Source organism: Agromyces litoreus (assembly GCF_040496015.1).
GTDB classification, from domain to species: domain Bacteria; phylum Actinomycetota; class Actinomycetes; order Actinomycetales; family Microbacteriaceae; genus Agromyces; species Agromyces litoreus.
The window spans coordinates 113,700-168,411 of record NZ_JBEPKA010000001.1 but is presented as its reverse complement, the minus strand read 5'-3'; the positions used below and the strand labels follow the sequence as shown (position 1 = coordinate 168,411).

Annotated in this window: 56 protein-coding genes (2 of these 56 only partly in view); 29 read left to right on the top strand and 27 right to left on the bottom strand. The window is 73.1% G+C overall.

Features of this window, described 5'->3' with window-relative positions; translation table 11 throughout:
- The 3 genes in view from ABME01_RS00815 to mobA are tightly spaced (each overlapping or abutting the next) and all read right to left on the bottom strand, a layout consistent with a single transcriptional unit that may run on beyond the window.
- Positions 1 to 1,065 carry the 5' portion of a molybdopterin molybdotransferase MoeA gene (locus ABME01_RS00815; protein ID WP_353826441.1) on the bottom strand. The gene continues 108 nt to the left of window position 1, outside the view, so 1,065 of the gene's 1,173 nt are visible here — the first part of the coding sequence; it begins with the start codon at positions 1,063 to 1,065; its stop codon lies off the left edge, out of view.
- On the bottom strand, positions 1,062 to 1,334 hold the full coding sequence (locus tag ABME01_RS00810) for a DUF6457 domain-containing protein (protein ID WP_353826440.1): 273 nt from the start codon (positions 1,332 to 1,334) through the stop codon (positions 1,062 to 1,064). Before ABME01_RS00810 ends, ABME01_RS00815 begins: the two co-directional genes overlap by 4 nt.
- Entirely contained in the window at positions 1,331 to 1,933 is a 603-nt protein-coding gene (gene mobA / locus ABME01_RS00805; protein WP_353826439.1) for a molybdenum cofactor guanylyltransferase, read from the bottom strand. The genes ABME01_RS00810 and mobA overlap by 4 nt, the downstream gene beginning before the upstream one ends.
- A 61-nt stretch (positions 1,934 to 1,994) precedes the next feature.
- Between mobA and fdhD the strand changes: the two genes are divergently transcribed.
- Together fdhD and ABME01_RS00795 are read left to right on the top strand one after the other, a co-directional pair.
- Positions 1,995 to 2,831: a formate dehydrogenase accessory sulfurtransferase FdhD gene (gene fdhD / locus ABME01_RS00800; protein WP_353826438.1), complete on the top strand. Its 837-nt coding sequence runs from the start codon at positions 1,995 to 1,997 to the stop codon at positions 2,829 to 2,831.
- Between the two features lies 1 nt (position 2,832).
- Complete coding sequence (locus tag ABME01_RS00795) at positions 2,833 to 5,166, top strand: FdhF/YdeP family oxidoreductase (RefSeq protein WP_353826437.1); 2,334 nt, start codon at positions 2,833 to 2,835, stop codon at positions 5,164 to 5,166.
- Between the two features lie 22 nt (positions 5,167 to 5,188).
- Here the strand turns inward: ABME01_RS00795 and ABME01_RS00790 are convergent, their stop codons facing one another.
- The 3 genes from ABME01_RS00790 to yczR form a co-directional block, all read right to left on the bottom strand.
- Entirely contained in the window at positions 5,189 to 8,617 is a 3,429-nt protein-coding gene (locus ABME01_RS00790) for an efflux RND transporter permease subunit (protein WP_353826436.1), read from the bottom strand.
- 153 nt (positions 8,618 to 8,770) lie between these two features.
- On the bottom strand, positions 8,771 to 10,474 hold the full coding sequence (locus tag ABME01_RS00785; protein ID WP_353826435.1) for a choice-of-anchor I family protein: 1,704 nt from the start codon (positions 10,472 to 10,474) through the stop codon (positions 8,771 to 8,773).
- 90 nt (positions 10,475 to 10,564) lie between these two features.
- A complete protein-coding gene (gene yczR / locus ABME01_RS00780; RefSeq protein ID WP_353826434.1) occupies positions 10,565 to 12,007 on the bottom strand; it encodes a MocR-like transcription factor YczR in 1,443 nt (480 codons plus the stop codon).
- A gap of 66 nt (positions 12,008 to 12,073) precedes the next feature.
- Here yczR and yczE point away from each other — a divergent pair, with 66 nt between their 5' ends.
- Positions 12,074 to 12,766 (top strand): membrane protein YczE, encoded by a 693-nt coding sequence (gene yczE, locus ABME01_RS00775; RefSeq protein WP_353826433.1) that lies wholly within the window; start codon positions 12,074 to 12,076, stop codon positions 12,764 to 12,766.
- 61 nt (positions 12,767 to 12,827) lie between these two features.
- Here the strand turns inward: yczE and ABME01_RS00770 are convergent, their stop codons facing one another.
- The gene (locus ABME01_RS00770; RefSeq protein ID WP_353826432.1) at positions 12,828 to 13,586 is read right to left on the bottom strand and encodes a MerR family transcriptional regulator; all 759 of its coding nucleotides are present in this window, start codon (positions 13,584 to 13,586) and stop codon (positions 12,828 to 12,830) included.
- Positions 13,587 to 13,837: 251 nt separating this feature from the next.
- Here ABME01_RS00770 and ABME01_RS00765 point away from each other — a divergent pair, with 251 nt between their 5' ends.
- The 5 genes from ABME01_RS00765 to crcB all read left to right on the top strand — a co-directional run bounded on the left by ABME01_RS00765 (position 13,838) and on the right by crcB (position 16,738).
- On the top strand, positions 13,838 to 14,746 hold the full coding sequence (locus ABME01_RS00765) for a DUF4097 family beta strand repeat-containing protein (RefSeq protein WP_353826431.1): 909 nt from the start codon (positions 13,838 to 13,840) through the stop codon (positions 14,744 to 14,746).
- Complete coding sequence (locus ABME01_RS00760) at positions 14,743 to 15,360, top strand: PadR family transcriptional regulator (protein WP_353826430.1); 618 nt, start codon at positions 14,743 to 14,745, stop codon at positions 15,358 to 15,360. Before ABME01_RS00765 ends, ABME01_RS00760 begins: the two co-directional genes overlap by 4 nt.
- A 68-nt stretch (positions 15,361 to 15,428) precedes the next feature.
- The gene (locus ABME01_RS00755) at positions 15,429 to 15,944 is read left to right on the top strand and encodes a GNAT family N-acetyltransferase (protein ID WP_353826429.1); all 516 of its coding nucleotides are present in this window, start codon (positions 15,429 to 15,431) and stop codon (positions 15,942 to 15,944) included.
- A 9-nt stretch (positions 15,945 to 15,953) separates the two neighbouring features.
- Positions 15,954 to 16,373 carry a FluC/FEX family fluoride channel gene (locus ABME01_RS00750; protein ID WP_353826428.1) on the top strand — a complete coding sequence of 140 codons (420 nt, stop codon included), beginning with the start codon at positions 15,954 to 15,956 and terminating at the stop codon, positions 16,371 to 16,373.
- On the top strand, positions 16,370 to 16,738 hold the full coding sequence (gene crcB / locus ABME01_RS00745) for a fluoride efflux transporter CrcB (protein ID WP_353826427.1): 369 nt from the start codon (positions 16,370 to 16,372) through the stop codon (positions 16,736 to 16,738). The genes ABME01_RS00750 and crcB overlap by 4 nt, the downstream gene beginning before the upstream one ends.
- Before the next feature lie 54 nt (positions 16,739 to 16,792).
- Here crcB and ABME01_RS00740 read toward each other — a convergent pair whose 3' ends face one another.
- On the bottom strand, positions 16,793 to 17,953 hold the full coding sequence (locus tag ABME01_RS00740) for an NAD(P)-binding domain-containing protein (RefSeq protein ID WP_353826599.1): 1,161 nt from the start codon (positions 17,951 to 17,953) through the stop codon (positions 16,793 to 16,795).
- A 197-nt stretch (positions 17,954 to 18,150) separates the two neighbouring features.
- On the opposite strand from ABME01_RS00740, the gene ABME01_RS00735 reads away from it, so the two are divergent.
- Positions 18,151 to 18,351 (top strand): DUF3073 domain-containing protein, encoded by a 201-nt coding sequence (locus tag ABME01_RS00735; protein WP_353826426.1) that lies wholly within the window; start codon positions 18,151 to 18,153, stop codon positions 18,349 to 18,351.
- A gap of 141 nt (positions 18,352 to 18,492) precedes the next feature.
- Here ABME01_RS00735 and ABME01_RS00730 read toward each other — a convergent pair whose 3' ends face one another.
- Both ABME01_RS00730 and purM read right to left on the bottom strand, forming a co-directional pair.
- The gene (locus tag ABME01_RS00730; RefSeq protein WP_353826424.1) at positions 18,493 to 19,257 is read right to left on the bottom strand and encodes an LLM class flavin-dependent oxidoreductase; all 765 of its coding nucleotides are present in this window, start codon (positions 19,255 to 19,257) and stop codon (positions 18,493 to 18,495) included.
- Between the two features lie 3 nt (positions 19,258 to 19,260).
- The gene (purM, locus tag ABME01_RS00725; protein WP_353826423.1) at positions 19,261 to 20,373 is read right to left on the bottom strand and encodes a phosphoribosylformylglycinamidine cyclo-ligase; all 1,113 of its coding nucleotides are present in this window, start codon (positions 20,371 to 20,373) and stop codon (positions 19,261 to 19,263) included.
- A 69-nt stretch (positions 20,374 to 20,442) separates the two neighbouring features.
- On the opposite strand from purM, the gene ABME01_RS00720 reads away from it, so the two are divergent.
- From ABME01_RS00720 to ABME01_RS00710, 3 genes are read left to right on the top strand one after another with little or no spacing between them, the layout of a single operon-like run.
- Positions 20,443 to 21,060 carry a zinc-binding alcohol dehydrogenase gene (locus ABME01_RS00720; protein WP_353826422.1) on the top strand — a complete coding sequence of 206 codons (618 nt, stop codon included), beginning with the start codon at positions 20,443 to 20,445 and terminating at the stop codon, positions 21,058 to 21,060.
- Positions 21,061 to 21,107: 47 nt separating this feature from the next.
- Entirely contained in the window at positions 21,108 to 21,542 is a 435-nt protein-coding gene (locus ABME01_RS00715; protein WP_353826421.1) for a hotdog fold thioesterase, read from the top strand.
- A 32-nt stretch (positions 21,543 to 21,574) separates the two neighbouring features.
- The gene (locus ABME01_RS00710) at positions 21,575 to 22,306 is read left to right on the top strand and encodes a glutamine amidotransferase (protein ID WP_353826420.1); all 732 of its coding nucleotides are present in this window, start codon (positions 21,575 to 21,577) and stop codon (positions 22,304 to 22,306) included.
- A 21-nt stretch (positions 22,307 to 22,327) separates the two neighbouring features.
- On the opposite strand, the gene ABME01_RS00705 is transcribed toward ABME01_RS00710, so the two are convergent.
- From ABME01_RS00705 to ABME01_RS00675, 7 genes are all read right to left on the bottom strand, one after another.
- Entirely contained in the window at positions 22,328 to 24,577 is a 2,250-nt protein-coding gene (locus tag ABME01_RS00705; protein WP_353826419.1) for a glycoside hydrolase family 31 protein, read from the bottom strand.
- Entirely contained in the window at positions 24,574 to 25,707 is a 1,134-nt protein-coding gene (locus ABME01_RS00700) for a glycoside hydrolase family 15 protein (RefSeq protein WP_353826418.1), read from the bottom strand. The genes ABME01_RS00705 and ABME01_RS00700 overlap by 4 nt, the downstream gene beginning before the upstream one ends.
- A gap of 80 nt (positions 25,708 to 25,787) precedes the next feature.
- The gene (locus ABME01_RS00695) at positions 25,788 to 27,038 is read right to left on the bottom strand and encodes an ABC transporter substrate-binding protein (RefSeq protein ID WP_353826417.1); all 1,251 of its coding nucleotides are present in this window, start codon (positions 27,036 to 27,038) and stop codon (positions 25,788 to 25,790) included.
- A 91-nt stretch (positions 27,039 to 27,129) separates the two neighbouring features.
- On the bottom strand, positions 27,130 to 28,014 hold the full coding sequence (locus ABME01_RS00690; RefSeq protein ID WP_353826416.1) for a carbohydrate ABC transporter permease: 885 nt from the start codon (positions 28,012 to 28,014) through the stop codon (positions 27,130 to 27,132).
- The gene (locus tag ABME01_RS00685) at positions 28,007 to 28,981 is read right to left on the bottom strand and encodes a carbohydrate ABC transporter permease (RefSeq protein WP_353826415.1); all 975 of its coding nucleotides are present in this window, start codon (positions 28,979 to 28,981) and stop codon (positions 28,007 to 28,009) included. The genes ABME01_RS00690 and ABME01_RS00685 overlap by 8 nt, the downstream gene beginning before the upstream one ends.
- A complete protein-coding gene (locus ABME01_RS00680; RefSeq protein ID WP_353826414.1) occupies positions 28,978 to 30,186 on the bottom strand; it encodes an ROK family transcriptional regulator in 1,209 nt (402 codons plus the stop codon). Before ABME01_RS00680 ends, ABME01_RS00685 begins: the two co-directional genes overlap by 4 nt.
- Before the next feature lie 162 nt (positions 30,187 to 30,348).
- Entirely contained in the window at positions 30,349 to 31,299 is a 951-nt protein-coding gene (locus ABME01_RS00675) for a trypsin-like serine peptidase (protein WP_353826413.1), read from the bottom strand.
- A 369-nt stretch (positions 31,300 to 31,668) separates the two neighbouring features.
- Here ABME01_RS00675 and purF point away from each other — a divergent pair, with 369 nt between their 5' ends.
- Together purF and ABME01_RS00665 are read left to right on the top strand one after the other, a co-directional pair.
- Positions 31,669 to 33,126: an amidophosphoribosyltransferase gene (purF, locus tag ABME01_RS00670; RefSeq protein WP_353826412.1), complete on the top strand. Its 1,458-nt coding sequence runs from the start codon at positions 31,669 to 31,671 to the stop codon at positions 33,124 to 33,126.
- Positions 33,127 to 33,203: 77 nt separating this feature from the next.
- Complete coding sequence (locus ABME01_RS00665; protein ID WP_353826411.1) at positions 33,204 to 33,602, top strand: hypothetical protein; 399 nt, start codon at positions 33,204 to 33,206, stop codon at positions 33,600 to 33,602.
- Positions 33,603 to 33,618: 16 nt separating this feature from the next.
- Here ABME01_RS00665 and ABME01_RS00660 read toward each other — a convergent pair whose 3' ends face one another.
- Both ABME01_RS00660 and ABME01_RS00655 read right to left on the bottom strand, forming a co-directional pair.
- Positions 33,619 to 34,077, bottom strand: coding sequence for a hypothetical protein (locus tag ABME01_RS00660; RefSeq protein ID WP_353826410.1), 459 nt, complete (start codon positions 34,075 to 34,077; stop codon positions 33,619 to 33,621).
- Between the two features lie 65 nt (positions 34,078 to 34,142).
- Complete coding sequence (locus tag ABME01_RS00655; RefSeq protein WP_353826409.1) at positions 34,143 to 34,523, bottom strand: sterol carrier family protein; 381 nt, start codon at positions 34,521 to 34,523, stop codon at positions 34,143 to 34,145.
- Positions 34,524 to 34,596: 73 nt separating this feature from the next.
- Here ABME01_RS00655 and purD point away from each other — a divergent pair, with 73 nt between their 5' ends.
- The 3 genes from purD to ABME01_RS00640 all read left to right on the top strand — a co-directional run bounded on the left by purD (position 34,597) and on the right by ABME01_RS00640 (position 37,840).
- Positions 34,597 to 35,907, top strand: a complete 1,311-nt coding sequence (gene purD, locus ABME01_RS00650) for a phosphoribosylamine--glycine ligase (RefSeq protein WP_353826408.1) — start codon at positions 34,597 to 34,599, stop codon at positions 35,905 to 35,907.
- 57 nt (positions 35,908 to 35,964) lie between these two features.
- On the top strand, positions 35,965 to 36,909 hold the full coding sequence (locus ABME01_RS00645; protein ID WP_353826407.1) for a phosphoribosylaminoimidazolesuccinocarboxamide synthase: 945 nt from the start codon (positions 35,965 to 35,967) through the stop codon (positions 36,907 to 36,909).
- An 88-nt stretch (positions 36,910 to 36,997) separates the two neighbouring features.
- Positions 36,998 to 37,840 carry a VOC family protein gene (locus tag ABME01_RS00640; protein ID WP_353826597.1) on the top strand — a complete coding sequence of 281 codons (843 nt, stop codon included), beginning with the start codon at positions 36,998 to 37,000 and terminating at the stop codon, positions 37,838 to 37,840.
- A 23-nt stretch (positions 37,841 to 37,863) separates the two neighbouring features.
- Here ABME01_RS00640 and ABME01_RS00635 read toward each other — a convergent pair whose 3' ends face one another.
- Both ABME01_RS00635 and ABME01_RS00630 read right to left on the bottom strand, forming a co-directional pair.
- Positions 37,864 to 38,505, bottom strand: a complete 642-nt coding sequence (locus tag ABME01_RS00635; protein WP_353826406.1) for a TetR/AcrR family transcriptional regulator — start codon at positions 38,503 to 38,505, stop codon at positions 37,864 to 37,866.
- Positions 38,506 to 38,537: 32 nt separating this feature from the next.
- Positions 38,538 to 38,834, bottom strand: a complete 297-nt coding sequence (locus ABME01_RS00630) for a DUF1905 domain-containing protein (RefSeq protein ID WP_353826405.1) — start codon at positions 38,832 to 38,834, stop codon at positions 38,538 to 38,540.
- 170 nt (positions 38,835 to 39,004) lie between these two features.
- Between ABME01_RS00630 and kynA the strand changes: the two genes are divergently transcribed.
- The 3 genes from kynA to ABME01_RS00615 are packed head-to-tail and all read left to right on the top strand — an operon-like array spanning position 39,005 to position 42,146.
- Positions 39,005 to 39,853: a tryptophan 2,3-dioxygenase gene (gene kynA, locus ABME01_RS00625; RefSeq protein ID WP_353826596.1), complete on the top strand. Its 849-nt coding sequence runs from the start codon at positions 39,005 to 39,007 to the stop codon at positions 39,851 to 39,853.
- A complete protein-coding gene (locus ABME01_RS00620; RefSeq protein WP_353826404.1) occupies positions 39,850 to 40,890 on the top strand; it encodes an amidohydrolase family protein in 1,041 nt (346 codons plus the stop codon). Before kynA ends, ABME01_RS00620 begins: the two co-directional genes overlap by 4 nt.
- A gap of 2 nt (positions 40,891 to 40,892) precedes the next feature.
- Complete coding sequence (locus ABME01_RS00615; RefSeq protein WP_353826595.1) at positions 40,893 to 42,146, top strand: kynureninase; 1,254 nt, start codon at positions 40,893 to 40,895, stop codon at positions 42,144 to 42,146.
- On the opposite strand, the gene ABME01_RS00610 is transcribed toward ABME01_RS00615, so the two are convergent.
- Positions 42,143 to 42,568, bottom strand: a complete 426-nt coding sequence (locus ABME01_RS00610) for a DUF1304 family protein (RefSeq protein ID WP_353826403.1) — start codon at positions 42,566 to 42,568, stop codon at positions 42,143 to 42,145. The genes ABME01_RS00615 and ABME01_RS00610 overlap by 4 nt on opposite strands.
- A gap of 183 nt (positions 42,569 to 42,751) precedes the next feature.
- Between ABME01_RS00610 and ABME01_RS00605 the strand changes: the two genes are divergently transcribed.
- From ABME01_RS00605 to ABME01_RS00580, 6 genes are all read left to right on the top strand, one after another.
- On the top strand, positions 42,752 to 43,150 hold the full coding sequence (locus ABME01_RS00605) for a hypothetical protein (protein ID WP_353826402.1): 399 nt from the start codon (positions 42,752 to 42,754) through the stop codon (positions 43,148 to 43,150).
- Positions 43,151 to 43,157: 7 nt separating this feature from the next.
- Positions 43,158 to 44,471 carry an MFS transporter gene (locus ABME01_RS00600; protein ID WP_353826401.1) on the top strand — a complete coding sequence of 438 codons (1,314 nt, stop codon included), beginning with the start codon at positions 43,158 to 43,160 and terminating at the stop codon, positions 44,469 to 44,471.
- A 42-nt stretch (positions 44,472 to 44,513) separates the two neighbouring features.
- Entirely contained in the window at positions 44,514 to 44,834 is a 321-nt protein-coding gene (purS, locus tag ABME01_RS00595; RefSeq protein WP_353826400.1) for a phosphoribosylformylglycinamidine synthase subunit PurS, read from the top strand.
- Between the two features lie 11 nt (positions 44,835 to 44,845).
- Entirely contained in the window at positions 44,846 to 45,544 is a 699-nt protein-coding gene (purQ, locus tag ABME01_RS00590) for a phosphoribosylformylglycinamidine synthase subunit PurQ (RefSeq protein ID WP_353826399.1), read from the top strand.
- Between the two features lie 43 nt (positions 45,545 to 45,587).
- Positions 45,588 to 46,928: a DUF2254 domain-containing protein gene (locus ABME01_RS00585; protein ID WP_353826398.1), complete on the top strand. Its 1,341-nt coding sequence runs from the start codon at positions 45,588 to 45,590 to the stop codon at positions 46,926 to 46,928.
- Positions 46,929 to 47,061: 133 nt separating this feature from the next.
- Complete coding sequence (locus ABME01_RS00580; RefSeq protein WP_353826397.1) at positions 47,062 to 47,646, top strand: hypothetical protein; 585 nt, start codon at positions 47,062 to 47,064, stop codon at positions 47,644 to 47,646.
- Positions 47,647 to 47,689: 43 nt separating this feature from the next.
- Here ABME01_RS00580 and ABME01_RS00575 read toward each other — a convergent pair whose 3' ends face one another.
- Complete coding sequence (locus ABME01_RS00575) at positions 47,690 to 49,015, bottom strand: mechanosensitive ion channel family protein (protein WP_353826396.1); 1,326 nt, start codon at positions 49,013 to 49,015, stop codon at positions 47,690 to 47,692.
- 126 nt (positions 49,016 to 49,141) lie between these two features.
- Positions 49,142 to 49,507: a DUF1801 domain-containing protein gene (locus tag ABME01_RS00570; protein WP_353826395.1), complete on the bottom strand. Its 366-nt coding sequence runs from the start codon at positions 49,505 to 49,507 to the stop codon at positions 49,142 to 49,144.
- 87 nt (positions 49,508 to 49,594) lie between these two features.
- Between ABME01_RS00570 and ABME01_RS00565 the strand changes: the two genes are divergently transcribed.
- Positions 49,595 to 50,491, top strand: coding sequence for a formylglycine-generating enzyme family protein (locus ABME01_RS00565; protein ID WP_353826394.1), 897 nt, complete (start codon positions 49,595 to 49,597; stop codon positions 50,489 to 50,491).
- A gap of 13 nt (positions 50,492 to 50,504) precedes the next feature.
- On the opposite strand, the gene ABME01_RS00560 is transcribed toward ABME01_RS00565, so the two are convergent.
- A complete protein-coding gene (locus ABME01_RS00560; protein ID WP_353826393.1) occupies positions 50,505 to 51,236 on the bottom strand; it encodes a flavodoxin family protein in 732 nt (243 codons plus the stop codon).
- Positions 51,237 to 51,352: 116 nt separating this feature from the next.
- Between ABME01_RS00560 and ABME01_RS00555 the strand changes: the two genes are divergently transcribed.
- Positions 51,353 to 52,969 (top strand): AMP-binding protein, encoded by a 1,617-nt coding sequence (locus ABME01_RS00555; RefSeq protein WP_353826392.1) that lies wholly within the window; start codon positions 51,353 to 51,355, stop codon positions 52,967 to 52,969.
- Between the two features lie 7 nt (positions 52,970 to 52,976).
- Here the strand turns inward: ABME01_RS00555 and ABME01_RS00550 are convergent, their stop codons facing one another.
- Entirely contained in the window at positions 52,977 to 53,510 is a 534-nt protein-coding gene (locus tag ABME01_RS00550) for an adenine phosphoribosyltransferase (RefSeq protein ID WP_353826391.1), read from the bottom strand.
- A 136-nt stretch (positions 53,511 to 53,646) separates the two neighbouring features.
- Between ABME01_RS00550 and ABME01_RS00545 the strand changes: the two genes are divergently transcribed.
- The gene (locus ABME01_RS00545) at positions 53,647 to 54,186 is read left to right on the top strand and encodes a DUF3817 domain-containing protein (protein ID WP_353826390.1); all 540 of its coding nucleotides are present in this window, start codon (positions 53,647 to 53,649) and stop codon (positions 54,184 to 54,186) included.
- 80 nt (positions 54,187 to 54,266) lie between these two features.
- Here the strand turns inward: ABME01_RS00545 and ABME01_RS00540 are convergent, their stop codons facing one another.
- Positions 54,267 to 54,712, bottom strand: partial view of a carbohydrate binding domain-containing protein gene (locus ABME01_RS00540; protein ID WP_353826389.1) — the final stretch only. It continues 2,737 nt past the right edge of the window; 446 of the gene's 3,183 nt are visible here — the last part of the coding sequence; the start codon falls outside the window, past its right edge — the gene reads right to left on this strand; it ends in the stop codon at positions 54,267 to 54,269.

Sequence of the window (54,712 nt, the reverse complement as noted above, 5' to 3'; positions counted from 1 at the left end):
ACCCGCGTGCGGGGTCGGCATCGCGAGGTCGCCCCGCACCGTCGCGGGCACGAGGCCGGTGACGCCCTCGTGGCCCGCCAGCGGCGCGCCCGACCGCACCACCGGGTGCGGCGGGCGGACGCGCGACCACGTCGCGAGCAGCGGCCCACCCAGCGCGACCAGGCCGAGCGCCGCGGCGAGCGGGTTGCCGGGCAGTCCGAGGACCAGCCGGTCCCCCGCGCGAGCGAGCAGCGTCGGGCCCCCGGGTCGGATCGCCATCGACGGCACGAGGAGGTCGGCGTCGAGCCGGTCGAGCGCGTCGCGGACGTGATCGGCCTCGGAGCGCCCGGTACCGCCGGTCGTGACCACGAGGTCGGCGGCATGCGCGAGCATCGCCGCGCAGGTCGCATCCGTGTCGTCCGCGATCCGATCGACGGCGACGACCTCGGCCCCGAGCGCCTCGAGGGCCGCCGGGAGGGCGACGCGGAAGCTGTCGCGCACGCGCCCCACGCCCGGCACGCCCGACTCCACGACCTCGTCGCCCGTGAGCGCGATCGCGACGCGGGGTCGCCGGACGACGGGCAGCGCGTCGGCACCGGTCGCCGCCGCGAGCGCGATGCACGGCGGGGTCAGCCTCGTGTCCGGCTCGAGGAGGTGCTCGCCGGCCGCGGCCTCGGAGCCGGCGGGACGGATGTGGCGCCGCTCCGCGACGTCCCCCCGGCCGACGTCGCCCACGGGGGAGAGCCGGCCGTCCTCCACGAGCGCGGCCTCGGCCCGCAGCACGGCGTCCGCGCCGGCCGGCACCGCGCCGCCCGTGACGATCGGCCGCGCCTGCCCGGGACCGAGCGGCTCGACCGCACCCGGGGTGGCGGCGACCGACGGCACGACACGCCACGGCGCCGGGCCGCGCACCGCCCAGCCGTCCATGGCCGACGAGGCGTAGTGCGGCAACGGGATCGGCGTGACGAGCGGTTCGGCGAGCACCCTCCCGAGCGCCCGTCCGAGCCGGACCTGCTCGACCTCGGGAGCGGGCGCGGCGTCGACGGATCGCCGTCGCGCCTCGCGCCAGTCGACGGGGCCGTTCACGATCCCGCCAACCGCCGGGCTCTCGCGAGCGCGTCGGACGCGGCCGCCTCCGGATCGGTCCCCGACGCCGCGGCGACGCCCGCGGCGTAGCCGGCGAGCCAGGTCGTGACGGGGGCGGCGGGGCGCACCACGGCGCGCGCGGCGACGCCCGCGAGGCCGAGCACCCCGTCGAGGTCGAGCGGCGCCCCCGGGATCTCGAGCTCCGCGCGGAGCCGGTCGGCCCACTCCGACAGCACGCGATGCAGTTCCAGGTCGTCCGGATCGCTCATCGGGTCGCTCCTCCCGTCGCACCGAGGGCCTCCGCATCGGCCCACGTGTCCACGTCCATCGTCGCGCGGATCGGCACCGCCGTGTCGATGAGACGGAATGCGGCGAACAGGTCGCGCATCGACGCTCCGTCGAGCGTGCGGTCGCCGGCGGTCGCCGAGGCGATCGCCGACTCGAGCGCGGCCCGTCGCACGACGCTGGCCAGGTGCTGCGCCCGCCCGTGGGCGTCGACCGCCCGGATGCCGTCCGCCTCGGGGTGCGCGTGGAGCGCGGCGAGCAGCGGTCCGACGGCCTCCGCGATGAACGGCTGGTCCCCGGCGAGCACCAGCACGGCGTCGCCGTCGCGGTCCAGCGCGGCGACGCCCGCCGCCACCGCCGCGGCGGGCCCGCCGTGCGCCGGGTGCTCGCGCACCACGCGGATCCCGTCGGGCATGCGCGATGCGCCGGCGTCGCCCACCACGACCCGGGTCCGCGCCACCTCAGCGGCCTCGACCACGCGCTCCAGGATCGTCCCTCCCTCGACGCGCAGGTCGCCCTTGACGATGCCGCCGAGCCGCTCCGCCCGGCCGCCCATCAGGATCACCGCGTCGACCACGCTCACGCCTTCACCCTAGATCGGCGCCGAACGGGCGGGCCCGCTCCGGTCGTGATAGGCAGGGAGCATGGGCAGGATCACCGCGCGGACGCGGGTCATGCGCGTCACCATCGGCGCCGCGGCATCCCGGCGCGAGGACCACCTCGCCGTCGAGGAGCCGCTCGAGATCCGGGTCGGCGGCGAACGGCTCGCGGTCACGATGCGCACGCCGGGGCACGACGTCGAGCTCGCCACGGGCTTCCTCGTCTCGGAGGGCGTCGTCTCGCGCGGCGACCAGGTCGCCGCGGCCATCCACTGCGGCACGCCGGGCGAGAACACGTACAACGTGCTCGATGTCGGGCTGGCGCCGGGCGTGCCGGGGCCGGATGCCGCGCTGCGGCGCAGCCTCACCGTGACGAGCTCGTGCGGCGTCTGCGGCAAGGCGAGCATCGAGGCCGTCCGGACGCGCTCGTCCTACGAGGTCGAGGACGACGACCTGCGGCTCGACCCCGAGCTCCTCGCGGCGCTGCCGGACCGCCTGCGCGAGGGCCAGGCGATCTTCGACCGCACGGGCGGGCTGCATGCCGCGGGCCTGTTCGACGCCCGCACCGGCGAGCTCCTCGTCCTCCGCGAGGACGTGGGCCGTCACAACGCCGTCGACAAGGTGATCGGCTGGGCGGCGCAGCACGACCGGTTGCCGCTGCGCTCGGTCGTCCTGCAGGTCTCGGGCCGCGCGAGCTTCGAGCTCGCGCAGAAGGCCACGATGGCCGGCATCCCCGTGCTCGCAGCGGTCTCGGCACCGTCGTCGCTCGCGGTCGAGCACGCCGAGGCATCCGGCCTGACCCTCATCGGGTTCTCCCGCGGCACGTCGCTGGTCGTGTACGCCGGGATGGACCGCATCCTCGAGCCGACGGAGGCGCGCTGACATGGACGATCGGACGACGCCCGAGCCCTACCCCGACCTCGAGGTCGGCCCGAGCAGGGCGTGGGCCGTCGGCGCGCCGGGCATCCTGCACGCGATGGAGCCCGCGCTCGCCCGCATGGGCCTCTCGCGGACGGCCCGGCTCGCGCTCGCGATCAACCAGAAGGACGGCTTCGACTGCATGAGCTGCGCGTGGCCCGACCCGAGCCACCGCAACCGCCTCGAGTTCTGCGAGAACGGGATGAAGGCGACGACCTGGGAGGCCACGCCGATCACGGTGCCCCGCGCGTTCTGGGCCGAGCACTCGCTCACCTCGCTGCTCGATCGCTCGGAGTACTGGCTCGGCCAGCAGGGCCGGCTCACCGAACCGGTGCACAAGCCCGCCGGGTCCGACCACTACGAGCCGGTGTCGTGGGATGACGCGTTCCGGATCATCGCCGACCGGCTGAACGGGCTCGAGTCCCCCGACCGCGCCGCGTTCTACACGAGCGGACGCACCTCGAACGAGACCGCGTTCCTGTACCAGCTCTTCGTCCGGGCGTTCGGCACGAACAACCTGCCCGACTGCTCGAACATGTGCCACGAGTCCACCGGAACGGCGCTGACCGCGACGATCGGCATCGGGAAGTCCACGGTTCGCTACGACGACTTCGCGAAGGCCGACCTCGTGATCGTCATGGGGCAGAACCCGGGCACGAACCATCCGCGCATGCTCACCGCGCTCGAGGAGACGAAGCGACACGGCGGCCGCGTGGTCTCGGTCAACGTGCTGCCCGAGGCCGGCCTCATCCGCTACAAGAACCCGCAGAAGGTCCGGGGCCTCCTCGGCCGCGGCACGCCGATCGCGGACCGCTTCCTGCAGATCCGCTCGGGCGGCGACATGGCGCTGCTGCAGGCCGTCTCGCGGCGCGTGCTCGACGCCGAGGACGCCGCGCCGGGCACCGTCCTCGACCACGAGTTCCTTGAGCGGCACACGGAGGGCCTCGAGCCGCTCCGCGCCCACCTGGCCGACCTCGACGAGGCGGCGGTGCTCGCCGCGACCGGCCTCACGACCGAGGAGATCGACGGGCTGGCCGAGGAGTACCTCGCGGCCGATCGGGTCATCGTCACGTGGGCGATGGGGCTCACGCAGCAGAAGAAGGCGGTGGCGACGATCAAGGAGATCGTCAACCTGCTGCTCCTGCGCGGCAACATCGGCAAGCCGGGAGCCGGCGCCTCGCCGATCCGCGGGCACAGCAACGTACAGGGCGATCGCACGATGGGCATCTGGGAGCGGATGCCGGAGCGGTTCCTCGCCGGGCTCGAGGCCGAGTTCGGCTTCCCCGTGCCGCGCCGGCACGGCGCCGACGCGCTGCAGACCGTGCACGGCCTGCGCGACGGCGCGATCGACGTGTTCGTCGCCATGGGCGGGAACTTCGTCGGCGCGATCTCCGACACGGACGCCGCGGAGGCGGCGATGCGCGGCGCGAAGCTGACGGTCCAGGTGTCGACCAAGCTCAACCGCTCGCACGTCGTCACGGGCGAGGAGGCGCTGATCCTGCCGACGCTCGGCCGCACCGAGGTCGACCTGCAGGACGGTCGGCCCCAGTTCGTGTCGGTCGAGGACAGCGTATGCGCGGTGCACGCGAGCCACGGCGCGATCCCGCCCGTGGCCGACGGCCTGCGCTCGGAGGTCGCGATCGTGTGCGGGCTGGCCGAGGCGACGCTCGGCGAGCGCCACGGGATCCCGTGGGCCGAGTTCGCGGGTGACTACGACCGCATCCGCGAGCGCATCGCGCGCGTCGTGCCCGGCTTCGAGTCGTTCAACGAGGACGTGCGGCGCGAGGGCGGCTTCGTGCTGCCGAACGGCCCGCGCGATGCGCGACGCTTCGACACGCCCTCGGGCCGGGCGATGATCACGGTGAACGAGCTGGAGCACCTCGAGCGCCCTCCCGGGCGGCTGATCCTGCAGACGCTGCGGTCGCACGACCAGTTCAACACGACGATCTACAGCCTCGACGACCGCTACCGCGGCATCCGCAAGGGCCGCGACGTGGTGTTCGTGCACCCCGACGACCTGGCGGAGCTCGGCCTCGCGGACGGACAGCGCGTCGACGTCGTGAGCGAGTGGCCCGGCGAGCCGGACCGGCGCCTGCCGAACCAGCGCCTGGTCGCGTACCCGACCGCGCGCGGCTGCGCCGCCGCGTACTACCCGGAGGCCAACGTGCTCGTGCCGCTCGCCAGCGCGGCCGAGGAGAGCGACACCCCCGTCTCGAAGGCGGTCATCGTCCGCCTCGAGCCGGTCGCGAACGCCCGGCCCGCGACCCGCGACGCGACGACGGGCGACGCGTCGCTCTGAGCGACGCGTCGCCGGGCCGCGTTCAGCCCTCCGCCGGCGCCGCCTCCGCGGGCTCGGCTTCCGCCTCGGCGCGCCTGGCCTCGCGCTTCGCGCGCCGACGCTCACGACCGCCCTCGACGAGGTCGTAGAGCGAGGGCAGCACGAGGAGCGTGAGCACCGTCGACGACAGCAGGCCGCCGATCACGACGAGCGCGAGCGGCTGGGAGATGAACCCGCCGCTGCCGGTGATCCCGAGCGCGAGCGGGAGCAGCGCGAAGATCGTCGCGAGCGCCGTCATCAGGATCGGCCGGAGCCGTCGGGACGCGCCGTGCAGCAACGCGTCGCGCACGTCCATCCCGCGATCGCGGTACTGGTTCACCAGGTCGATGAGCACGATCGCGTTCGTCACGACGATGCCGACGAGCATGAGCACGCCGACCAGCGAGGCGACGCCGAGCGGGATGCCGGTGACGATCTGCAGCAGGATGGCACCGGTCGCCGCGAACGGCACCGACACGAGCAGCAGGAGCGGCTGCAGGAGCGACCGGAACGTCGCGACCATGACCACGTAGACGATGAGGATCGCCGCCAGCAGGGCGAGGCCGAGCTGGGAGAACGACTCCTGCTGGTCGGCGGTCACGCCGCCGAGCGAGGCCGACGTGCCCTGCGGGAGGTCCACGGCGTCCACCGCGGCCGTGACCGCGGCGCTCGCCGCGCCGAGGTCGTCCCCCGCGGGAGTGGCCGAGACCGTCGCGCTGCGCAGGCCCTTCACGGTGGTGACCGACGACGGACCCTCCGCCTGCTCGACCGTGGCGAGCTCGTCGAGCCGCACCGGGCCGGTCGGCGTCGGGATCTCGAGCGCCTGGAGCTCGTCCACGCTCGTCGGCGAGGTCTCGGCGGCCAGGTAGATCGTGAGGGTCTTCTCGTCGATCACGATCGACCCCGCCGACTGCGGCTGCATCTGCGAGGACACGTACCCGCCCAGCGCGACCTCGGAGTACCCCGCGTCGGCCGCGGCCGTGCGGTCGACCTCGATGGCGACGTACGGCTGCGAGGCGTCCAGGTTGGAGGTCACCTGGTTCAGCTCCTCGAGGTCCGCGAGCTCCGCGACGACCGCGTCCGCCGCCGCGCGGAGGTCCTCCTCGTTCGATGCGGTGATGTCGACCTCGATGTCGTTCGAGGCGCCGAAGCCGCTCTGCACCGCGAGCGTGATCTCGCCCACGTCGTCGAGCTCGTCGATGCGGTCGCGCACCTCCTCCTGCAGCGCGAGCTGGTCGGCGTCCTCGTCGGTGGTGACGTTGTACGCGACCGTGTTGTTCGACCCGCCGAACGCGGCGAGCGCGCCGCCGCCGGTGGAGGTGCCGATCGACGCCTGGACGGTCTCGACGCCCTCGACCGACCGGATGGCCGACTCGACCGGCTCCGACGCCTCGGCCAGGTACTCGAGGCTCGAGCCGACCGGGAGCTCCTGCGTCACGCGGAACGTGTTCTGCCCGCTGCCGCCGAGGAAGTTCGTCTTCATGAGGGGCGCGAGCGCGACCGTGCCGCCGAGCACGAGCACGGCCAGCAGGATCGTGATGCCGGAGTGCTTCAGGGTCCACGACAGGATCGGGAGGAACCCCTTCTGCAGGCGCGACGGGTGCTCGAGCTCGTCGACCTTCGTGGCCGCGGACGGCACCGGCGTCGCTCCCTGCGGCGCGGTCGACGCGCGCGCGCCGTCGGCCGGCGTCGCGCCGGACGGCTCGCCGCGCAGCTCGGGCGCCAGCCACACCTCGTCGACGAAGGCGGCCTCGGCCGCGGCATCCGCCTCGGTCTGGCCCTTGCGCGGCGCGGCGGGCTTCAGGAACCAGTACGCGAGCACCGGCACGATCGTGAGCGACACGAGGAGCGAGGCGAGGAGCGCGATCGTCACGGTCAGCGAGAACGGACGGAAGAGCTCGCCCGTCACGCCGTCGACGAGCGCGATCGGCAGGAACACGGCGACGGTCGTGATCGTTGAGGCCGTGATGGCGCCGGCGACCTCGCGGACGGCGTGCACGATCGTGGACGCCTTGTCGACGCCGGCCACGAGGTGTCGCTTGATGTTCTCGATGACCACGATGGAGTCGTCGACGACTCGGCCCACCGAGATCGTCAGCGCGCCGAGCGTGAGGATGTTCAGCGTGTAGTCGGCGGCCTGGAGCCCGATGAGCGTGATCAGCACCGAGGTCGGGATCGAGATCGCCGTGACCAGCGTCGCGCGCACCGACAGCAGGAACACGAGGATCACGAGCACCGCGAAGACGAGGCCGAGCAGGCCCTCGACCGCGAGCGACTCGATCGAGCGCTCGATGAACGGCGCCTGGTCGAACACGACCGTGAACTCGGTGCCCGGGTTGGTCGTGTCGAGCGACGCCTGGAGGTCGGGCAGGGCGTCGCGCACCGCGTTGGACACCTCGACGGTGTTCGCGGCGGGGAGCTTCGTGACCGAGATCGCGAGGGCGGGTTCGCCGTTCACGCGCGAGATGCTCGTCTGCGGGTTCTCGGTGAGCTCGACCGATGCGACGTCGCCGATCGTGAGCGAGACGGGGACGGTGACCGTCGTGGCGGTGGCGTCCGCGCCGGGGAAGCCGGCCGCACCGTCGCCGGGGACGGCCGCGTCGGGCAGGGTGCCGTCGGTCGGCAGGCCGTCGGTCGGGGCGCCGGTCGTGCCGTCGAGCGCCTGGTCCGGCGCCGCGGGCTGCGCCTCGGTGCCGCCGAGGACGGGCAGCGCCGAGACGTCGTCGACGCTCGAGAGCCGGGTGCCCGCCTGCACGGCGAAGGTGGAGTCGCCCTCGGTGATCTCGCCGGCGGGCAGCAGCACGCCGCTCTGCTGGAGCGCATCGCGGATCGCCTGGCTGGTCAGCCCGTACTGCGCCAGCGTCTCGGGGTCGGGCGTGATGACCACGCGTCGACCCTGGTCGCCGACGAGCGACGCGTCGCGCACGCCGTCGATGTCGCGCAGCTCGGGCAGCGTCGTGCGCGCCAGCTCGTCCGAGAGCGCCGAGGCGTCATCGGCGCCGGTGACGGCGACCGCGAGGACGGGCAGGTCGTCGAAGCTGAACGCGACGACCTGCGGGTCGACGTCGTCGGGCAGCGTCGGCGCGATGCGGTTCACCGACGAGAGGAGCTTCTGCTCGGCGAACGCGAGGTCGGTCCCGAACGTGAAGTTGGCCGTGACGCGCGAGAGGCCGGTCGAGCTCGTCGTCGACGTCGACTCGAGGCCGGTGATGCCCTGGACGGCGGTCTCGATCGGGGTCGAGACGTCGGCGTTCACGACCTCGGGCGAGGCGCCGGGGTACGCCGTGATGATGGTGAGCTGCGGGAGCTGGATCGACGGCGCGAGCTCCTGCTTGAGCCCGTTCAGCGCGATGCCACCGAAGATCGCGACGACGACGGTGACGAGGGCGATGAGCGCGCGGTTCCGCATGCTGAGCTTCGCGAGGACGGACATGGTCTCGATTCTCTCAGCGGACGGTCCCGTCCGGATAACGGGAAGCTGGGAACGCCCGGCGAGAGTCCACGGGCTCGCGTCGCGTCGGGAGGCGGTCGACCGGGCGGGCCCGCGCTCGCGGACCCGCCCGGTCGACCGGAGCGACGGGTCGGGCTAGGGGGTCGCCTCGATCGCGTACAGCGTGGTCGTGCCCGACACCTCGTTCGCGACCGCGAGCATCGGCCGGCCGGTCGGGCTCGCCTCGGCGGGGATGAACGCGAGGCCCTCGGGTCCGAGGTCGCCGGCCGCGGAGAGCAGTTCGACGCCGTCGTCCTCGACCGAGACCGAGAAGTCGCGGTTGTTCAGGTACGTCACGAAGCTCGACGCCGCCGGGACGGTGATGTCGTAGACCATCACGCCGCCGACGCGCTCGAGGCCGATGAAGGCGTACGTGCGCCCGTCGACCTCGCCGATCGCGAGGCTCTCGGGCTCCGGACCCTTGTCGTCGCTGCGGCCCTCGAGGTTCGACTCGCTGTGGTTGGAGTTGAAGAAGTCGGGAGCGGCCTCGTGCGTGATCCGCTCGAAGTCCTCGCCGGAGTCGAAGACGAGCTCGCCGTCGGTGGTCCAGATCGAGAACGACCGGGCGCCGAACGCGTAGAGCTCCTCGTAGCAGCTGCCGTCCTCGCTGAGCCCCATCGCGGTCGAGACGTTGAGACGACCGAGGTCGGCGTCGCCCGTGTATGCGGCGGCGGGGCTCGCGTCGCAGATCGGGGGCAGCCCGTCGTCGCCGAGGTCCTTCACGCGCGCCGGCTCCTCGTAGTCGCCCCATTCGCGCGCGTCGCCCTCGTTGGCCGAGACGAGGAACGTCTCGCCGCCGGCCGCGTAGGCGACCAGGCCGTCGGGCTGGTACATGCCCTTGAGCCCGTCGAAGGTGCGGATGTCGAACGTGGGCGCGCCCTGCGGGTCGCGGTCGGACGGGTCGAGCCCGTGCCCGGGCTCCGAGCGGTCGACGAACCCGAGCGGCAGGATCTCGTCGACGCTCGCCGCGGCGAGGTCGACGACGGCGATCGCGTTCGCCTCCTGCAGCGCGACGTACGCGGTGTCGCCGTCCAGTGCGACGTACTCGGGCTCGAGGTTGCGTGAGACCGGGAGGTTCGCGTCGGGGGCCGGCCCGAAGACCCGCACGCCGTCGGGCAGCGTCTTCGAGCCGCCCGCCTCGAACTCGTGGAAGTCCGCGGTCCGCACGTCGCCCTGCGCCGCAGCCGCGACCGCGTCGGGCAGGTCGACGACCGAGACCGACCCCTCCGGGTCGCTCGAGAAGTCGTCCGCCGGCTCGCCCTCGTTGGCGACGACCGCCCGGGTCCCGTCGTCGGAGATCGCGACCATGTCCGGCAGCGCCCCGACGACGACCGAGCCGAGCACGCGAGCCTTCTTCTTCGTCGCGTCGAAGAACACCAGGCGACCGGGGGCGGTCTTGTCGTCGCCGTCCTCGATCGCGACGACGCCCAGGCCGTCGGCGCGGACCGCGACCGAGTTGGCGATGCCGCCGCCATCGACCTCGCCGACCTTCTTGGGCTTGCCCGGCTTCTTCGCGTCGATCACGTCGACCAGCCCGGCCTGCGCGTTCACGACGTAGAGCCGGCCGTCGTACGACGCGACGATCTCGGCGGCCGATTCGTCGAACACGCCGGTCTCGTACGTGCCGACGGGCGAGATGGTGAGCGCGGCGCCGTCGGCGACGACCTCGACGGGCGCGTCCACGATGGCGGTGCGGACGGGCAGCGCGGCGGCGGGGCCTGCGACGACGCAGCCCGCAGCGACGGCGCCCGCGAGGATCGGCGCTGCGGCACGCCGGATGCGGGATCGGGTGGGGAGCATGGTTCACCTTCGGTCGGAGGACACCGGACGGACCTCACTCTCGTCCCGTGCGACGAACCTCGGATGGCGGGGAGGTGAACGTTCCGTCCGTCAGACGACCGCGGCCAGCACGCCCTGGTCGGGTACCGGGGTCCGCGCGAGGGAGCCCCACGCGCGGACGAGTGCCTGCACGGCGGCCTCGGTCGTCTCGGCCGGGTACCCGATCGGAAGGCGGAGGAACCGCTCGAACGCGCCGTCGATGCCGAACCGCGGGCCCGCGGCGACGATGAGGCCCTCGGCGCGCGCGGCGAGGGCGAGCTGCGAGCTGACAGGGGCGCCGAGGCCCACCCAGGTCGCGATGCCGCCGTCGACGTGCGGGACGTGCCATCCGGGGAACGCATCGGCGAGCAGCGCCTCGAGTCGGTCGCGGCCGGCGCGCAGCTGCTCGCGCCGCCCCTCGAGGATGTCGTCCATCCGGTCGAGCAGCCGCGCGACCATGAGCTGCTCGAGGATCGGCGTGCCGAGGTCGCCGGGCGAGCGCACGGCGAGCAGTCGCCGGATCAGCGGGCGCTCGGCCCGGATCCAGCCGACCCGGATGCCGCCCCACACCGTCTTGCCGACGGAGCCGACCATCACGGCGGGCCCGTACGCGGCCATCGGCTCCAGGTCGGTTCCGCGGTCGATGTCGAGCTCCGCGGTGGTCTCGTCGGCGATCACGACGGTGCCCTGCCGGGCGGCGGCGTCGAGGATGCGCTCGCGAGCGTCGGCGGGCAGCGATCGACCGGTCGGGTTGTGGAAGTCGGGCATGAGGTAGGCGGCGACCGGATTGGCGTGGCCGATGGCGCGCACGAGGTCGTCGGCCTCGTCGGCGGCGCCGAACCCCTCGGGGCCGACGTCGTGCGGTCCGGCGGCGACCGTCACGAGCCGCGCTCCGGCGCCCCGCAGCGCCTCGTACGCGTGCGGGTAGGTGGGCGCCTCGATGAGGGCGCGATCGCCGCGACCCACGAGCGCGCGCGAGAGCAGCGCGATCGCGTGCTGCGCCCCGAGCGTGACCATGACCTGTCCGGGATCGGTGGGCAGTCCGCGCGCGGTGTAGCGGGCGGCGATCGCGGCGCGCAGCTCGGGGAGGCCGATCGGGTCGAACCCGGGGTCGCCCAGGTGGTTGGGCAGGGCGTCGACCGCGGCGCGAGCCACCTCCGGCAGCCACGGCAGGGCGGGGAGCGCGGCCTTGGAGAAGTCGACGTAGTCGGATGCCGGGGGAGCGGGGAGGATGGCCGGCGCGCCGGGCAGCCGGGCCACACTGCCGGACCCCCGGATGCTGTGCAGCATCCGCTGCTCGCGGAGTTCGCGGTACGCCGCGGTCACGGTGGTGCGGCTGAGGTGCAGGCGCTCCGCCAGGTCGCGCTCGGCGGGCAGCCGGGTGTCGACCCCGACCCGCCCGTCGAGGATGAGCAGCCGGATCCGGTCGGCGAGGGCGCGATACGCGCTGCCGCCGTCGCCGCGCCAGTCGCCGAGGAGGTTCTCGAGGGCGCGGGCGCTCATCGTGGCATCCATGATGCGGGCCACTCTAGGTCAATTGGCATCTTGCCGAAAGGCCAATCGGGAGATTGGATTGCTGACATGCCGCTTCGTCTCCCCCGCACCTCCGACCCCGCGCCCGTCTTCGCGCGGCGGATCGTGCAGCTCTACGTCGGGCTGTACCTGTACGGCCTCGGCATCGCGCTCATCGTCCGCGGCGAGCTCGGGGTCGCGCCATGGGACGTGCTCACGCAGGGCATCGCGAAGCAGACCGGGCTCGGCTTCGGCCTGATCACCGTCATCACGAGCGGCATCGTGCTGCTGCTGTGGATCCCGATCCGGCAGCGCCCCGGGTTCGGCACCCTGATGAACGCGCTGCTCGTCGGCCCGTTCGCGGACCTCTCCCTCTGGATGATCCCCACCGGGCTCGACCTCTGGGTGCGCATCGCGATGCTCCTCGGCGGCATCGTCGTCCTCGCGATCGCGACCGGCATGTACATCGGCGCGCACTTCGGCCCCGGACCGCGCGACGGGCTGATGACGGGGCTGCACCGCCGCACCGGCTGGAGGATCTGGATCGTGCGGACGGGCATCGAGGTCTCCGTGCTGGTCACCGGATTCCTGCTCGGCGGGAACGTGGGCCTGGGCACGCTCGCCTTCGCCCTGCTCATCGGACCGCTCTGCGGCTGGACCATCCCGCTGTTCGCCGTCCGGCGCGAGACCGCACCGCGTCGCCGCGCGCGCGGCGCGGGTGCGCTCCCGCCGGCGACGGGGGCCACGCCCGCGCAGGCGTGACCGCGCAGGCCTGACCGGGCGGGCGGAGGGGATGCCGCGGGGCGCGCTCCCGCGGCATCGCCTACAGGTTCCGCTCCGCGTACACGCGCAGCGCGTCGCGGACGAACGCCGCACCCTGCTCGCCGCCGTAGTTGGCCGCGAACCGCGGGTCGGCGACGTACATCTCGCCGAGGCCCTCGACGTACGCCCTGACGTCGCCGCCGGGCGTCGTCGCGGGCGTGCCGGGGATGCCCGTCAGCCACTCCACGTGGCGCGTCGCGAGCGCCTGCGCCTCGGCGCCGCCGGGCGCGATGCCCGACGCCGCGGCGGCCGCCCAGTCGCGACCGAGCGCCGCCGTGCGCTCCTTCCAGGCGCGACGCTCGTCCTCGCCCATGTCGCGCCACCAGCGGTCGCCGGCGGCGTACGACTCGGCGCCCCAGCGCTGCTCGACCTCCTCGCGGTACTGCGAGTGGTCGAACCCGTCCAGCATGTCCTTCGCCATGATCTGCTCACCTCCTCCCAGTGCCTCGATGGTCCGCTCGACCGACGCGACCTGCCGCGCCAGCCGGTCCTGCTCCTGCCGCAGCCACGCGAGGTGCCCGGACAGGGCGCGCGACTCGTCCGACTGCCCGTCGAGCACGTCGGCGATCGCCGGCAGGCCGAGTCCGAGCTCGCGCAGCAGCAGGATCCGCTGCAGCCGCACGAGCGCGGCGCGGTCGTAGTACCGGTACCCGTTCGCCCCCACTCGGCTCGGGGCGAGCAGGCCGACGTCGTCGTAGTGGCGCAGCGTCCGGCTCGTCGTGCCGGCGAGCTTGGCGATCTCCTGGATCGACCAGTCCATCGGTCCCCTCCTTCCCGGGCCCGCGGCGGTCGCGGGTGATGAATCCACGCTAGAAGTTGACGTGGCGTCAATGTCAAGCGTCCGTCCGATCCGAACCGCACCAGCGGTGCCCGCGCCGAGCGCGTCGCGTCCCTTGACGACGTTCGAAACGCGATATATCGTGAATTCTGGAAAACGCGATATATCGCGAATAGCGCCCGCAGGGCGCAGGCGCGGCATCCCGCCCCGCTTCGACGAGAAGGAGCACACGCATGGCCATCGAGAAGTGGGTCGTGAACCCCGGCGAGACCCGGGTCATCGACCTCGAGCTCGTCCGCAAGCTCAAGGTCGGCCTCATCGGCGGCAAGGTCGACGTCATCGCGCACGACGAGCCCGGCGCCCGCGTCGAGATCTCGAGCGTCACGGGCAAGGACCTCATGATCCAGATCGACGGCGACGCGCTCGAGATCGACCACGCGCAGCTGCGTTGGGACAACTTCATCGAGGTGTTCAAGGGCTTCCGCGGCGGATCGAAGGCCGAGGTCTCGATCCTCGCCCCGCGTCACGTGGCCATCAAGCTCGGCGTGGTGAGCGGTGCCGCGCTCGTGTCGGGCTTCGACGACGACGGCCGGTTCAGCTCGGTCTCGGGCGACCTCGTCATCGACAACCACGCGGGTGACATCGAGTGCTCGACCGTCTCCGGCGAGGTCTCGGTCGGCGACCACACGGGCAAGGTCGTGGCCCACACCGTCTCCGGCGACGTCACCGTGACCGGCGACGTCCACGCGTTCAAGGCCGACACCGTCTCCGGCGACATGATCGTCGACTCCCGCGGCACGCCGGGGCGGATCGACACGAACACCGTCTCCGGCGACCTCACGGTCCGCTTCGACGCCGGCAGCGGCGCCCGGTACCGCGTGAACACGGTCAGCGGCTCGCTGCTGCTGGACGACACGCAGATCAAGGGCACGCTGGGCAAGGGCTTCGAGCGGGTGACCGGCGAGCTCGAGGGCACCTGGCTCGACCTCGGCGCCAACAGCGTCTCGGGCAACATCTCCGTGATCCGCCGCCAGCCGGCCACGGCGACGGCGGGCGCGCCCGGCGAGTCGACGGATGCCGCGGGCGCGGCCGCGGACGGCGCCGACGCGTCGCACGGCTCGGCCGACGAGGCATCCGCATGACCCCGCCCGTCTTCGCCCACGGCAACCTGCGCCTGTACCTGCTGGCGCTCCTCGAGGAGCGGCCACGTCACGGGTACGAGCTCATCCAGGCCCTCTCCGACCGCTTCGGCGGCACCTACTCGCCGAGCGCCGGCACGATCTACCCGCGCCTGGCGAAGCTCGAGGAGGAGGGACTCGTCGCCAAGCGCACCGATGGACGCAAGTCGGTCTACGAGATCACCGATGCCGGTCGATCCGAGCTCGACTCCCGACGCCACGAGCTCGACGCCATCGAGGAGGACGTGACCGACTCGGTGCGCCGCATGGCCGAGGGCGTGCGCGCCGAGGTCGACAGCGCGATGCGGAGCCTGCGCGCCGAGCTCGCCTCGGCTGCCCGGGAGGCGAAGAAGGCGGCGACCGAGACGAACGCGACGGTGAACCTGCACGCCGACTCCAACCGCGCGGTGCACGAGGCCGACCTCGTGCTGACCGAGTTCCGCCAGCAGCTTCGGGTCGAGCTGCGCCGCCAGGCCCACCGGGGCCGGGTGTCGGCCGACACCGTCTCGCTGCTGCGGACGCGGCTCGCCGACGTGAAGGCCGAGATCGTCCGGGAGCTCGCCGAGCGCGAGCTGTAGCACCCGCATCGATCCCCCCACGGATGCCGCCGGCACGTGATGTCGGCGGCATCCGCTTGCATGGGGAGATGTCCGATGCGTCCCTGCGACCGTGGTCCGACGGCGACCTCGAGCTCCTCCACCGGGCGAACGCGCCCGAGCTCATGGAGCACCTCGGCGGGCCCGAGTCCGACGAGCAGGTCGAGCGGCGCCACGAGCGCTACCTGCGCGGGTGGCACGACGGCTCGTCGCAGATGTACGCGATCGTGACGCCCGAGCATCCCGAGGGCGTCGGGGCGATCGGCTTCTGGCCGCGCGAGGAGCACGGTCGTGCGCTGTTCGAGACCGGGTGGACGGTGCTGGCCGCGCATCAGGGGCGCGGGATCGCACGAGCCGCACTCGCCCTGCTCATCGCGGCCGCACGGGAGGCCGACGCGTCGCGGCCGATCGCCGCGTACCCGCGAGTCGACAACGCGGCGTCGAACGCGCTCTGCTCGCGCGCCGGGTTCGTCCTCGAGGGCGTCGAGGAGTTCGAGTACCCGAAGGGCACGCTGCTGGCCTCGAACGTGTGGGTGCTGCCGCCGTCGCCCGCCGGCGCGGCGTAGCCTCGACGAGTGCTCCCCTACCTCGCGGTCTTCCTCGGCGGCATCGCCGGCACCGGGCTGCGCCTGGCGCTGGACACCGCGCTCCCGGTCGCGCCGGGCGGCTTCCCCTGGTCGACCCTCACGGCGAACCTCGTCGGCACCTTCGTGCTCGGATGGCTGGCCGGCGGCCTGTGGACGCGACCGACGATGCCGGCCTGGCTGAAGGCGGGCATCGGCTCGGGGCTCCTCGGGTCGTTCACGACGCTGTCGGCCGTCATGGGCGCGGTCGCGATCCTCGACGGCGACGGCACGACGCTGTTCGCCGCGACCTACCTCGGGGTCTCGCTCGTCGCCGGCCTCGCACTCGCCGCGGGCGGACTGAAGTTCGGCTCGCTGCTCGCGCACCGGCCCATGCCGACCGAGGTCACCGACGACGGAGCCACCCTGTGAGCGGCGCGCTCGTCGCCACGGTGCTCGTGGCCGGGGCGGTCGGCGCGGTCGTCCGCTACGCGCTCTCGCGCGCGTACCCCGTGCGCCCCGGGCACCTGCCGGGCGGCATCCTCATCGTGAACGTGGCCGGCTCCGCCATCGCGGGCGGCGTGATCGGGCTCGCCGAGCGGTTCGCGGTCTCCGGCGACCTGCGGCTGGTGCTCGTCACCGGGTTCTGCGGGGGTCTCACGACCTTCAGCACCTGGTGCGTCGAGACGATCGAGCTCGTCGACGGCGGCCGCTGGCGGGCCGCCATCCTCAACGTGCTCGTGACCCTCGCGCTCGGCCTGTCGGCCGCGTTCGGCATGTACCTGCTCGCGCGCTGAGGGCCGTACGCGCGCGACGGCGTCGCCACGGACCGTCCGACGGCTGGACCCGGGTCAGATCATGGCCATGATCTGGCGGGCGATCATCCGGCCCGCGCGACTCGCGCCGATCGTCGACGCCTGCGGACCGTACCCGGCGAGGAAGATGCGCGGGTCCTTCCAGGCGGCGCCCTGCCCCACCGTGACGCCGCCCGACTTCTCGCGCAGCCGGAGCGGCGAGAGGTGGCGCAGCTCGGGCCGGAACCCGGTCGCCCAGATGATCGCATCAGCTCGCACGGAGCTCCCGTCGTCCCAGACGACCCGATCCTCCTCGATGCGGTCGAAGACCGGACGCGCCACGAGCAGCCCGCGCTCGATGCCCGCCGCGATGCGGCGGCTCTTCGGCACCCCGGTGCCGCTGACGACCGAGGGCAGCGCGCGACCGCCGCGCGCCGCCTCGTCCTGACGCGAGACCGCGGTCGACGCGCCCTCGAGGTCGAGCTCCTGCCGGTCGAGCCAGTCGATCGGTCGCCGGGAGACCCAGGTGAGGCCGGCCGCGACGCCCTCGAGCTCGAGCATGAAGCCGATCGCCGAGGTGCCCCCGCCGACGACGACGACGTGCTGGTCGCGGAAGTCCTCCGCGGACGTGAAGTCGGATGTGTGCAGGTGGCGGCCCCGGAACTCGCCCATGCCCGGGTAGTAGGGCACGAACGGGGATCCCCACGTGCCGGTGGCGTTCACGACGAACTGCGCCCGGAGCTCGCCCTGCGGGGCCGGCGGCGGCCCCGCCGCCTCGAACGTCCTGCGGCGACGACCGAAGAAGCCGCGCGCCTTCAGCTCCTCGATGGGCTGCGGGCTGAGGTCCTGGTACCGGAGGCGGAGGTCGACGCCGTCGTTCGTCACGCGGCGCACCTCGATCGGCCGGTGCACGCGCAGCTGGTACGCCTCCTCGTACCTGGCGTAGTACTCGGCGATCACGTCCTTGGCGGGCTGCGCTCGGTCGGCCGTGTCGAAGCTCAGTCCGAGCTCACCCATTCCCGGCAGGTCGTTGACCCGGTGGGCGGTGCCGAGTCGCAACGAGGACCACCGGTGCTGCCACGCTCCACCCGGCCCGGGGGCTCGGTCGAGCAGCACGAAGTCCTCGTCGGCGACGAGTTCGAAACGGCGCAGGTAAAAGGCGACGGACAGCCCCGCCTGCCCAGCACCGATCACCGCGACCTTCACGCGGTCGGGCATCGATTCCACCCCTCCATCCCACCATGTCCGGAGGGTCGGCGTCGGACGCGGGGCGGCGTCCACGGCACCTCCACAGCGCCGACGCGGCGGGCGATCGGCCCGTACGGCGGTGGTAAACTGACGGCCGGGATTGTTCATTATCAGAAGAGCCGGGTGACGACCATCCCATCCGGCCAGACGTCGTAAGGGGGTCACGCATGGGGCGCGGCCGTCAAAAAGCCAAGCACACGAAGGTTGCTCGGGAGTTGAAGTACTTCAGCCCGGCCACCGACTACAGCGCGCTCGAGCGCGAGCTCACGGCTTCGAACCACGACCACATCGAGGACGAGCTCTCGAAGTGGTCCGAGTACGCCGACGACGACTCCTACGTTCCCGACGACGGACCCCATCGGTCCTGACCCTCACCGGGTGAGCCGCGCCCGACCGGCCGGCTGACCCTTCGGCCTGCGCGCCGCCGTCTCCCGCGGCGGGCCGGGTCGTGACCCTCGGCGCCGGCATCCCCCGGCGCCCGTGGTGAGGTGCGCGCGGATCGGAGCCGCTCAAGCCGTCGACGCGCGCCATCCGGCCGTGGTCTCGGCGAACCGTTCGAGCTCCTCGAGCGTCCCACCCGCGGTGATCGCCCGGAGGACCACCTCGTCGACGACGTCGAACGCGGCGAGCGACTCCGGTCGGTCGATCGTCGCGTCGACGGCGCGCATGCCGATCCGGCGGAAGTTCGCGGCGTACGACGCCACGGCCTCGTACCGCTCCGCCTCGTGCTCCAACGCCGCGCGCGCGGACTCGTCGGCGATCGTGCGCACGTACAGCACGCCGCGCACGTCCGGCGAGCGTGCCCCCGCGTCGCGGCGCAGGTCGTCCATCGCGTCGGCGGCCGCCGCCGGGGTCAGCCAGTTGAGGACGACCGCGTCGGCCCGCACGGCGGCGAGCCGACGCATCCGCGGCCCGAGGGCGCCGACCGCGATGCCGGCGTCCGTGCGCTCGCGAAGCGCTGCGATGCCGTCGCGCACCGTCGCGACGGGATGCGCCGCCCTGCCGGAGCCGATGCCGAGCAGGGTCCGCTCGACCGGGATCCCCGCGAGGTCGAGGGTGTCGGCGGGCCGCCGGTCGAGCGGGATCACGCCCGTGCCCAGGCGGAGCGTCGCGGTGACCTCGGCGACGGCGCGCAGGCCGTCGAGCGAATCGCCGCGCGGGACGTCGTTCAGCCAGATCCCGTCGAAGCCGAGCGACTCGAGCCGCGGCGCCAGGGCTCGCAGCGTGTCGACGCCGGTGGTCCCGGGAAGTCCGAGCGAGACGGCGGCGCGCACGGGTCAGCCCGCGTACTCGCCGACGAGCCGGACGGCGCCGCCGTCCACGCCCTTGGCGCCCTGCTCCCATCCGCTCGCGGCCTCGTCGTGCGCCCCGATCGCGACGGTGCCCGCCTGCCAGGCGGGCAGTCCGAGCTCGCCGAGGCGCGTCACGACGGCGGATGCGGCCTCCTGCGCCACGACCGCGAAGAAGCCGATGCCGAGGTTCCAGGTGCCCTCGGTCGACTCGAGGGTCGTGCCGGCGAGGTCGTTCAGCACGCGGAACACCGGCTGCGGCGACCAGGTCGACCGGTCGAGCTCGACCCACGACCCGCGGGGGAGCACCCGGGCGAGGTTCGCGGCGATGCCGCCGCCGGTCACGTGCGACAGCGAGTGGACGGCGCCGCCGACCTGCTCGTCGGCGAGCAGGCGCACGAGCGGCCCGGCGTACAGGCGCGTGGGCTCGAGCAGCGCCTCGCCCCAGGTCGTGCCGAGGTCGGCGGAGGCGTCCTCGTAGGCGCGGCCGGCGGTCGCGAGGATGTGACGCACGAGCGAGTACCCGTTCGAGTGCAGGCCGCTCGACTCGATCGCGATGACCGCGTCGCCCTCCCGCACCCGGTCGGCACCGAGCGCCCGGTCGGCCTCGACGACGCCGACCGCGGCCCCGGCCACGTCGTAGTCGTCGACGCCCATGAGCCCCGGGTGCTCGGCGGTCTCGCCGCCGACGAGCGCGGTGCCGGTCTCGGCGCACGCGCGCGCGATGCCGGTGACGATCGCGGCGATCCGCTCGGGCACGACCCTGCCGCAGGCGATGTAGTCGGTCATGAACAGCGGGGTGGCACCGACCACGACGATGTCGTCGACGACCATGCCGACGAGGTCCTGGCCGATGGTGTCGTGCACGTCGAGCGCCTGGGCGATCGCGATCTTCGTCCCGACCCCGTCGGTCGAGGTCGCGAGCAGCGGCCGGCGGTAGTCCTTGGCGAACGAGAGGTCGTAGAGGCCGGCGAATCCGCCGACGCCGCCGAGGACGTTGGGGCCGTGCGTCTTCGCGACCGACTCCTTCATCAGTTCGACGGCGAGGTCGCCGGCGGCGGTGTCGACTCCGGCAGCGGCGTAGGACGAGTTGGCGCTCACCCGACAAGGGTACCCGCGGCACCGGCCGGCCTGAGGCCCGCTGTCGGCGGCCGGACGTAGAATCGGGCCATGCACGCGGGGGCCACGCCATCGTGGGTGATTCGCGAGAACGCGAGCACCGGAGCCCTGCTCGCCCTCTACCTCCGCGAGGTGCTCGGCATCGCCTCGCCGGCCGAGCTTCCGAGGCTCCGCGATGTCGGCCGGATCGGGCCCGAACCTCCTCGCGACGTCGACGCGCACGATGCCCTCGAGAAGCAGTGGCGCGAATGGTGGTCGATGACGATCGAGCCGGAGGAGCATCCGTCGCCGGTGCCGCTGGAGCTCCTCGAGGAGTACGGCACGACCGTGGCGCTGCCGGTCTCCGGCGCCGAGGCGCTCGCGGCCGCCATCCGCCCGCACGCCGAGGCCGCGACCGCGTGGGCCGACTGGGCGCACGAGCGGTACCGCACCGCGAGCTCCGCACGTTCCGGCGACTCCTACCGGGCGTACGCCGGGTCCATCGCGGAGTACGAGCGCGAGGTCGGCCGGCGGGCCCACTCCTTCGAGCTGAACGTCGAGGTGCTGCCGCTCGCGGCATCCGGCATCTGGTGGATCGGCCGCAAGTCGGTCGCGGTCACCGACACGCTGCGCTCGGATGCCGCGGCCTTCGACGACGCCATCCACCCGATCATCGCCGAGCTCGCGTGAGCCGCGCGCCGCGGGCGGCGCACGCGCCGCGTGGCAGACTCGATCGCATGAGCATCTGGTTCGGCGAGCCCTCGCTGGAGTGGGCGAACTCGCGCAGCGAGCAGGCCATGATCCGCACCCTCGGCATCGAGATGACCGAGCTGACCGACGACTCGCTGAAGGGCCGGATGCCGGTCGACCACCGGACGCGCCAGCCCGCCGGGGTCCTCCACGGCGGGGCATCGGTCGCGCTGGCGGAGACCCTCGCGAGCTGGGGCGCGTCGTTCACGGTCGACCCGGAGCAGTACTACTGCGTCGGCATGGAGATCAACGCCAACCACGTCCGCCCGGTCTCCGAGGGCTGGGTGTACGGCGAGGCGCGACCGATCACGCGCGGGCGCACCACGCAGGTGTGGGACATCCGCATCACCGACGAGCGGGACCGCCTCGTCTGCGTCTCGCGGTGCACGATGGCGGTGCTGGCGACCCCGTCGCAGTACTGACGCCGGCACCGGCGCGTCGCTATCGTGGGGCCGTGAAGCCGTTCGTGCTCCTCGCCACGCGCGCCGAGGACCAACCCGCCGACGAGGAGTACGCGCTGTTCCTGCGCGGCACCGGGCTCGACGAGCGCGACCTCGTCCGGGTGCGGCTCGAGGCCGGCCCGATGCCGGACCTCGACCTCGACGCCCTGTCCGGCATCTTCGTGGGCGGCGGGCCGTTCAACGCCTCCGACCCGCCCGAGCGCAAGTCGGCCGTGCAGCACCGGGTCGAGGCCGAGTTCGCGACCCTCCTCGACGAGGTCGTGGCGCGGGACTTCCCGTTCCTCGGCGCCTGCTACGGCGTCGGCACCGTCGGCGCGCACCAGGGCGCCGCCATCGACGACACCTACGCCGAGAAGATCGGCGTCGTGCCGGTCTCGCTGACCGACGCGGGCGCGGCGGATCCCCTGATGGCGGGGCTCCCGCCGACGTTCAACGCGTTCGTCGGGCACAAGGAGGCGATCCGGAGCCTACCGCCGTCGGCCACGCTGCTCGGTTCGTCGCCCGAATGCCCGGTGCAGGCGTTCCGCGTCGGCGCGAACGTGTACGCCACGCAGTTCCACCCCGAGCTCGACCTCGAGGGCATCCAGGTCCGGATCCGCGCCTACGCGAGCTACGGCTACTTCGCGGCCGACGAGCTCGAGCTCACGCTCGCAGCGGCGGCGCGCGCCGTCGTGTCGGAGCCGAGCCGGATGCTCCGCACCTTCGTCGAGCTGCACGCGCGATAGCGCTGCGCGAGGCCGACGGCCTCACCCGTGCGACGCGAAGACCTCCCGCAGCCGGGGCCACGCCGCAGCGCGGACGAACACCGGGATCCGCTCGATCGGCACGTCGGCCGTGATCTCGGCCTCGCCGGCGATCGGCTCACCGGTCCATGGGGCGACCCACTCCCCGGGCGGCAGCGCGACCGCGTGCGCGGTCTCGCCCTCCTCGACGACGGGCGAGACGAACAGGTCACGTCCGAGGAACCACTGCAGCGGATGACTCCACGCGGTCTCGAGCGACGGGTGGTCGAAGTACACCGGCCGCATGAGCGGCGCCGAGGTGCGCACGCTCTCGGCCGCCTCGGCCGACAGGTACGGCACGAGTCGCTCGCGCAGGTGGGCGAACGCGCGGAACACGGGCATGACGCGGTCGTCGCCCGTGCGGTCGGCGATGTTCCAGGGCGTGCGGTCCCGTGAGGGCGTGCGGTGGTGGTTGAACTCCGAGTGGTACTGCATGATCGGCACGAACGTCGAGGCCGCGGTCGCCCGCAGGTACAGCTCGGCCGAGGGCAGCGGGCCCGAGAAGCCGGCGAGGTCCCAGCCCCAGTAGAGGATGCCGCTCGCGGCCGCCGAGAGCCCCGCGAACATCGACCAGCGGAACGCATCCCACGTCGAATCCTCGTCGCCGGCCCAGAACGCGCCGTGCGCCTGCGACCCGGTGAACCCCGCCCGGCTGAACGTCACGGGCGCCTTGCCCGCCGAACGGAGCAGGTCGCCGTACGCCTTCGCGTACGCCACCGGGTAGCGGTTGTTCCCCTCGTCGCCGCACGTGCCGCCGAGGTACGCGAGCTCGCGCCCCCAGGCGTGCTCGCCGCCGTCGGTCTTGAAGCCGTCGATGCCGACCTCCTCGACGAGGTACCGGCGCTTCTCGGTCCACCAGCTCGCCGCGCGATCGTCGGTGAGGTCGGGCATGGTCGAGAGCGGGAACCACCAGCCCCGGTTCCGGTACGGACGAAGCCGGCCTCGGGCGTCCGGCTCGCGGATGAGCACGCCCTCCCGGGCCGCGGCGATCGCGTCGGCGCGCGCCTGGCCCGTCGGGTGCGGGCGCGCCTTGAGGAGCGGGATCTGCCAGAGGTGCACGCGGATGTCGCGATCGTGCAGCTCGTCCACCATGCCCTTGGGATCCGGCCACGCGCCGTCGGGCGGGAACGTGAAGTCGTCGAGCCGGTGCGGCCCACCGTCCTCCGCGACCTCGTACTCGGCGTCGCGGAACGCCGTGAACGTGCGCTCGTCGCTCCACGCCTCGATCACGACCGACCCGACGGGGACGTCGTGCTCGCGATGCAGGTCCATCTGGCGCATGACCTCGGCCTGCGTGTTCCACTCGTTGCCGCTCGCCCAGAGCCGGAACACCCAGTCCGGCAGCTCCTCCGGGCGACCGACCTCGGCGAGGAAGGCGTCCAGCACGACGCGGGGCTCGCCGTTGTAGAACGACACGTCGACCGCGGGCTCGCCGGCCGCGGCATCCGCCTCGACTTCGACGACGATCCGGTCGGCCGCGGCGGCGCCGACGTCGAACCAGGTCCGGCGCGAGGTGCGCACGTGGAATCCCCAGCCGGCGCCGCCCACGACGTGCGCGAACGGCATGGGCAGGTAGGTCTTCCGCTCGGCGCCCTGCGACTTGTACTGCTCGAAGACGACCGCGTCGAGCTCGGTGCCGCGGTGGTCGAGCCGGTCGTAGCGCTCGCCGAAGCCCGTCACGTGCTCGGCCGGTGCGAGCGGCAGCGCGAACCGCACGCGGCGCACGCGCTCGCCGTCCGTGAGCACGCGCACGGAGCCCGGCACCACTCGGCAGGTGCCGATCGAGGTCACGACGTCGTCGCCTGCGTCGCGCCAGTCCGAGACGGTCGCGTCGAACCAGCGCGTGTGCTGCTCCTCGCCGCCGGCCGTCCGGCCCGCCATGCGGTAGCGGATGGCGCTGCCGGCCTCCGGTGCCGCGAACTCCGTCGCCCAGCCGCCGGCGCTCCGGGCGAGCCGGGCCTGCGCGGACGCGAGGTGGCCGCCGTCGACGGTCTGGCCGCGTGACGTGCTCGCCACGCGCTGCAGGGGATGCCGTTCGGTGCGGCGGGCACCCGCGGCATCCACGACCTCCACCTCGGCCTCGACGGCCTCCACCTCGGGCGTGGCGCGCACGCCGAGTCGCAGCGGTTCGCCCGCGACCGGGTCGAGCGGCCAGCGCTGCTCGGTGTCGACCGAGTACGGGTGGCCGGAGCCGAGCGGACGGTGGCGGATCATTCGGAGGCCTCCTCGGGGGCGGCGGCGTCGAGTTCGACGGCGAGGCGGATGAGCATGGCGTGGGACCAGAGCAGCGGGTCGGCCGACGGCCCCCAGCGCTCCACCCACTCGTCGACGCGCGATGCGTCGAGCAGGTGCCGATCGACCTGCTCGGGCATCGCCCCGTCGGGGCCTGCGGTGCCGGCGGCCCAGTCCAGCAGTTCCCGCGCCCGGTCGGCGTTCCCGGCCCGGGCGTGTGCGATCCCGACGAAGCACGACAGCAGCGGCCACTGTCCGCCGCCGAAGTAGGTGTCGCCGAGGTAGCGGTGGGTGCCGCCGTCGACGACGAGGTCGCGATCGATCGCGTCGAGCGTCGCCGTTCCGACCGCGGATGCCGCGGGCACGACCTCCAGCAGCCCGACGACGGCGGCGAGGCTGGCGTCCACGGCCGACGACCCGAGCCACTTCGACAGGTGCCCGTCGGCCGTGCCCCGCGATCGGATGGCGGCCTCGACCGCGTCGGCGGCCGTCGACGCGCGCCCGGATCGCTGGCCGCCGAGGACGCCCGAGCGGACCGCCGCACGGAGCCCGGCGGCGATGCAGCCGAGCGTCGAGACGTGCACGTACTCCGCGTGCTCCTCCCACCAGTCGTAGCAGGGCCGGTCCCACGACGAGACCAGGTAGTCGACGGTCAGGGCGATCGCCGGCGCCCACCGCGTGGCATCCGCGCCGTGCCGTCGCACGTGCTCGCCCACCGCCCAGAGCCACGTGCCGTAGCCGTCGAGCTGGAAGTCCCACCAGTCGGCGTCGCCCTCGCGGCCGTCGAACGTGAACCGGGTCGCGAGCATCGCCGCGTCGGAGACGGGCTCGCCGAACGCGGCGCCGTCGACGATCGCGCGGACCCGCTCGGCGCGGGCGTCGACCACGGCGGCGCACCAGTCCAGGAACCGCTCGGCCGACTCGCGTCGGCCGTACGCCGACATCGCGTCGGCGATGAAGGCGCCGTCACGGAACCAGCTGTAGCCCGCGTACGCGGAGAAGGTCGGGCTCGCCGGGTACGCGCCGCCCGCGTCCTGGAGCGACGCGATGAGGTCGGCGCTCGACGCCATGAGCGCCGCGATCTCGGGCCGGACGGTCGTGGGGAGGGTCATCGTGGTGCTGCCTTCGTGCGTGGTGGATGGGTGGGGCCGGTCGCCCGGAGGGCGGCCGGCCCCCTCACGGGATCGGGCGATCAGCCGCCGATGGCGGCGTTGATCCGCTCCTCGGCCGAGTCGAGCGCCTCCTGCACGGTCTTGCGACCGGCCTGCGCCTCGACCAGCTCCTCGCTCATGATGTCCTGCATCTCCTGCTGGCCCTGCGCCACGACGGGCGGCAGCGCGACCTGCTCGAGCGAGTCGAACACCGCCTGCCGGTCCTCGGGGTTCCCGAGCGTCAGGTAGCTGTCGAGCGCGGCCTCGTCGGAGGTCGCCGGGAGCTCCCAGCCGGCGTCGAGCCGGGTCTGCACCATCACGTCGCTCGAGGTGAGGAACTCGGCGAACTTCGCCGCCGCCTCCTGGTGCGCCGAGCCAGCGGAGACGCCGACCGCGTTCGAGAACAGCGCGCTCGCCTGCTGGGCGTTGCCCGGCTCGACCGCGATGTCCCAGCCGAAGGGCGCGTCGGCGAAGGCGCCGAACATCCAGATGCCGGTGTGCAGCATGGCGAGCTTGCCGTCGAGGAACAGGTTGGTGTCGAAGTCCGGCGTGCCCTGGCCGTCCTCGATCGTCGGCATGGTCGTGCCGCTCTTGCCGACCAGCCACTCGGCGGCCTCGACGCCCTCGGGCGTGTTGAACGCGACCGCGGCGCCGTCGGCGTCGAGGAACTCCCCGCCGTTCTGCGCGAGCACCTTGTAGAACTCGTAGAAGCTCACGGGCTGGTGGTCGCCCCACGTGCCGGCGCCCTCGTCGGTGAGCTGCTCGGCCGCGGCCTGCTCGTCGGCCCACGTCCAGTCCCCCGTGGGCGCGTCGACGCCGGCGGCCTCGAACAGGTCGCGGTTGTAGAAGAGCACGACGGTCGAGAACGAGCTCGGCAGCGCGTACTGCGTGCCATCCGCCTGGTATGCCTCGAGCACGCTCTGGCGATACACCGACGGGTCCTCGACGTCGATCTCGGCGAGCACCCCGTTCGCCTGGTACTGGGCGAAGTTGGCGTACTCGACGTCGAAGACGTCGGCGGCGGTGCCGGCCGCGAGGTCGGTCTGGAGCGCCGTGCCGTAGTCGGCGTACGGGAGCGTGGTCACCTCGACGGTGATGTCGGGGTTCTCCTCCTCGAACGCGTCGACGATGGCCTGGAGGTTGTCCTCGTTGCCGCCGTTCGAGATGAAGTTCGTGTAGCTGATGGTGACGGGGCCGTCGGCCTCGCCGGAGCTGTCGCCCGCGGCGCAGCCGGTCAGGGCGAGGGCGGTGGCGGCGACGAGGCCGACGCCGGCCAGTGCTGTGGTCCTCATGGTGCGTATCTCCTTCGATCGGGATGAGGCGTGGTGCCGGTTGGTGGACGGTCGGGATCGGACCGTCCGGGTCGGGGCCGCTGGCCCGTCCTCACTTGAGGCCGGTGTTCGCGACCCCCTGGATGACGTACTTCTGGGCGAACAGGTAGACCGCGAGCATCGGGAGGATGCTCACGACCGAGCCGGCCATGACGATGTCCCACTGGGTCGTGTACTGGCCCTGCAGCCCGGCCAGCGCGACCGGGAGGGTCTGCAGCTCGGGCGAGCGGAGCACGACGAGCGGCCAGAGGAAGCTGTTCCAGCTGCCCATGAACGCGAACACCGCGAGGGTGGCGAGCGCGGGCCGGATGTTGGGCAGGATGACCGTCCAGAAGATCCGGAAGTGTCCCGCACCGTCGAGCGCCGCGGCCTCGTCGAGCTCGAACGGAACCTGGTTCATCGCCTGCCGGAGCAGGAAGACGCCGAACGCCGCCGCGAGCGTGGGCAGCAGCGCGCCGAGGTAGGTGTCGACGAGGCCCCATGCGCGCAGCTCGGCGAAGAGCGGCACGACGAGCACCTGGAGCGGGATCATCATCGTCGCGAGGTAGATGCCGAAGACGACCGTGCGGCCGCGGAACGGCAGCCGACTGAACGCGTAGGCGGCGGTCGCGCTCGTGACGAGCTGGGCGAGGGTCGTGACCGTCGCGAGCAGCAGGCTGTTGCCGACGACCCGCGCGAAGGGGAGGTCGGCGAAGAGACGCTGGTACGCCTCGAGGCTCGCGTCGGCCGGGAGGAGCGACGGCGTGGAGCTCAGTCCACTGCCGGGGGTCAGCGAGGTGACCACCGTCCAGTAGAACGGGAAGAACATGGCCAGGGCGCCGACCACGATCACGACGTGCAGCAGCACGCTCCGGGCGCGGGCCGCGCGGGCCGCCTCGGTGCGACGACGGATGCCGCGCGCCCGGGCCGTCATCGGTGCGAGCGTCGTCTCAGCCATAGTTCACCCACTTGCGCTGGCCGCGGATCTGGATGACCGTCACGGCGAGGATCACGACGAACAGGAGCCACGACAGCGCGGACGCCTCGCCCGCCTTGCCGTACCGGAACGTCAGGTCGTAGATCTGCTGCACGACGACCTGCGTCGCGCCGCCCGGTCCGCCGCCGGTCATCGCGTAGACCTGGTCGAAGACCTGGAAGCCGTTGATGAGCGAGATCACGACGACGAAGAAGGTCGCGGGGGAGAGCAGCGGGAGCGTCACGGAGAAGAGCCGGCGCCACCAGCCGGCACCGTCGACGCGGGCGGCGTCGAGCAGCTCGGGGTCGATGGCCTGGAGCCCGGCGAGCAGGATGACCATGACGAAGCCGAGGTCCTTCCACGCCGAGGCGAAGATGATCGAGGGCATCGCCCAGGCCGGGTCGGTCCACCATCCCGGACCGTCGATGCCGAACCAGGCGAGAACGGTGTTCACGACGCCGTTCGACGGGTTCAGGAGCCACCGCCACACGAGGGCGACGACGATCCAGCTCGTGATGACCGGCAGGAAGTAGATCCCGCGGAGGAGCGTGCGGCCGCGCAGTGCGGTGTTCAGCGCGAGCGCGATCGCGAGCCCGCCGACGTAGACGAGCGGCAGGTAGCCGACGATGTAGGACAGCGTGTGCAGGAACACGTCCGCCGTCTCGGGGTCGGTGAGCAGGTTCGCGTAGTTGTCGAGGCCGACCCACGTCGCCGGCGCGAGCAGGTTCCACTCGGTGAGGCTGATCCACGCCGCGGCGACCATCGGCGCGAGCACGAAGAGCACGAGCGGCACCGCGCTGGGCAGCAGGAACGCCAGGACGGTGAGGGCGTAGCGGATGCGGCGTGCGCGGCGTGCGCGTCCGACGGGGCGGGTCGGGCCGGCGGTGCCCCGGGCCGCTCGCTCGGCGTCGCGGACGTCGGCGACGGCCTCGCCGACCAGGGCGGTCATGGCTGCACCACCTGCCCGGCGAAGCGGGCCCGGATCAGCCGTCCCTGATCGCCGGCCGAGCCGGCCGCGTCGAACGGGGTCGCGAGCACGAGCGCAGCGGCGCCCTGCGCCCAGCTCTCGTCGGTCCAGGTCTCGATCTCGACGGGGAGGCTCCGGCGATGGCGCAGCAGGTGCGAGCGGAACGCGGGCTCGAACCCGGGCGCCCAGTGCCGCCAGCCGGCCGTGCCCTCGCCGAGCACCACGACGAACGCGGGGTCGACGGTGTGCACGACGCCCGCGAGCGTGCGGCCGAGGAGCCGCCCGGCCACGTCGTACACGGCGCGCGCCTCCTCATCGCCGCGGTCGGCGGCCTCGCGCAGGGCGTCGATGCCCGCGTCGTCGGGCAGGATGCCCCGCTCGCGAGCCGACCGGACCAGGGCATCCTCCCCGATGAACGCCTCGAGGCATCCGTGGTTGCCGCAGGTGCAGCGCGGGCCGTCGTCGGCGACGGGGATGTGCCCGATCTCGCCCGCGCCGCCCGAGGCGGCCCGCAGCACGTTGCCGTCGACGACGATGCCGGCGCCGACGCCGGTGCCGATGGTCACGACGAGGAAGTTGTCGTGCGAGCGTCCGAGGCCGAAGAGGCGCTCGGCGATCGCGAGGGCGTTCACGTTGTTCTCGACCACGACGGGCAGCCCGGTCGCGCGCCGGAGCGCCTCGCCGAGTTCCACGCCCGACCAGCCGAGCTGGGCCGAATCGACCACGCCGTTGCCCGGGCGGTCGACGCTGCCGGGGACGCCGACGCCGAGGCCGAGCACGGTCGACCCGTCACCGGCGGCCATGAACCCGCGGATCCGCTCGACGAGTTCGGCGATGAACGTGCTCGCGGTCGCGTCGAAGGGCTCGCTGGCCGACCGGACCACCCGACCGTCGACGCCGACCTCGACGAAGGCGACGTGGTCCGCGACGACCTTGATGCCGATCGCCCGACCCGCCGACGTCGCGAGGCCCAGCATGCGGGCCGGCCTGCCTCCGTTCGACGGAGCCTGCTCGAGTTCCACGAGCAGGCCGTCGGCGAGCAGGTCCTTGACGAGCTGCGTGATGAGCGCGGGCGAGAGGGAGAGCACGCGAGCCAGCTCGGCGCGTGAGGCGGGACCGTCGGCACCGAGCCGCGCCAGGATCGCCGAGCGGTTGACGTCGGTGCGGGAGCTGGAGTGGATCGCCATCGATGCCTCGTGGTCGGGGGACGGGGTCCCGGGGAAGGTCTAGAGTTAATTTAGAACTAAACAAAGTTGAAAAGCAAGACCTTGATTCCCCGGACACGACGAAGCGCCCCGCACCGGTCCCTCGGTGCGGGGCGCTCCGCGCTCGATCGGCGCGGCGGGCGATCAGCTCGCGGCGGCCGTGGCGTAGGTGGCCTGCGCCACCGAGCCGTAGTACGGCCCGAACATCACGTTCGGGATGTTGTTGTAGCCGAAGCTGTTCACGGAGTTCTGCGCGCCGTTGCCCATGAACCAGGGGCCGCCCGACGACCCGCCGGTCATGTCGCAGGGGATGCCCTGCGACTGCGTCTGGCCGTACGGGTCGTCGGTCGCGGTGCCGGAGCACGACTTCAGGGTCTGCCCGTTGAACGGCGCGGCGGCGGGGTAGCCGAAGGCGTCGTACGAGAGGCCGCGAGCCTGGTTGAACGCGATCGCGGTGCCGCCCACGGTGGCCTGCAACGTCTTGCCGCCCAGCGTCCCCACCGTCGCGAAGGCGGTGTCGTAGGTGATGTCGCCGCCCTTGGTCCACTGCCTCGGGGCCGCGAGCGAGGTGGCGACCCACTGGCCGTAGGGCGCGGCACCGTTCTCGTACGCCGGGACGAACGTCCAGTTCGTCGCGTACCGGCCGTGGCCCTCGTGCACGCAGTGCGCCGCGGTGGCGACGACGCTGCCGTTGGCGGAGCTCACCGCGTTGCCCGAGCAGACGTAGTTGCGTCCGCCCAGGGAGAAGAAGACCTTGCCGATGTTCGACACGGGCGACTCGTTGGCGGCCATGAGCGTGATGTCGCCGGTCGGCGCGGGCTTGCCGTACGTGACGGGCGCGCCGGCGGCAACGTCCGCGGCCGGCGTGGACGCGGCCTTGCCGGCCAGGAGCGCCTCGGCCGGGATCGCGGAGCGCATCCGGTCCGCGGTCCAGTAGCCGGCTGCCGCGGCGCGCTCGGCCGCGGGCACGTCGTGGCGGTCGACGCCGGCGGCCCCCGTGGGCGGTGCGGCAGAGGCGGCGGTCGGCGCGGCGAGCAGGCCGCAGGCGACGAGTGCGGCGCCGGCGAGCGCGGCGCGCATGGTGGTGAGCTTCATGGACGAGCCCTTTCCGAGACAGGCGGCTGTGGTCCCCCAGTCGGTCGCCGAGGCCGCGAGATGCGAATGCGGGAGAGCGTGACACATGTCCCCCGTTCGGGGGCAGTCTCCGCGACCGGGTTCAGGGATAACGACAACAAGTCCGTGACGACCGAAGAATCCTCCCCATGGCCCCGAGTGGCGGGGTATGTTCTCAGGTTGGCCGCGGCGGAGATCCGACCGCGATCGGCGGGCCGCGACGCGCAGCCGGACCACCGCATGCTCACCTGAGCACGGCCCCGCATACAGCCGGCTCACACGCGCGCGTGTGCGAGGATGGAACGTCCAGCTCGGACGCTTCGCCCCCACTCCCGAGGAGCCATCGCTCGCATGTGCGGCATCGTCGGCATCGTCTCCACCGAGCCCGTCAACCAGCAGATCTACGACAGCCTCCTCCTCCTGCAGCACCGCGGGCAGGACTCGACGGGCATCGCGACCGCCGACGGCCCGATCTTCCACATGTCCAAGGCGCGCGGCCAGGTCCGCGAGGCGTTCCGCACGCGTGACATGCGGTCACTGCTCGGGAACATGGGCCTCGGCCACGTGCGCTACACGACCAAGGGCGCCGCCGAGCGCGAGGAGGAGGCGCAGCCGTTCTACGTGAACGCGCCCTACGGCATCATCCTCGTGCACAACGGCAACCTCACGAACACGCGCGAGCTCTCGCAGGACCTGTTCCGCATCGACCGGCGCCACGTCAACTCGACGAGCGACACCGAGATGCTGCTCAACGTGCTCGCGACCGAGCTGCAGGGGCAGATCACCGGCCTCGAACTCGACCCCGACCAGGTCTTCACCGCGGTCGAGCACGTCCACGAGCGCGTCGAGGGGTCGTACGCGGTCATCGCGATGATCGCCGGCCACGGGCTGCTCGCCTTCCGCGACCCCTTCGGCATCCGCCCGCTCATCCTCGGCCGGCGCATGACCGAGCGCGGCCGGCCCGAGTGGATCGTGGCATCCGAGTCGCTCGTGCTCGAGAACGGCGACTACGAGGTCGTCCGCGACGTCGAGCCGGGCGAGGCGATCTTCATCACGACGGACGGCGAGATGATCTCGCGCCAGTGCGCCCGCGACCCGCGCCTCATGCCGTGCTCGTTCGAGTACGTCTACCTCGCCCGACCCGACTCGGTGATGAACGGCATCTCCGTGTACGAGGCGCGGCTGCGCATGGGCAACCGACTCGCGAGCACCATCGAGACCCACATGGACCACGGCGACATCGACGTGGTCATGCCGATCCCCGACTCCTCGCGGCCGGCCGCCATGCAGGTCGCGCAGAGGCTCGGCATCGAGTACCGCGAGGGCTTCTACAAGAACCGCTACGTCGGCCGCACGTTCATCATGCCCGGGCAGGCCGCGCGCAAGCGCTCGGTCCGGCAGAAGCTCAACGCCATGGGCACCGAGTTCAAGGGCAAGAACGTGCTGATCGTCGACGACTCGATCGTGCGCGGCACCACGTCGAAGCAGATCGTGGAGATGGCCCGCGCCGCGGGCGCGAACAAGGTCACGTTCACCTCCGCCGCGCCGCCCGTGCGGTTCCCGCACGTCTACGGCATCAACATGCCGAGCCGGGCCGAGCTCGTCGCGCACGGCCGGAAGATCCCCGAGATCGCCCGGGAGCTCGGCGCCGACCACATGATCTACCAGGAGGTCGCCGACCTGCAGGCCGCGATCACCGAGGGCACCGGGATCGACGCCCTCGACCTGTCGTGCTTCACGGGCGACTACGTCACCGGCACGGTGACCGAGGAGTACCTGCAGTGGGTCGAGCGCACGCAGCTCAGCTGACCGGCGCCGACCGCATTCACATGCCCGACGCAGCAGGCTCGCGGCCGGCACCCGGGTCCGCCTGCGATGATCACGTCATGGATCCGGGGCACGACGACGCCCGGGCAGCGGCGCCCGTGGAGTACCTCGGCGTGTACGACGCCGACGGCGGCCTCCGCGGCGAGCTCGCCTACGTCCTCGGGCACGTGATCGGAACCGCCGAGTGCGCCCTGTGCGACGTCACGCACCGCTGGCGGCGCAAGCCCGAGTGGGATGCCATGGTGCGCCGGCTCGACGCGCCGTTCGCGCTCCGGCACCGCAACGAGGTCGACGACGCGTCGGTGCAGGCCGAGATCGCCCGGCACGGCCTGCCGCTCGTGCTCGCCCGCGACGACGACGGCGGATGGCGCACGGTGCTCGATCGCGATCAGCTGGCCGGCGCGCGCGGCTCGGTCGACGAGTTCGAGCGGCTGCTGCTGGCGGTCCGGGCGCGCTGACCGCCGCCGCAACGAGTCAGCGCTCGGGGTCGTCCTCGACGACGTGCGTGGACTCGTGCTCCGCGACGGCGGTCCCACGGCGGCGGGCGAGCACCCGGTCGATGACGAGCGCGGCCGCGCCGCCGAGCGCGAGGCCGCCCGCACCGCACCACAGCAGCAGGAACCCGAAGACCTGGGAACGGTCGAACTCCGGGTTCTCGGGGAACACGAACGTGAGCACGAGGGCGACGATCACGCCCACGACGGCGCCGAGCAGCAGGAAGCTGCCGTACCGCGGCGTCCGGCGCACCGTGACGGCGTCGCTGGAGACCTCGGTCTCCAGGCGCTCGCCCGTTCGCTCGGGTTCGACGTCCATCCGCTCGACCTTCGGTCGCGCCTCGGCGTCGGGCGCGTCGGGCTCCACATCGGCGACCGACGGCTCCGGCTCGGCGGGCTCGCCCGGCTCGGCGGGCTCGGGACGGTTCGCATCGCTCACGCAGCCATTCTCCCGCACGCGCGCCGGCCACGGGAATCGGCGGCGGCGGAATCGACCGACGCCGCTCAGGCCAGGCGCGCCCCGTCGATCACGGGCACGACGCCGGACAGATCGGCGCGCTGCCCCGAGGCGTGCACGCGCCCGCCGCCGCGGGCCGCCTCCCAGGTCGTCGACCCGGTGGCGAGCCCGAGCCAGGTGGCGGCATCCGTCTCGACGACGTTCGGCGGGGTGCCCCTGGTGTGCCGAGGACCCTCGATGCACTGCACCGCGCCGAACGGGGGGACGCGCACCTCGACGGTGCCGCCCGGGGCCTGCTCGGCGAGCAGTTGGAGGGTGTAGCGGACGGCGGTCGCGAGGGTGGTCCGGTCGACGGATGCGGCATCCGGCGCGCCCACGACCGCGGCCACCGCATCGCGTCCGTCGCCGTCTCCGATCCTGCGCGCCATGCCCCCCATCCTCGCGCACCGGCGGCGCCCCTCCGGCCCCGGCCCGGAAGGGACCGTCCGGTAGCCTGAGCGGGTGAGAATCCTCGTCCTCGGTTCGGGCGCGCGCGAGCACGCCATCATCCTGGCCCTGCTCGACGAGGAGGCCGGCCACGAGATCGTCGCCGCGCCCGGCAACGCGGGGATCGCGGGCTCGCCGACCTCGTCCGCCCGCGGCAGCGTCGAGACGATCGCGCTCGACCCGACGGACCCGGTCGTGGTCGCCGACTACGCCATGGACAACGACGTCGAGCTGGTCGTGATCGGCCCGGAGGCCCCGCTCGTCGCCGGCGTCGCCGACGCGCTCCGCACCCGCGGCATCGCGGTGTTCGGCCCCGGGAAGGCCGCCGCGGCGCTCGAGGGATCGAAGACCTTCGCGAAGCGCGTCATGGAGGCCGCTGGCGTGCCCACCGGCCGGGCGAGCCTCGTCGATTCGCTGCCGAAGGTCGAGGAGACGCTCGACGAGTTCGGTGCGCCCTACGTCGTGAAGGCCGACGGGCTCGCCGCCGGCAAGGGCGTGCTCGTCACCGAGGACCGGGACGCCGCGCTCGCGCACGCCGAGCACTACCTGCAGCAGGGCCCGGTGCTCGTCGAGGAGTTCCTCGACGGCCAAGAGGTCTCGCTGTTCCTGCTCTCCGACGGCTCGAACGTCCTCCCGCTCTCGCCCGCCCAGGACTACAAGCGCCTGCGCGATGGCGACGAGGGCCCAAACACGGGCGGCATGGGCGCCTACTCGCCACTGCCGTGGCTCGACGATCGGTTCGGCGGCGAGGACGCCTTCGTCGACGAGGTCATCGAGACCATCGCGCAGCCAACGGTCCGGCAGCTCGCCGAGGAGCAGACGCCGTTCATCGGGCTGCTCTACGCCGGCCTCATCCTCACCAGCCGCGGCATCCGCGTCATCGAGTTCAACGCGCGCTTCGGCGATCCCGAGACCCAGGTCGTGCTGCCCCGGCTGAAGACGCCCCTGTCGGGACTCCTCTACGCCGCCGCGACGGGCGGGTGCGGCGAACTCCCGCGCCCGGAGTTCCGCCCCGACGCCGCCGTGACGGTGGTCCTCGCGAGCGAGGGCTACCCGGAGTCGCCCGAGACGGGCCGCCGCATCGACGGCCTCGAGGCCGCGGCATCCGTGCCGGGCGTGCACCTCGCCCACGCCGCGACCGCCGTCGGCTCCACGGAGGGCGATGCCGAGCCGCACCTCATCGCGACCGGCGGCCGCGTGCTGAACGTCGTCGCGCTCGGCGACGACTTCGCCGAGGCCCGCCGCCGCGCCTACGAGGCGATCGGGCAGCTGCGGCTCGAGGGCGGGCAGTACCGCACGGACATCGCGGCGCGCGTCGCGGACTGACCCCGGCCGCCGTGGGCGACGCGCACCGCGGCAGCCGGATTTCGAGAGGAGACGAGGATGGACGCCACGGGCGACCTCGACGGCTGGACCCACGTGTACTCGGGCAAGGTGCGCGACCTGTACGTGCCGACCTCGGCCATGTCGGACGACGACACCTGGACCGGCGACCCGCTGACGCTCTCCCCCGTCGTCCTGGTCGTCGCGAGCGACCGCGTGAGCGCATTCGATCACGTGCTCGAGCCGGCCATCCCGGGCAAGGGCGCCCTGCTCACCGAGCTCACCCGATGGTGGTTCGACCGGCTGCCCGAGGTGCCGAACCACCTCGCGTACGCCGAGGACGACCGCTACCACGACCTGCCCGCGATCCCGGACGGGGTCGCCGACCGCGCCATGCTCTGCCGCACGCTCGACATGTTCCCGGTCGAATGCGTCGTTCGCGGCTACCTCACCGGCAGCGGCTACGCCGAGTACGCGGCGACCGGCGCAATCGGCGGGATCGCCCTGCCCGAAGGCCTGCGGGACGGCGACCGGCTGCCAGAGCCGGTCTACACCCCGGCGTGGAAGGCGCCGATGGGCGAGCACGACGAGAACATCTCGTACGAGCGCACGGTGGAGCTCGTCGGCGACACGGTCGCCGAGCAGCTGCGCGCGCTCTCGCTCGCGGTCTTCGAGCACGCGTCGCAGGTCGCCGAGGAGCGCGGACTCATCCTCGCGGACACGAAGTTCGAATTCGGCGCCGATCGCGAACTCGGCATCGTGACGCTCGCCGACGAGGTGCTCACGAGCGACTCGAGCCGGTACTGGGACCTCGAGGCCTACCTGACGGGTGGGACGCCCGAGGTGCGGATGGCGAGCTTCGACAAGCAGATCGTCCGCGACTGGCTCGCGGCGAACTGGGACCAGGACGACTCGGAGCGTCCGCCGACGCTGCCCGCGGAGATCGTCGAGCAGACCGCCGAGCGCTACCGCTCGCTCGTCGATCGGCTGACCCTGGGGCTGTAGGGAATACCGGTTGAGGGGGGCGGTTTCATTAGTTGTGTCTACAACTGATTCGGATGCCACCCCCGACCGCCTCGCCGCCGACACCGCGATGGGGCCGGTGACCCTCCGCGTCGCCGACCTCGACACCATGATCCGGTACTACCGCGACGGCGTCACGCTCGAACTGCTCCGCCAGGACGGCCCGGTCGCCGTGCTCGGCCGCGGCAGCACGCCGGCGGTGATCCTCGAGCACGCCCCCGAGCTCAGGCACGCCGCTCCGCGCAGCGCGGGGCTGTTCCACACCGCGATCCTGTTCGACACCCGCGAGGCGCTCGCCACGGCGCTGTTCTCGGTCGCCTCGAAGCACCCCGGCACGTTCACGGGCAGCGCCGACCACCTCGTGAGCGAGGCGTTCTACTTCGACGACCCCGAGGGCAACGGCGTCGAGCTCTACTTCGACCGGGACCGCTCGACCTGGAGCTGGACGCACGGCACCGTCGAGATGGCGACGATCTTCCTCGACCCCAACGGCTACCTGCGCGAGCACCTCACCGAGCGGGCCGCGGAAGCCGCCGCGACCGGCACCGGCCTCGGCAGCGCGGGCGTCGGCCACGTGCACCTGTCGGTCGGCGACGTCGCGAGCGCACGCGAGTTCTACGTGGACCGCCTCGGCTTCGACCAGACGGCGACCTACGGCGACCAGGCACTCTTCGTCTCGGCGGGCGGGTACCACCACCACATGGCCATGAACACGTGGAACAGCCGGGGCGCCGGGCGACGGCAGCTCGCGCTCGGGCTCGGCAAGGTCGAGATCCTGGTGCCGACCGCCGACGACGTCGGCGAACTCGGCGAGCGGATGGCGCACTACCGCGTCCCCGCCCGCGACGACGGCCGCACCCTCGCCTTCGACGACCCGTGGGCCAACGCCGTCGAGGTGCGCGCGGAGCGCTGACCCCAGCGCCCGCGGCCGGCGGATCAGTCGGCGCGGCGCCGGTTGTGCGACATCTCGTGGAACTCGCGGAACCCCTGGGCGGCGCCGGGGAGCTCCTCCGCGTCGGGGTTGACGCGGAGCCCGTCGAGCACGACGGCGAGCTGGCGCCGCCAGTAGGGCACGTAGGCCCCGCCGTACTGGCCGAGCGAGCCCAGCATGTCGACGAGCACGCTGAGGTCGACGCTCGTGACGTCGGAGCGCAGGCTCCCCTCGGCCTGGGCCCGGGCGACCACGCCGTCGGCGATCGACTGGAACTCGGTGCCGGGCCGGTGCTCGGGGTCGAGCTCCGCGACGCGGCGCATGACGGCGGGCAGGTACGGGCGCTCGATCAGCCAGGCGGAGAGCTTCTCGAGCCAGAGCTCGATGGAGCGCCATCCGGTCTCGGCCTCGACGACCTCGGGGATGAGCTCGCGCATGTCGTCGATGCCGGAGTCGTAGAGCTCGCGGATCAGGTCGTCGCGCGTGGGGAAGTGGCGGTACACGGTGCCCGCGCCGACCTCGGCCCTGGTGGCGAGTTCGTCGAGCGGCGCATCGACCCCTCGCTCGGCGAACAGGCGCCTCGCCTCGACGAGGAGCCGTTCGTGGTTGCGACGGGCGTCTCGCCGCGTCGACACGGTCGAACTCACGCGACCAGCCTACGCCCGGGGCCCCCTCCGGCTCACTCGAGGCACTCGATCGAGACCTCGACCGCATCGCCCGGGCCGATGCCCTCCGCGTCGCGGACCGCCTTCTTCAGCGGGAGCGCGTAGCGCTCCGCTCCCGGGAAGATCGAGGTGCGCCAGGTGGTGCCGCCGATGGTCGCCGCCACGCGGATGGAGCCGAATCCCCGGCGCGGCCGCGGGCGCTCCCGGATGTCGGCCGACGGCTCCTCCGGCACGTCGACGAAGAACCAGGTGTCGGCCGGCCGATCCTGCCAGCGGTACACGGTCGCCGTGAAGTCGTACGTCTCGGCCATGCCGCGAGCGTACGCCGCACCCCCGACGCCCGCGCGGTGATGTCCGGGGACCCGGACGCCGGCTCGGGAACCGGCCCTGACGACGCGGGCGTCCCGCTCGGTAGGCTTGCCGCGTGGCAGCACCCGACGACGGACCGGAGCACGAGCGGACCGACGAGGCCTCCCCCGGCGTGGAGGCGAACACCCGGCGCATCGAGGCCTCCGTGGTCACCGACTTCAGCGACCGCATGAGCTACGGCGGCTACCTCGACCTCGAGACGCTGCTCTCGGCGCAGCGGCCGATCTCGCGGCCGGAGCACCACGACGAACTGCTCTTCATCATCCAGCACCAGACGACCGAGCTCTGGCTGAAGCTCGTGCTGCACGAGCTCGAGGCGGCATGCGAGTCCATGCGACGGGACGAGCTGGCCCCGGCGCTGAAGAGCATCGCGCGGGTCAAGCACATCCAGAAGACGCTCACCGAGCAGTGGTCGGTGCTCGCGACCCTCACGCCGAGCGAGTACGCGCAGTTCCGCGGCGTGCTCGGCAACTCGAGCGGGTTCCAGTCGTACCAGTACCGGGCGGTCGAGTTCACGCTCGGCAACAAGAACGCCAGGATGCTGCGGGTCTTCGACGCCGACCCCGTCGCGGGCGCGATCGTGCGCCGCGCGCTCGAGGCGCCCAGCCTGTACGACGAGTTCCTGCGCCTGCTCGCACGCTCGGGCTACGACATCCCCGCCGACGTCCTCGAGCGCGACGTGACGACCGCGTGGACCTACCGTCCCGAGCTGGTGCCCGTCTTCACCGCGATCTACGCCGATCCCGACGCCAACTGGGCGGCCTACGAGACCTGCGAGGAGCTCGTCGACCTCGAGGACAACTTCCAGCTGTGGCGGTTCCGTCACCTGAAGACCGTCGAGCGCATCATCGGCTCGAAGACCGGCACGGGCGGGTCGAGCGGCGCCCCGTTCCTGCGGCGCGCACTGGAGCTGACCTTCTTCCCCGAGCTGTACGCCGTGCGGACCGAGCTGCCGGGATGAGCAGCGTGGTCGACGCGGAGGGTGCGGGCCCCGGCCCGCTCGCCCGCCGCGTGCGCCGCTCGCTGAACGGCGACCACCCCGGCGAGACCGGCACCATGCTGCCGCCGCTCATCGACCACCACGTGCACCTCCAGCTCGCCGACCCCGAGCCCGCCGTCGCGCACGGCATCGCGGCGGTCGTCGACCTCGGCGCCGACCCCGGCGCGATCGCGCGCATCGCGCGGGCGGACGGCCTGCCCCGGGTCCGCTACGCCGGGGCGTTCCTCACCGCGCCCGGCGGGTACCCGTCGACCCGGCCGTGGGCGCCGTCGGGCAGCGTGCGCGAGCTCTCCCCGATCGGCGACGCCGACGCCGCGCGGGCCAGGGGCCATCGCGCGCTCACGGGTCCCATCGAAGCCGCCGTCGACGAGCAGCACCGCTTCGGCGCCGCCGTGATCAAGGTCGCGCTGAACGCGGCCGCCGGCCCCGTGTTCGACGGCCCGACGCTCGCCGCGGTCGTCGCCGCCGCGCACGCCGCCGGGCTGCCGGTCGCCGCGCACGCCGAGGGTCCCGGCACCGCCGCGCTGGCGATCGATGCGGGCGTCGACGTCCTCGTGCACGCGCCGTTCAGCGAGGCGCTCGACGACGATCTCATCGCCCGGGCCGTCCGGGCGGGGCAGCGGTGGATCTCGACCCTCGCCATCCACGTGCGCGACGATCACCGTGCGGCCGAGACGGCCATCGGGAACCTCGGCAGGTTCCACGCCGCCGGCGGCCGCGTGCTCTACGGCACCGACGCCGGCAACGGCCCGCTCGACCCGGGCGTGAACGCGGAGGAGGTCGCCGCGCTCGTGCGGGCCGGCCTCGGGGCATCCGCCGTCGTCGCGGCGCTCACCGACCCCTGGCCCGAACCGACGCGCGCCTGGGCCGACGCCGGGATCGCCACGTTCGTGCCCGGACCGGCGCCCGTCGGCGACGCCCTGGCCGACCCCGACGCCGTGTCCCGCTGGCTCGCGGGGGCGCGCATCGTCCCGACCGAGGAACTGGAGCCCCGTTGACCATGGATTCGCTGCTCGCCTACGCACGCCGCCAGGACCGCGCGGACGGACTCGCGCACCTGCGCCGGCGGTTCGTCGGCGCCGACACCGACCTCGTCTACTTCGACGGCAACTCGCTCGGCCGACCGCCGATCTCGGCGATCGAGCGGGTCGAGCGGTTCATGCGCGAGGAGTGGGGCGGCCGGCTCATCCGCGGATGGGACGAGTCGTGGCTGCAGCTGCCCTACGAGATCGGCGACCGGATCGGACGCGCCGTGATCGAGGCGACGGCGGGCCAGACCGTCATCGGCGACTCGACGACCGTGCTGATCTACAAGCTCGCGCGGGCCGCGGTCGACGCGCAGATCGCGCGCGACCCGCAGCGACGCGAGATCGTGGTCGACCGCGACAACTTCCCCACCGACCGGTACGTGCTCGAGGGCATCGCGAAGGAGCGCGGCTGCCGCCTGCGCTGGATCGACGTCGACCTGACGCGCGGCGTCACGTCGGAGCAGCTGGCCGAGGCGGTCGGACCGCACACCGCGCTCGTCGTGCTCAACCACGTCTCGTACCGCTCGGCGTTCCTGGCCGACGCCCCCGAGCTCACCCGCATCGCGCACGACGCCGGCGCGCTGGTGATGTGGGACCTCTGCCACTCGGCGGGCTCGGTGCCGGTGCACGCGGACCGGTGGGGCTTCGACCTCGCCGTCGGCTGCACCTACAAGTACCTCAACGGCGGACCGGGCTCGCCCGCGTTCGCCTACGTGCGCGACGACCTGCACGAGGTGCTGCAGCAGCCGATCCAGGGCTGGTTCGGCACCGCCGACCTGTTCGCGATGGGGCCCGAGTACGTGCCGGCGGCGAGCATCCGCCGCTTCGTCAGCGGCACGTCGCCGATCACGGGCATGATCGCGATGCAGGAGACGCTCGCGATGATCGAGGTCGCGGGCATGGCGGCCATCCGCGCGAAGTCCGTCGCGCTCACGGCCTACGCGATCGAACTGGCCGACGCCTGGCTCTCGCCGCTCGGGGTCGAGGTCGCCTCGCCCCGCGACGCCGAGGAGCGCGGCGGCCACGTCATCCTCCAGCACGACGCGATGCGCGAGGTCACGGCACGACTGTGGCAGCGCGACGTCGTCCCCGACTACCGCGACGTGGGCGGGCTCCGCGTGGGCCTCGCCCCGCTCTCCACGAGCTTCGAGGAGGTCCACCGCGGGCTCGAGGCGACGCGCGACGTGCTCCGCGAGGTGCTCGCGGAACGGGCCGGACTCGGCTAGCCCGCGGTCGCGGCGGATCCGGTCCGCGCACCCGTGTCCGGCCTCTGCCCGAGCAGAACGGCGAGGATCACGGCGAGCGCGATCCCGCCCTCGGAGATCGCCGACAGCCAGAGTTCCGGTGCCGTGATGACGAGCGAGGCGCCGAGCACCACGTGCATGGCGCTGATCGCCAGCACCAGCGCACGCCCCGCCTCGACCCGCCGGCCCCGCGCGAGGAGCACCCCGACGGCGACCGCCACGCCCATGAGCATGTTGTAGACGCCGACGTTGCGCGTCCACAGCGCCACGGCGTCGTAGTCGCCCGGCTCGATGAGGAAGATCGCGTACAAGCCGGGTTCCCGGAAGAAGAACGTCTCGAGCGCTCCGACCACGATGAGCGTGAGGGCCTCGATCGCGGCGAGCACCTGTGCGAGCGTACCCATGGCCCGCATTGTCCTCCCCCTCGGGGTTCGCCGCCACCTCTGGCCATGCACCCGCGGGCCCGGTTCCCCACCCCGGGTACCACGCGTTCCGGAGCGGTGCAATCCCCGCCCGGAGTTCACGCGCCCGGAACATGTCGCGCGTAGCATGGCCGCACACGCGAGGCAGATGGAAGGGACGATTCCATGACGGATGCGACGCAGGAGCAGGCCGAGAAGCAGGTCGAGGAGCTCGACGAGCAGGTCGAGGCGGCGATCGAGCACGCCGAGGAGGCCGCCGACGAGGCGGAGGCGGCGGCCGAGGTCGCCGCGGACGAGGTCGCGGACCTGGTCGACGAACTCGCCGAGGCCGCGAGCGCCGCGGCTGCGAAGGCCGCTGCGGCGGCGTCGGACGCGGCAGCGCAGGCGAAGGCCCTCGCGACGGACGCGATGGACGACGCCGGCGAGTTCCTCGACGACGCGACCGAGTGGGTGCAGGCGAAGTACCGCGAGAACCCGGCGCTCGTGCTGGGCGTGGCCGCGGCCGCCGGCGCCGCACTGCTGGTCGGCATCGGCGCGATCGTTCGCGCCGTGACCCGCGACTGATCCGCGGGTGACGCGCACGGGCGGGGGCGCGGTCGCACCGACGCCGGGTCTCCGCCCGTGGTCGATGGTCATCGGGCTCGGGTTCGTGAGCCTGTTCATCGACATGGTCTCGGACGGGGCCATCTCGGTCGGTGGCGCGCTGCTCGAGGAGCTCGGCGCCACGGCAGCGCTCGTCGGCGCGGTGACCGGGACGGCGACCGCGGTCGCGCTCGTGCTCCGGCTCGTGACCGGACCCTGGGCCGACCGCACGCGCGCGTACTGGGGATTCACGATCGTCGGCTACGCGATGAGCGCCATCAGCGTGCCGCTGCTCGCGCTCACCCCATCGCTCGGCGCGGCGTCGCTGGCGGCCGCGAGCGGGCTCCTCCTCGCCGAACGCACCGGCAAGGGCATCCGCGGCCCCGCGAAGACCGTGCTGCTCGCGGACGCCGCAGGGGCCGTCGGCCGCGGCCGCGCGTTCGGGGTGCACAAGCTCCTCGACCAGGTCGGGGCGTTCGCCGGCCCGCTCCTCGTCGCCGGGATCGCGGCCGCCACCGGCCAGGTGTGGCCGGCCTTCGTCGCGCTCGCGGTGCCCGCCGCGGCCGCGATGGTGCTGCTCGGCTGGCTCAGGACACGCGTCCCCGACACCCGGGTGTACGCGCCCGCGGCGACCGGCGATCCGCCCGCGGACGCGCCGGCGCCGCCGCCGGCGCCGACGGCGGCCGCGCCCGCGGCACGGCGCTCGCTCTCCGCGCTCCTGGCCGGCCTCGGCGCCGTCCCGGCGCATGTCCGCACGACGTTCCTCCTCTTCGCGACGTTCGCGGCGCTCACGACGTTCGGCCTGCTGAGCTTCGGCGTGCTGTCGTACCACCTTGTCGCGGCCGGGCTGGTCCCGATCGCCGGGGTGCCGCTGGTGTACGCCGTCGGCATGGCCACCGCCGCGCTCGGCGCGATCGCCACGGGATGGGCGTACGACCGGGTCGGTGCCGGCATCCTGTTCGCCGTCCCCGCGCTCACCGCGTTCGTGCCCGGCCTCGCGCTCGGCGGGGCGATCGGCGCGGTCGTCGCCGGCGTGGCGATCTGGGGCCTCGCGACGGGGGTGCAGGACTCGACCGTGAAGGCCCTCGTGGCCGACCTGGTGCCCGCGGGGCAGCTCGGCTCCGCGTACGGCTGGTTCGCGGTGTTCCAGGGCGTCGGGGCGCTCCTCGGCGCCACCCTCGCCGGGGTGCTCTACTCGGACCTGACCGTGCTCGTCGCACTCGTCGTCGGCCTGCAGGTCGCCGCAGCGTCCCTGCTGGTGGTCGTCCTGCGGCGGCGTCGGAGCGAGCACGCCGACGGCTAGAATCGAGGCATCCACACCCTCGACACCGAACGGAGGACCGCGGTGCCCACCATCGTCGTCGACGTGATGCCCAAGGCCGAACTGCTCGACCCGCAGGGGAAGGCCGTCGCCGGCGCCCTGGCCCGCACCGGGCACGGTTCCATCAGCGGGGTGCGCGTGGGCAAGCGCTTCGAACTCACCGTCGACGGGCCCATCGACCATGCGCTCCGCTCCGAGGTGGAGGCCCTCGCCGAGAACGTGCTCTCGAACGCCGTCATCGAGGACGTCGTGGGCATCCACTACGAGCAGTCGAACGCCGAGCTGGCGGGCGAGGCCGCGAGCCACCACGACGGCTACGACGCCCCCGCGGGCGAGACCCACTGAGGCGCCCGGCCATGCGCATCGGCGTCATCACGTTCCCCGGCTCGCTCGACGACCGCGACGCGCAGCGCGCGGTCCGCCTCGCCGGCGGCGAGCCGGTCGCGCTCTGGCACGGCTCGCACGACCTCGAGGGCGTCGACGCGCTCGTGCTGCCCGGCGGCTTCAGCTACGGCGACTACCTGCGCTGCGGCGCGATCGCCTCGCTGAGCCCGATCATGACCGAGGTCGTCGACGCGGCGAACCGCGGCATGCCCGTGCTCGGCATCTGCAACGGCTTCCAGATGCTCACCGAGGCGCACCTGCTCGAGGGCGGGCTGATCCGCAACGACCACGGCTCGTTCATCTGCCGCGACCAGGTCCTCCGGGTCGAGAACACGTCGACCGACTGGACGGGCGCGTTCGCCGCCGGCCAGGAGATCACGATCCCGCTGAAGAACGGCGAGGGCGGCTTCATCGCGTCGGACGAGACGCTCGACCGGCTCGAGGGCGAGGGCCGCGTGGTGTTCCGCTACGTGGGCGTGAACCCGAACGGGTCGCTGCGCGACATCGCGGGCATCACCAACGAGCGCGGCAACGTGGTCGGCCTCATGCCGCACCCGGAGCACGCGGTCGAGCCGGGCTTCGGCCCCGACACGGCCGCCGCCATGCGCTCCGGCGTCGACGGCCTCGACTTCTTCACCAGCGTCATCCGCCGCGCGCTCGTCGAGGCGTAGCACCGACGGTCACCTCCCGTAGTGTGGACCGCGGGAGGTGCCGATGCCGACATCCGATGGAGCCCGCCGCTGGTGGGCGACGTTCACCGAGTCGGTCTCCTCGCGGATCTGGCCGCTGCCCGTCGCCGCGGTCGTCGCGTCGGTCGTCGCCGGCATCCTGCTCCCGATCATCGACCTCGCCGTCGACGAGGACCTCCCGACCTGGTTCCAGGCGCTGCTGTTCAGCGGCGGCACGGATGCGGCGCGGGCCGTGCTCACCACGATCAGCGGCTCGCTCATCACCGCGACCTCGCTCACGTTCTCCCTCACCGTGGTCGCGCTCCAGCTGGCGAGCAACCAGGCCTCGCCGAGGCTGCTGCGCACGTTCTCGTCGGATCGGATGGTGCACGGCACCCTCGCGATCTTCCTCGCCACGTTCGCGTACTCGCTCACCGTGCTGCGCACGGTCTCCGACACGGGCGACCAGGTGCCGCGCATCTCCATCACGCTCGCGTTCGTGCTGACGCTCGGCAGCGTCATCGTGCTCGTGCTCTTCCTCGCGCACCTCGCGAGCCGGCTCCGGATCGAGACCCTGCTGCGCGACGTGCACCGCGAGACCGGGCGCACGATCGCGCTCGTCGGCGCCGACGATCGCCCGACGGCGCCGGCGCCGGCACGTCCCGACGACGTCGAGTCCGTCATCGCGCGGCGCTCCGGATTCGTGACCGGCATGGACCGCGACCGGATGATCGCGGCGGCGCGCGAGCACCGCGCCGTGATCCGCGAGGTCCGCCCCGTCGGCGCGAGCATCATCGAGGGCTCGCCGCTGGCCGAGTGGTGGCCGGCCGACGACGCCGGCCCGGAGCAGGGCGTGTCGGCCTCGCGCGCCGACCGCGCCGCCCTCGACCAGGCGATCCACGACGCGTACCAGGTCGACTACGAGCGCACGTCGCCGCAGGACATCGGGTACGGGATGCGGCAGATCGCCGACGTCGCGGTGAAGGCGCTCTCCCCCGGCGTGAACGACCCGACCACGGCGGTGCACGCCCTCAGCCATGTCGCAGCGCTGCTCGGCGACCTCGCGGAGCTCCCGCCCGCCCCCGCCGCCTATGCGGACGAGGACGGCACGGCACGCCTGGTGCCCGTCGGCCACGACTTCGGCGACCTCCTCGAGGTCGGCATGCAGCAGGCCAGGAGGTACGGCGCGGCCGATCCGGATGTCGCGGAGCGGCTGTTCCAGCTCGTCGGCGACGTGGGCCGACGTGCCACGCGACCCGAGCAGCGCGCGGCGCTCGCGGAGCAGCTCGACCGGCTGATCGCCAGCGTCGGGTCGGCGGACTACGACCCCGTCGAACGGGCTCGATTCGCCGCCCTCGCCGAGTCCGCCCGCGCGCGGCTCGCGTGAGGCCGGGCCGCGGCCGGCCCGCGGATTCGAGGTGCGTCCATGGGTCCGCCAAAGGCGGCGCATAGGAGCGGGGCGCAGGCTGCCCGGTGACCGCGGTGCGAGTGAACCGCGGCGGACACCCGGAGGATCGACCATGACCACGACCGCCCAGCCGCCGACGTCTGCGACGGACGAATCCACGAGCGCCACCCCGAACCCCACTGGCCCGACCGAGCCGATCTCGGCGCGGTCCGGTGCCGACGGCACGCCGGAGGCTCCGCCCTCCCCGCCGCCCTACCGGCCCGATCCGCCCGCGGAGGGCACGCCGCCCGGCTCGTCCGGGCCGAGAGCCGACGAGCGCGACACGCCCTGGTACCGGCGGGCCTGGGTGCTCGCCGTCGGCGCGCTCGTCATCGCCCTGGTCTTCTTCGGCGCCGGCTTCGCGGCGGGCAACGCCGTCTCGCTCGTGAACGGGGTGGTCGGGGTGCGCCTCGGCGACGGCCTCGCGCCCGGCCCGCTCGACGGCCGCGACGGTGCCGGGCCCGACGGCCGGCTCGGAGACCGTGCGCCGTTCGGCGGACGCGACGGCGGACGCGGCGAGCGCGACGGCGACCGCGGACCGTTCGGCGACCTGGACCAGGACGGCGACGACACCGGCTCGGACGACGGGACCGGCACGGAGGACGGCACCGACCCCGACGACGGGACCGGCACCGATTCCGACTCGGGCACGACCTGAACGGCCGGGGACGGCGCGCCGCCGGCTCGTCCCGGGCGCACGCCTAGGGCGCGCCGTCCTCCGCGTCCTCGCGCCGCCCGGGCAGCCCGCCGTCGCCGTCGGGCCCGCCCGCGCGGCGCGGCGGCGTCTCGTCGTCGTCCTCCGGACGCTGCACGGGGATCGCCTGGGTGAACTCGGAGGCGCGCTGCTCGCCGTCGGCCGTCCCCGAGAAGAGGCCGACGCGCTGCGTGGGCGCCGTGACGGGTCGCGGTTCGACGGGCTGCCGGTCCGGGCGCGGCTCCTGCGCCTCCGACTCGTCGGCGACCGGGAGCGCCACCGTGGCGCCCGAATCGGCCCCGACGAGCACGCGCTGCTGCGGGAGCGCCGTCGCGTCCTGCTCCCGGAGCCATTCGACGAGCTCCTCGCGCACGAGGCAGCGCAGGTCCCAGAGCGCGGCCGAGTCCGCGGCGCTCACGAGCACGCGCACCCGCACGAGACCGCCCGTGGCATCCGTGATCTGGACCACCTTGGTCCGGCCGTCGAAGAGCTGGTTGCCCTCGAGCACGCGGTCGAGCTCCTCGCGCATCGCGTCGGTCGACACGCGCCAGTCGACGTCGAGCTCGACCGTGCCGATCAGCTCACTGCCGTACTTGGTCCAGTTCTGGAACGGCTTCGACGTGAAGTAGGTGCAGGGCAGGACGACGGTCCGCTCGTCCCAGGTCACGACGACCACGTAGGTGAGGGTGATCTCGCGGATGCGTCCCCACTCGCCCTCGACGACGACGACGTCGTCGACGCGGATCGCCTCGCTGAATGCGATCTGGATCCCGGCGAACATGTTCGACAGCACCGACTGCGCGGCGAGGCCGGCGACGATCGACGCGACGCCCGCGGACGCGAGCACGCTCGCCCCCACCGCGCGGATGCTCGGGAAGGTGAGCAGGATCGCGCCGAGCGCGAGGATCACGATCACGACGACCACGAGCCGGCGCACGATCTGGAACTGGGTGTGCACGCGGCGGGCGACGCGGTTGTCCTCGACGTCGAGCCGGTAGCGGCTCACGCCGAGGTCGGCGAGGAACAGGAAGAGCTGCGCCACGAGCCAGGCGCCCGCGGCGATCAGCGCGATGAGGAAGGCGTGGTCGACCGCCCCGCGCCAATCGGCCGAGGGGAAGGCCAGTGCGATCGAGATCCACGCGCCGGAGACCAGCAGCACGCTGCGGAACGGCCACCTCGCGCGCCGGATGAGGATGCCCGCCCACGCGCGCTGGCGGGCGACCGCGCGGACGATGATCGAGGCGATCGCGGACGCGACGAACGTCGCGACGACGGCGACGACGAGCGCGATCGCGAGGACGAGCAACGTCTCCCAGGCTTGTACGTCGGGCAATGGGGACTCCCTCCGGTCGGCTCCCCAGCGTAGGGGGGATCCCCGCCGCGACTGCAAGCGGAGCCGGGTTCTCCCGGCGAGCCCCCAGCCGCCGCCGCGCGCATCGCGCCGCGCCGGCGAGCCGGATCAGTCGCGCTCGCGTCGCGCGATCCACGCGCGCACGAGGTCCTGCAGTGCGCCGCGCTTGCGCTGGAGGTCCGCGGCGTCGGCGAACTTCGCGACCCGCGACGTGTCCCCCTCGCCCTCCAGGAGGCCGTCGGGGTCGGGCAGTTCGGCGCCCCGATGGAACATCAGGCTCACGTGCGCCTTCGACTTCGGGTAGAAGGAGGCGATGTTGCCCAGGTACGTGAACGTCGGAGCCTGCCACTTGACGGTCTCCTCGACCCGGTCGTCGGCCTCGAGGACCGCCTCCCGGACCGCGAGCACGAGCTCCTTCTGCGGATTGTCGTAGCGCTCGAACCAGGCGTCCACCGCCTCGTCGTGACGGACCATGGCCGCAGTATGCCACCGCCCCCGCCGGGCGGCCAGCGGGCGTCGGCTCCGCGGAGGCGGCACGGCGGGCGCGGGTAGCCTGAACGGATGGGCCTCACCGAACTCGTCGCGCTCGACGGCGGGAGCTTCCGCATGGGCAGCGACCGGCACTATCCCGAAGAGGCGCCGATGCACGATCGGCACGTCGCCCCGTTCGCCATCGAACGCCACCCGGTCACCAATGCCCAGTTCGCCGCGTTCGTCGAGGCGACCGGCCACGTCACGGTCGCGGAGCGTCCGCTCGATCCCGTCGAGTTCGCCGACGTGCCCGACGCCGATCGCGCTCCGGGTTCGCTCGTGTTCACCCCGACCCGGGGTCCGGTCGACCTGCGCGACTGGCGGCAGTGGTGGCGGTGGGTGCCCGGCGCCGACTGGCGGCATCCGTTCGGCCCCGACTCCGGTATCGGCGACCGGGCCGAGCATCCCGTCGTGCACGTCGCCTTCGCCGACGCCACGGCGTACGCCGAGTGGGCCGGCCGGCGCCTGCCCACCGAGGCCGAGTGGGAGTTCGCGGCGCGCGGCGGGCTCGACGGGGCCGAGTTCGCCTGGGGCGACGAGCGGATGCCGGACGGTGCGGTCATGGCCAACACCTGGCAGGGCGACTTCCCCTACCGGAACACGGGCTGGGGCGGAACCTCGCCCGTAGGATCGTTCCCCGCGAACGGGTACGGGCTGGTCGACGTGATCGGCAACGTCTGGGAGTGGACCCTCGACCCCTTCACGCCACGTCACGTGCCGCCGGGGACGGAGTCGGTCGACCGAGGCGATCGCGCCGACCTGCTGGGCGGGGTCGCCCCGTCGCGTGCGCTGCACGTGACGAAGGGCGGGTCGCACCTCTGCGCCCCCGAGTACTGCCGCCGCTACCGGCCGGCGGCGCGGTCGTCGCAGGCCGAGGACTCCTCCACCACGCACCTCGGCTTCCGCTGCGCGGCCGACGCCGGCTGACCCTCCGCGAACCTCAGCGGTACTCGGGGTTCGGATGGCCCGGCGTCGGCCGGTAGCCCCACCGCTCGCCGTCCGCCCACGCGTCCGGGAGGTTCCCGAGCGCGGGGAACCCGCCCGCGGCCTTCAGCAGTCGCGCGAGATGCATCAGGTTGTAGGTCATGAACGTCGTGTTCCGGTTGGTGAAGTCGTTCTCGGGCCCGCCCGACCCGTCGTCGAGGTAGCTCGGACCCGGCCCCGCCTCGCCGATCCATCCGGCGTCCGCTGCCGGCGGGATCGCGTAGCCGATGTGCTGGAGGCTGTACAGGACGTCCATCGCGCAGTGCTTGATGCCGTCCTCGTTCCCGGTGATGACGGCGCCGCCCACCTTGCCGTAGTAGACGTACTGCCCGCGGTCGTTCCGCATGCCGCTCATCGCATACAGGCGCTCGATGAGGCGCTTGGTGACCGACGAGTTGTCGCCGAGCCAGATCGGCCCGCCGACGAGGAGGATGTCGGCCGCCTCGATGCGCGGCCAGACCTCGTCGGGCCAGGCGTCGACCTCCCAGCCGTGCTCGCGCATGTCGGGGTGGACGCCGGTCGCGACGTCGTGGTCGATCAGGCGCAGCACGTCGACGACGACCCCGTGCTCGCGCATGAGCGCGATGCTCGCGTCCAGCAGGCCCTGCGTGTTGCTCACCTCGGACGACCGCTTGAGCGTGCAGTTCACGACGCATGCGCGGAGGTCGCCGAAGTCCGAATCGCCCATGCAGGGACGCTACCTCCGCGGGGCGGCCTCGGCACCGCCTTGTCGGCGAATGCACGGCTTCCCGCTCCCGCCGCCGCGCGGCATGATTGGCGCACGCCCAGATCGAAGGAGATCGCATGGTCCGCAGCCCGTCGTCCGACATCGAGATCCCGGACCTCTCCGTGCACGAGTACCTCTTCGGCCACTTCGACGAGTCCCGGCTCGACCACCCTGCCCTCATCGACGGCACGAGCGGTGCGGTCACGACGTACCGCCGGCTGCTGGCCCAGGTCGACGGCTTCGCCGGCGCCCTGGCCGCACGGGACGTCGGCGTCGGCGACGTGGTCGCCGTCCTGTGCCCGAACGTGCCCGCGTTCGCGACGGTGTTCCACGGGATCCTGCGCGCCGGTGCGACCGCGACCACGGTCAACTCGCTCTACACGCCCGACGAGATCGCGAGCCAGCTCGACGACGCCGGCGCCCGATGGCTCGTCACCGTGGGCGCGCTCCTGCCCGGCGCGATCGCGGCCGCCGAACGGCACGGCATCCCGGCCGAGCAGGTGGTCGTGCTCGACGGCGCGCCGGGGCATCCGTCGCTCGCCGACCTGCTCGGCGAGGGCCGCACCGCGCCCGAGGTCGAGTTCGACCCGGCGACCCACGTCGCCGTGCTGCCCTACTCGTCCGGGACGACCGGGCGGCCGAAGGGCGTGATGCTGACGCATCGCAACCTCGTCGCGAACGTGGCGCAGTGCCGTGCCGCGATCGGGCTCGAGCACTCCGACCGCGTCCTCGCCGTACTGCCCTTCTTCCACATCTACGGCATGACCGTGCTGCTGAACTTCGCGCTCAGCCGGCGCGCGTCGCTCGTGACGATGCCGAGGTTCGACCTCGCGGAGTTCCTGCGGGTGGTGAGCGAGCACCGCGCGACCTGGGTCTTCATCGCACCGCCCATCGCGGTGGCGCTGGCGAAGCATCCGATGGTCGACGAGTTCGACCTCTCGAGCGTGAAGGTCGTCTTCTCGGGCGCCGCCCCCCTCGACGGCGCGCTCGCGGAGCTCGTCGCGGCACGGCTGGGCTGCACGGTCTGCCAGGGCTACGGCATGACGGAGACGAGTCCCGTGACGCACGTGATCCCGGTGGATCGCGACGAGCTCGACCGCTCGAGCATCGGCGTGCTGCTGCCGAACACCGAGGCACGGGTCGTCGACTCCGACTCCGGCTCCGGCGCCGGCGCCGACGTCGACGTGCCCGACGACGGCACCGCGAGCTCGCCGGGCGAGCTGCTGATCCGCGGACCGCAGGTCATGACCGGGTACCTGGGCCGCCCGGACGCGACCGCGGACATGCTCGACGAGGACGGATGGCTGCACACCGGCGACGTCGCGACCGTGACGGCCGACGGGGTGTTCCGCATCGTGGACCGCCTGAAGGAGCTGATCAAGTACAAGGGCTACCAGGTCGCGCCGGCCGTGCTCGAGGCGGTGCTGCTCGAGCATCCCGCGATCGCCGACGCGGCCGTGATCGGCACGCTCGACGAGGACGGCCAGGAGGTGCCGAAGGCGTTCGTGGTGGTGCAGGCGGGGCAGACGCTCGACGAGCAGGCGGTGATGGCGTTCATCGCCGAGCGCGTCGCACCCCACGAGAAGGTCCGTGCCGTGGAGTTCATCGACCGGGTGCCGAAGTCCGCGTCGGGGAAGATCCTGCGCAAGGACCTGCGGGCCCGGGAGGCCGAGGCCCGGGGGAGCGGGCGGTGACGCCGCCTCAGTAGCGGAGGAGGCTGCGGACCTCGTACGCGTCGCCGATCCGCGCGCGACCCCCGAGCGCCTCGAGCTCGATCGCGACGGTGACGCCGGCGACCTGCCATCCGGCCCGTTCGATCAGCCGGGCGGCGGCCTCGACGGTGCCGCCGGTGGCCAGCACGTCGTCGACGATGAGCACGCGGGAGCCGGCGGGCAGCTCGCCCTCGTGCACCTCGAATGCCGCGGTGCCGTACTCGAGGGCGTACTCCTCCCGGATCGTGGTCCGCGGCAGCTTGCCCGCCTTCCGCACCGGGAGCACGCCCGCGCCGCAGAGCGCCGAGGCGGCGCCGGCGAGCAGGAAGCCGCGCGCCTCGAGCCCGGCGAGGTGGTCGAACCGGCCGGAGAACGGCGCCGTGAGCGCCTCGGAGAGCGCGTGGAACGCGGGACCGTCGGCGAAGACGGGCGTGAGGTCGCGGAACACCACGCCGGGCTCGGGGAAGTCGGGGATCATCGCGAGCCGGGACTCGACGAGGTCGCGGACCTGCGCTTCGTTCACCGGATCACCCTATCCCCGGCCCGTGCGAGGTCGCGGGGCCCGACCGCCGCTCGGGACGCCGCCGGGACGCCGCCGGCGGAGCCGATCCATCATCCGGAGGATGCGATCGTCCAGCCGCGCCCGCGAAGATGGTCCGGTGAGCTCAGACGATGCCCCCACCGAGTCCCCCGTCCTCCCCGCCCCGGTCACGACCCCGGTGACCACGGTCGCACCGGGGCTCACGCCCAAGCGACTGTTCCGGCTGCTCGCGATCGCCGAGGCGATCACGTGGACCGTGCTCATCACGGGCCTGATCATGCGCGCGACGCTCGGCCTCGACTGGGCCGTGCTCGTCGGCGGGTCGATCCACGGGTTCGTCTTCCTGGGCTACGCGTTCACCGCGGCGCTCGTCGGCGTCAACCAGCGCTGGCCGCTCGGCCTCATCGTGCTCGGCGTGGTGTTCGCGATCGTGCCGTACGCCACCATCCCGTTCGAGATGCGGCTGCTGAAGGACGGACGGCTGGAGGGCTCGTGGCGGCGCGAGCCGACCGACCACCCGGCCGACGGGAACGTGGTGAACCGCATGCTGCTCTGGTTCATGGCACGGCCGCTGCTGCTGACCGTGCTGGCGGTGCTCGGCATCGCCGTGGTCTTCACCGTCCTGCTGCTGATCGGCCCGCCCGGCGGGCGCGACTGACCGCCGCCCGGCACGGCGAAGGGCGGGGCGGATGCCACGGCATCCGCCCCGCCCTCGTGCGTGGGGCTACGGCCGGAGGGTCACTCGACCGTCACGCGGTCGATCGAGTGCGTTCCGTTGCCGGAGAACGTGAGGGAGTAGCCCTGCACGTCCGTGAGGGTGAGCCCGTCGTCGGGCGCGCCCGCCGGCTGCTCGTCGGCCCGCTTGAAGGCGTCGAACGGGATCGTGACCTCGTGCCATCCGACCGTGCGGTCGGTGACGCCCGCGATGAACCGCTCGGCCGTGTCGGGCGCCTGGTACACCCGGACGTAGTCGACCGTGAGCGACTGCGGGAACTCGAGGTCGTCGCCGAGGGCGCCGCCGAAGTTGCCGCCCACCGCGATGTTGGTGATGAGCGAGAACGGGTGGTCGAAGACCCACTCGTTCGGCGAGACGTCCGCCGGGTCGGCCTGGTGGTAGACGATGCCGTCGACCTCCCAGACGATCTCCTCCGGCGTCCACTCGACGGCGAACTCGTGCCAGCCGT

Bases quoted from the DNA above. Each gene is read 5' to 3' on its own strand.
- ABME01_RS00810 (WP_353826440.1), bottom strand. From the start codon at position 1,334: ATGAGCGATCCGGACGACCTGGAACTGCATCGCGTGCTGTCGGAGTGG.
- fdhD (WP_353826438.1), top strand. From the start codon at position 1,995: ATGGGCAGGATCACCGCGCGGACGCGGGTCATGCGCGTCACCATCGGC.
- ABME01_RS00795 (WP_353826437.1), top strand. From the start codon at position 2,833: ATGGACGATCGGACGACGCCCGAGCCCTACCCCGACCTCGAGGTCGGC.
- ABME01_RS00790 (WP_353826436.1), bottom strand. From the start codon at position 8,617: ATGTCCGTCCTCGCGAAGCTCAGCATGCGGAACCGCGCGCTCATCGCC.
- ABME01_RS00785 (WP_353826435.1), bottom strand. From the start codon at position 10,474: ATGCTCCCCACCCGATCCCGCATCCGGCGTGCCGCAGCGCCGATCCTC.
- yczR (WP_353826434.1), bottom strand. From the start codon at position 12,007: ATGGATGCCACGATGAGCGCCCGCGCCCTCGAGAACCTCCTCGGCGAC.
- yczE (WP_353826433.1), top strand. From the start codon at position 12,074: ATGCCGCTTCGTCTCCCCCGCACCTCCGACCCCGCGCCCGTCTTCGCG.
- ABME01_RS00770 (WP_353826432.1), bottom strand. From the start codon at position 13,586: ATGGACTGGTCGATCCAGGAGATCGCCAAGCTCGCCGGCACGACGAGC.
- ABME01_RS00765 (WP_353826431.1), top strand. From the start codon at position 13,838: ATGGCCATCGAGAAGTGGGTCGTGAACCCCGGCGAGACCCGGGTCATC.
- ABME01_RS00760 (WP_353826430.1), top strand. From the start codon at position 14,743: ATGACCCCGCCCGTCTTCGCCCACGGCAACCTGCGCCTGTACCTGCTG.
- ABME01_RS00755 (WP_353826429.1), top strand. From the start codon at position 15,429: ATGTCCGATGCGTCCCTGCGACCGTGGTCCGACGGCGACCTCGAGCTC.
- ABME01_RS00740 (WP_353826599.1), bottom strand. From the start codon at position 17,953: ATGCCCGACCGCGTGAAGGTCGCGGTGATCGGTGCTGGGCAGGCGGGG.
- ABME01_RS00735 (WP_353826426.1), top strand. From the start codon at position 18,151: ATGGGGCGCGGCCGTCAAAAAGCCAAGCACACGAAGGTTGCTCGGGAG.
- ABME01_RS00720 (WP_353826422.1), top strand. From the start codon at position 20,443: ATGCACGCGGGGGCCACGCCATCGTGGGTGATTCGCGAGAACGCGAGC.
- ABME01_RS00715 (WP_353826421.1), top strand. From the start codon at position 21,108: ATGAGCATCTGGTTCGGCGAGCCCTCGCTGGAGTGGGCGAACTCGCGC.
- ABME01_RS00705 (WP_353826419.1), bottom strand. From the start codon at position 24,577: ATGATCCGCCACCGTCCGCTCGGCTCCGGCCACCCGTACTCGGTCGAC.
- ABME01_RS00700 (WP_353826418.1), bottom strand. From the start codon at position 25,707: ATGACCCTCCCCACGACCGTCCGGCCCGAGATCGCGGCGCTCATGGCG.
- ABME01_RS00695 (WP_353826417.1), bottom strand. From the start codon at position 27,038: ATGAGGACCACAGCACTGGCCGGCGTCGGCCTCGTCGCCGCCACCGCC.
- ABME01_RS00690 (WP_353826416.1), bottom strand. From the start codon at position 28,014: ATGGCTGAGACGACGCTCGCACCGATGACGGCCCGGGCGCGCGGCATC.
- ABME01_RS00685 (WP_353826415.1), bottom strand. From the start codon at position 28,981: ATGACCGCCCTGGTCGGCGAGGCCGTCGCCGACGTCCGCGACGCCGAG.
- ABME01_RS00680 (WP_353826414.1), bottom strand. From the start codon at position 30,186: ATGGCGATCCACTCCAGCTCCCGCACCGACGTCAACCGCTCGGCGATC.
- ABME01_RS00675 (WP_353826413.1), bottom strand. From the start codon at position 31,299: ATGAAGCTCACCACCATGCGCGCCGCGCTCGCCGGCGCCGCACTCGTC.
- purF (WP_353826412.1), top strand. From the start codon at position 31,669: ATGTGCGGCATCGTCGGCATCGTCTCCACCGAGCCCGTCAACCAGCAG.
- ABME01_RS00665 (WP_353826411.1), top strand. From the start codon at position 33,204: ATGGATCCGGGGCACGACGACGCCCGGGCAGCGGCGCCCGTGGAGTAC.
- ABME01_RS00655 (WP_353826409.1), bottom strand. From the start codon at position 34,523: ATGGCGCGCAGGATCGGAGACGGCGACGGACGCGATGCGGTGGCCGCG.
- ABME01_RS00645 (WP_353826407.1), top strand. From the start codon at position 35,965: ATGGACGCCACGGGCGACCTCGACGGCTGGACCCACGTGTACTCGGGC.
- ABME01_RS00640 (WP_353826597.1), top strand. From the start codon at position 36,998: ATGGGGCCGGTGACCCTCCGCGTCGCCGACCTCGACACCATGATCCGG.
- ABME01_RS00630 (WP_353826405.1), bottom strand. From the start codon at position 38,834: ATGGCCGAGACGTACGACTTCACGGCGACCGTGTACCGCTGGCAGGAT.
- ABME01_RS00620 (WP_353826404.1), top strand. From the start codon at position 39,850: ATGAGCAGCGTGGTCGACGCGGAGGGTGCGGGCCCCGGCCCGCTCGCC.
- ABME01_RS00615 (WP_353826595.1), top strand. From the start codon at position 40,893: ATGGATTCGCTGCTCGCCTACGCACGCCGCCAGGACCGCGCGGACGGA.
- ABME01_RS00610 (WP_353826403.1), bottom strand. From the start codon at position 42,568: ATGGGTACGCTCGCACAGGTGCTCGCCGCGATCGAGGCCCTCACGCTC.
- ABME01_RS00605 (WP_353826402.1), top strand. From the start codon at position 42,752: ATGACGGATGCGACGCAGGAGCAGGCCGAGAAGCAGGTCGAGGAGCTC.
- purQ (WP_353826399.1), top strand. From the start codon at position 44,846: ATGCGCATCGGCGTCATCACGTTCCCCGGCTCGCTCGACGACCGCGAC.
- ABME01_RS00585 (WP_353826398.1), top strand. From the start codon at position 45,588: ATGCCGACATCCGATGGAGCCCGCCGCTGGTGGGCGACGTTCACCGAG.
- ABME01_RS00580 (WP_353826397.1), top strand. From the start codon at position 47,062: ATGACCACGACCGCCCAGCCGCCGACGTCTGCGACGGACGAATCCACG.
- ABME01_RS00570 (WP_353826395.1), bottom strand. From the start codon at position 49,507: ATGGTCCGTCACGACGAGGCGGTGGACGCCTGGTTCGAGCGCTACGAC.
- ABME01_RS00565 (WP_353826394.1), top strand. From the start codon at position 49,595: ATGGGCCTCACCGAACTCGTCGCGCTCGACGGCGGGAGCTTCCGCATG.
- ABME01_RS00560 (WP_353826393.1), bottom strand. From the start codon at position 51,236: ATGGGCGATTCGGACTTCGGCGACCTCCGCGCATGCGTCGTGAACTGC.
- ABME01_RS00555 (WP_353826392.1), top strand. From the start codon at position 51,353: ATGGTCCGCAGCCCGTCGTCCGACATCGAGATCCCGGACCTCTCCGTG.